The organism is Chitinophagaceae bacterium (genome assembly GCA_030053935.1).
GTDB lineage: Bacteria > Bacteroidota > Bacteroidia > Cytophagales > JASGCU01 > JASGCU01.
The window spans coordinates 3667-50945 of sequence record JASGCU010000008.1 but is presented as its reverse complement, the minus strand read 5'-3'; the positions used below and the strand labels follow the sequence as shown (position 1 = coordinate 50945).

General features: G+C 32.0%; 43 protein-coding genes and 1 tRNA gene. 18 read left to right on the top strand and 26 right to left on the bottom strand.

The window, feature by feature from the left end:
• Positions 1-308: 308 nt before the first annotated feature.
• The 4 genes from QM536_02085 to QM536_02070 all read right to left on the bottom strand — a co-directional run bounded on the left by QM536_02085 (position 309) and on the right by QM536_02070 (position 6255).
• Entirely contained in the window at positions 309-3008 is a 2700-nt protein-coding gene (locus tag QM536_02085; GenBank protein ID MDI9355799.1) for a hypothetical protein, read from the bottom strand.
• Between the two features lie 12 nt (positions 3009-3020).
• Positions 3021-3884 carry a nucleoside phosphorylase gene (locus QM536_02080; GenBank protein MDI9355798.1) on the bottom strand — a complete coding sequence of 288 codons (864 nt, stop codon included), beginning with the start codon at positions 3882-3884 and terminating at the stop codon, positions 3021-3023.
• The gene (locus tag QM536_02075) at positions 3772-4173 is read right to left on the bottom strand and encodes a PD-(D/E)XK nuclease family transposase (protein ID MDI9355797.1); all 402 of its coding nucleotides are present in this window, start codon (positions 4171-4173) and stop codon (positions 3772-3774) included. The genes QM536_02080 and QM536_02075 overlap by 113 nt, the downstream gene beginning before the upstream one ends.
• A 285-nt stretch (positions 4174-4458) precedes the next feature.
• Complete coding sequence (locus tag QM536_02070; GenBank protein MDI9355796.1) at positions 4459-6255, bottom strand: OmpA family protein; 1797 nt, start codon at positions 6253-6255, stop codon at positions 4459-4461.
• A 216-nt stretch (positions 6256-6471) separates the two neighbouring features.
• Here QM536_02070 and QM536_02065 point away from each other — a divergent pair, with 216 nt between their 5' ends.
• The 4 genes from QM536_02065 to nth all read left to right on the top strand — a co-directional run bounded on the left by QM536_02065 (position 6472) and on the right by nth (position 10708).
• Entirely contained in the window at positions 6472-6933 is a 462-nt protein-coding gene (locus QM536_02065; GenBank protein ID MDI9355795.1) for a DUF6428 family protein, read from the top strand.
• A 150-nt stretch (positions 6934-7083) separates the two neighbouring features.
• Positions 7084-8046 carry a ribose-phosphate pyrophosphokinase gene (locus QM536_02060; GenBank protein ID MDI9355794.1) on the top strand — a complete coding sequence of 321 codons (963 nt, stop codon included), beginning with the start codon at positions 7084-7086 and terminating at the stop codon, positions 8044-8046.
• A 571-nt stretch (positions 8047-8617) separates the two neighbouring features.
• Positions 8618-9970, top strand: a complete 1353-nt coding sequence (gene miaB / locus QM536_02055; protein ID MDI9355793.1) for a tRNA (N6-isopentenyl adenosine(37)-C2)-methylthiotransferase MiaB — start codon at positions 8618-8620, stop codon at positions 9968-9970.
• A gap of 84 nt (positions 9971-10054) precedes the next feature.
• The gene (gene nth, locus QM536_02050; GenBank protein MDI9355792.1) at positions 10055-10708 is read left to right on the top strand and encodes an endonuclease III; all 654 of its coding nucleotides are present in this window, start codon (positions 10055-10057) and stop codon (positions 10706-10708) included.
• Between the two features lie 35 nt (positions 10709-10743).
• Here nth and QM536_02045 read toward each other — a convergent pair whose 3' ends face one another.
• Genes QM536_02045 through QM536_02030 form a run of 4 tightly spaced genes read right to left on the bottom strand, consistent with a single transcriptional unit; the run spans position 10744 to position 15477 of the window.
• Positions 10744-12972 carry a T9SS type A sorting domain-containing protein gene (locus QM536_02045; GenBank protein MDI9355791.1) on the bottom strand — a complete coding sequence of 743 codons (2229 nt, stop codon included), beginning with the start codon at positions 12970-12972 and terminating at the stop codon, positions 10744-10746.
• Positions 12973-12976: 4 nt separating this feature from the next.
• On the bottom strand, positions 12977-13708 hold the full coding sequence (locus tag QM536_02040; GenBank protein MDI9355790.1) for a response regulator transcription factor: 732 nt from the start codon (positions 13706-13708) through the stop codon (positions 12977-12979).
• A 30-nt stretch (positions 13709-13738) separates the two neighbouring features.
• A complete protein-coding gene (gene lipB, locus QM536_02035) occupies positions 13739-14443 on the bottom strand; it encodes a lipoyl(octanoyl) transferase LipB (protein MDI9355789.1) in 705 nt (234 codons plus the stop codon).
• A gap of 53 nt (positions 14444-14496) precedes the next feature.
• Positions 14497-15477, bottom strand: coding sequence for a hypothetical protein (locus QM536_02030; GenBank protein MDI9355788.1), 981 nt, complete (start codon positions 15475-15477; stop codon positions 14497-14499).
• 1014 nt (positions 15478-16491) lie between these two features.
• Here QM536_02030 and QM536_02025 point away from each other — a divergent pair.
• The gene (locus QM536_02025; GenBank protein MDI9355787.1) at positions 16492-17970 is read left to right on the top strand and encodes a Na+/H+ antiporter NhaC family protein; all 1479 of its coding nucleotides are present in this window, start codon (positions 16492-16494) and stop codon (positions 17968-17970) included.
• A 309-nt stretch (positions 17971-18279) separates the two neighbouring features.
• On the opposite strand, the gene QM536_02020 is transcribed toward QM536_02025, so the two are convergent.
• The 17 genes from QM536_02020 to QM536_01940 all read right to left on the bottom strand — a co-directional run bounded on the left by QM536_02020 (position 18280) and on the right by QM536_01940 (position 31944).
• Positions 18280-18426 (bottom strand): hypothetical protein, encoded by a 147-nt coding sequence (locus QM536_02020; GenBank protein ID MDI9355786.1) that lies wholly within the window; start codon positions 18424-18426, stop codon positions 18280-18282.
• 421 nt (positions 18427-18847) lie between these two features.
• Positions 18848-19528: a hypothetical protein gene (locus QM536_02015; protein ID MDI9355785.1), complete on the bottom strand. Its 681-nt coding sequence runs from the start codon at positions 19526-19528 to the stop codon at positions 18848-18850.
• Between the two features lie 67 nt (positions 19529-19595).
• Complete coding sequence (gene fumC / locus QM536_02010; GenBank protein MDI9355784.1) at positions 19596-20996, bottom strand: class II fumarate hydratase; 1401 nt, start codon at positions 20994-20996, stop codon at positions 19596-19598.
• A gap of 167 nt (positions 20997-21163) precedes the next feature.
• A complete protein-coding gene (sdaAB, locus tag QM536_02005) occupies positions 21164-21838 on the bottom strand; it encodes an L-serine ammonia-lyase, iron-sulfur-dependent subunit beta (protein ID MDI9355783.1) in 675 nt (224 codons plus the stop codon).
• A gap of 19 nt (positions 21839-21857) precedes the next feature.
• Positions 21858-21930 (bottom strand) — tRNA-Thr (locus QM536_02000).
• A gap of 538 nt (positions 21931-22468) precedes the next feature.
• Positions 22469-23494: a DNA polymerase III subunit delta gene (gene holA / locus QM536_01995; protein MDI9355782.1), complete on the bottom strand. Its 1026-nt coding sequence runs from the start codon at positions 23492-23494 to the stop codon at positions 22469-22471.
• A 15-nt stretch (positions 23495-23509) separates the two neighbouring features.
• Entirely contained in the window at positions 23510-24067 is a 558-nt protein-coding gene (rfbC, locus tag QM536_01990; GenBank protein ID MDI9355781.1) for a dTDP-4-dehydrorhamnose 3,5-epimerase, read from the bottom strand.
• On the bottom strand, positions 24064-24924 hold the full coding sequence (gene rfbA, locus QM536_01985) for a glucose-1-phosphate thymidylyltransferase RfbA (protein MDI9355780.1): 861 nt from the start codon (positions 24922-24924) through the stop codon (positions 24064-24066). Before rfbA ends, rfbC begins: the two co-directional genes overlap by 4 nt.
• Before the next feature lie 199 nt (positions 24925-25123).
• Complete coding sequence (locus tag QM536_01980; GenBank protein MDI9355779.1) at positions 25124-25891, bottom strand: hypothetical protein; 768 nt, start codon at positions 25889-25891, stop codon at positions 25124-25126.
• 86 nt (positions 25892-25977) lie between these two features.
• Positions 25978-26391, bottom strand: a complete 414-nt coding sequence (locus QM536_01975; protein ID MDI9355778.1) for an OsmC family protein — start codon at positions 26389-26391, stop codon at positions 25978-25980.
• A 14-nt stretch (positions 26392-26405) separates the two neighbouring features.
• A complete protein-coding gene (locus QM536_01970) occupies positions 26406-27173 on the bottom strand; it encodes an SDR family NAD(P)-dependent oxidoreductase (GenBank protein ID MDI9355777.1) in 768 nt (255 codons plus the stop codon).
• A 60-nt stretch (positions 27174-27233) separates the two neighbouring features.
• On the bottom strand, positions 27234-27848 hold the full coding sequence (gene nqrE, locus QM536_01965) for an NADH:ubiquinone reductase (Na(+)-transporting) subunit E (GenBank protein MDI9355776.1): 615 nt from the start codon (positions 27846-27848) through the stop codon (positions 27234-27236).
• Positions 27849-27854: 6 nt separating this feature from the next.
• Positions 27855-28526 carry an NADH:ubiquinone reductase (Na(+)-transporting) subunit D gene (locus QM536_01960; protein ID MDI9355775.1) on the bottom strand — a complete coding sequence of 224 codons (672 nt, stop codon included), beginning with the start codon at positions 28524-28526 and terminating at the stop codon, positions 27855-27857.
• Positions 28527-28528: 2 nt separating this feature from the next.
• The gene (gene nqrC, locus QM536_01955; GenBank protein MDI9355774.1) at positions 28529-29236 is read right to left on the bottom strand and encodes an NADH:ubiquinone reductase (Na(+)-transporting) subunit C; all 708 of its coding nucleotides are present in this window, start codon (positions 29234-29236) and stop codon (positions 28529-28531) included.
• Positions 29223-30419, bottom strand: a complete 1197-nt coding sequence (locus QM536_01950; GenBank protein ID MDI9355773.1) for an NADH:ubiquinone reductase (Na(+)-transporting) subunit B — start codon at positions 30417-30419, stop codon at positions 29223-29225. The genes nqrC and QM536_01950 overlap by 14 nt, the downstream gene beginning before the upstream one ends.
• Positions 30420-30545: 126 nt before the next feature.
• Positions 30546-31226 carry a hypothetical protein gene (locus tag QM536_01945; protein ID MDI9355772.1) on the bottom strand — a complete coding sequence of 227 codons (681 nt, stop codon included), beginning with the start codon at positions 31224-31226 and terminating at the stop codon, positions 30546-30548.
• A gap of 16 nt (positions 31227-31242) precedes the next feature.
• A complete protein-coding gene (locus QM536_01940) occupies positions 31243-31944 on the bottom strand; it encodes a TrkA family potassium uptake protein (protein MDI9355771.1) in 702 nt (233 codons plus the stop codon).
• Positions 31945-32157: 213 nt separating this feature from the next.
• Between QM536_01940 and QM536_01935 the strand changes: the two genes are divergently transcribed.
• The 13 genes from QM536_01935 to QM536_01875 all read left to right on the top strand — a co-directional run bounded on the left by QM536_01935 (position 32158) and on the right by QM536_01875 (position 45359).
• Positions 32158-32706, top strand: coding sequence for a hypothetical protein (locus QM536_01935; GenBank protein MDI9355770.1), 549 nt, complete (start codon positions 32158-32160; stop codon positions 32704-32706).
• Between the two features lie 21 nt (positions 32707-32727).
• Positions 32728-34059: a saccharopine dehydrogenase C-terminal domain-containing protein gene (locus QM536_01930; GenBank protein MDI9355769.1), complete on the top strand. Its 1332-nt coding sequence runs from the start codon at positions 32728-32730 to the stop codon at positions 34057-34059.
• Positions 34060-34719: 660 nt separating this feature from the next.
• The gene (locus tag QM536_01925) at positions 34720-35415 is read left to right on the top strand and encodes a zinc metallopeptidase (GenBank protein ID MDI9355768.1); all 696 of its coding nucleotides are present in this window, start codon (positions 34720-34722) and stop codon (positions 35413-35415) included.
• Positions 35416-35496: 81 nt separating this feature from the next.
• On the top strand, positions 35497-35937 hold the full coding sequence (locus QM536_01920) for a GNAT family N-acetyltransferase (GenBank protein MDI9355767.1): 441 nt from the start codon (positions 35497-35499) through the stop codon (positions 35935-35937).
• A gap of 6 nt (positions 35938-35943) precedes the next feature.
• On the top strand, positions 35944-36822 hold the full coding sequence (locus QM536_01915; protein ID MDI9355766.1) for a YicC/YloC family endoribonuclease: 879 nt from the start codon (positions 35944-35946) through the stop codon (positions 36820-36822).
• Positions 36823-36844: 22 nt separating this feature from the next.
• Positions 36845-38149: an NADH:ubiquinone reductase (Na(+)-transporting) subunit F gene (gene nqrF / locus QM536_01910; GenBank protein MDI9355765.1), complete on the top strand. Its 1305-nt coding sequence runs from the start codon at positions 36845-36847 to the stop codon at positions 38147-38149.
• 50 nt (positions 38150-38199) lie between these two features.
• Positions 38200-38613: a hypothetical protein gene (locus tag QM536_01905; protein MDI9355764.1), complete on the top strand. Its 414-nt coding sequence runs from the start codon at positions 38200-38202 to the stop codon at positions 38611-38613.
• A gap of 122 nt (positions 38614-38735) precedes the next feature.
• On the top strand, positions 38736-39347 hold the full coding sequence (locus QM536_01900; protein MDI9355763.1) for a hypothetical protein: 612 nt from the start codon (positions 38736-38738) through the stop codon (positions 39345-39347).
• 15 nt (positions 39348-39362) lie between these two features.
• A complete protein-coding gene (locus tag QM536_01895; protein MDI9355762.1) occupies positions 39363-40400 on the top strand; it encodes an RluA family pseudouridine synthase in 1038 nt (345 codons plus the stop codon).
• Positions 40401-40489: 89 nt separating this feature from the next.
• Complete coding sequence (locus QM536_01890; protein ID MDI9355761.1) at positions 40490-42658, top strand: TonB-dependent receptor; 2169 nt, start codon at positions 40490-40492, stop codon at positions 42656-42658.
• Between the two features lie 298 nt (positions 42659-42956).
• A complete protein-coding gene (locus tag QM536_01885; GenBank protein MDI9355760.1) occupies positions 42957-43673 on the top strand; it encodes a pyridoxine 5'-phosphate synthase in 717 nt (238 codons plus the stop codon).
• A 9-nt stretch (positions 43674-43682) separates the two neighbouring features.
• Complete coding sequence (locus QM536_01880; GenBank protein ID MDI9355759.1) at positions 43683-44453, top strand: alpha/beta fold hydrolase; 771 nt, start codon at positions 43683-43685, stop codon at positions 44451-44453.
• Positions 44454-44465: 12 nt separating this feature from the next.
• Positions 44466-45359, top strand: coding sequence for a carbon-nitrogen hydrolase (locus tag QM536_01875; protein MDI9355758.1), 894 nt, complete (start codon positions 44466-44468; stop codon positions 45357-45359).
• 633 nt (positions 45360-45992) lie between these two features.
• On the opposite strand, the gene QM536_01870 is transcribed toward QM536_01875, so the two are convergent.
• Positions 45993-46790 carry a hypothetical protein gene (locus QM536_01870; GenBank protein ID MDI9355757.1) on the bottom strand — a complete coding sequence of 266 codons (798 nt, stop codon included), beginning with the start codon at positions 46788-46790 and terminating at the stop codon, positions 45993-45995.
• Between the last annotated feature and the right edge of the window lie 489 nt (positions 46791-47279).

The following is a 47279-nucleotide window of genomic DNA, read 5'->3' as shown; positions in this document are numbered from 1 at the left end:
TTTTTCATTTTTTTTGTTTTTTTTTGCAATTTTTTATCATAATATCTTTTTTTTTGAAAAATAAAACAAAAATTCTCTCAAATAAAAAAATATTGCCAAAGTTATAAAATCTCTTCAAAGCGAATCGAATACAGATTCAAATTTAAAATTTCCTCATATTTTTGAATTCATTTTCAAAAAGGAGACATTATTTGGCAAATAATGTCTATTTTTTACTCATTGGGACATAAAATAAAAAAATCACGTTTTACAGCATGTTTTTTTACTCTATTGACTGATGGAGAATGTGGTTTATCAGATTTGTAATCTTATTCCTTTTTTATAATGTCTTTGCTAAAGTCCTTGAGATGAATTTTTTGAAGAATCACATCTCTTCCCTTTGCATATATCATAAAATATTCCATGTATTCATCATTATTTTGAGCAAAAATCTCTATATCGGTGTTTGATTCAATAGCATATTTATAAAATAGTCCTGTATTTTGATGAATAAGATATGATATATTCTCTTCTTTGTTTTTGAGGGTTAGAAAACCCATATCTGTATGGAAATGGAAATAGCGAATATGCATATTATTACCCTGAGAGAAGGGTAGTTTTGCTTCAAAAACCGCTTTTTCTTGTTGGTCTAAAAGGGTCACATTGTCTTTTTCTATTTTCGCATACAGAAGAGTATTATTTACTTTATCAGTGATGGTTTGAAAACGATTCTGTTTTGTTCCTCTATAAAAATTTTTGTGATATGCTATCTTTCCTTCCATATTTGCAGATACGAGTATGCCGTTATCTGTTAGCAGAGAGAAAAAAGTGTTACTTGCATTTTGTCCATCTGTGATATGAATAGGATTTGATATGGTGGTGTTGAGAAAAATCGGGAATCCTTTTATTTTTATTTTATTTTGGTTCAAAATATGGATTTCCCCTGTGATAGTGGTAGCGACTAAATAGAGGTTGTTTTCTACAAAAACTCCTGCGGGAGCAGCACTCATTTTATAAGGGAGTTTTTGCGGTGTCCAATCTTGCTGATTTTTTCCATCTCGTGTGATGCAAAAAATTAATCCGCTTTTATCTACCACTATATATTGGTATTCTGCATCTTTTTGTATCACCTGAAAATATTCTATATCGTTGTTATATGAAACGTTTATAGGGAATGGTGGCACAAAGGTTCCGTTTTTTTCTATGATATATATATATTTATGAGTAGTAAAAGCATACTGTTTTTTTTCATTGGGCAAATGATTTACTTCAAAAAAAGGGCTTGTTACCTCACTATCCAGAGAATCTTGCCACAGCACCTGATAATTATCTGATATGCTATGGAGTATGTATGTAGAATCTTGTGTCAAAAATTCTATGCTTCCATCGGTACTTTGAAAGGGAGTAGGTGCAGTTATGAGAGGAGCAGAAAAGTGAATTTGAAAGGTATCTGTAGCGTCTGTTGTTCCTTCTTTTTTTACAGTATCTTTTGAGAAAAGAGAAAGCACTGTGTAACTTTTTTCTTGAATATTATCCATTTGCAAAGACATTGCTTCGGTATTTTGAAAGAAAAGAGAAAACAATGCATCGAATTTTTGTTTCCATTTTTGTTGTATTTTGTTTTTTATTTCTCCATATATTTGGGGTATATTGACAAAATAATGGACATTTGCGGAAGCAAGATTTTTTGGGAGCATATTTTGGGAAGAGTAAGTGTTGCTGAAGGTTCTATCTTGTGATATGTCCTCTATCATTACTTTGAGAGTGAGTATATTATTAGCCGCCAGTAGATAATTATCGTAATAGGTATAGTGAAGGGTAGGGAATCCTTTCAATTTTTCTCCGAATAACAAGGCGGGGAGTTCTGCTACTTCTATTTTTTTGAGAGTGAAGTTCCGATAAAGTTCTTCATCAGTAGTTTTAAACTTATCAAAACTATTGGAGAAAAAGAAATTATTTTTTGCTTCTATAATAAGTCCGAGGGGGGTTGTTGTTGAATTATTGGAAGAAAAAGAGATGAATGCCACTTGATGTTGTATTTCTTTATGGATATCTTCTAAATCTATTTTATAAAGTGCTTCTAATTCTTTTTGTTTCTTAAGTATATCAGGAGCAGTATTTTTCCAAAATTCTTCCATTTGCATTCCCCATTGTTCACCTGATGTAAAGTTAAAAATAAGAAATGAGGTACTTCTCTGTGGTATAAGTTTTTGAAGGGTAAGTGGGGTGGATACATTATTTTTAAATCCGTTCCAATGAGCATAATTTTCTTTTTCAAAAAACATATATCCCGTAAAAAGAGAATTATGTTCCATTTTTTCCAATAGGATATGATGCTCAAATAGATGGGTAAAACCTATTTTTTTTTCGTCTTTCAAAGATATATGTGAAAATATATTTTGCAATTCTTTTGTATTAATAATTACATAGTCCTCAGGGGGTAAGGGACTATGAGAAAGCGAATATATATACCTCTCTTTTTTTTCATGTACAATAAGTGCTTCTTCTACTAAATATGATTCAAAACTTCCTATAAAAAAACCGTCTTTATAACTATAAAAAAAAGGATGGTTCTTATCTCTTCCTTGTATTTCTTTAATAATGTAAGTTCGAAATTTTCTTTCATGGGGGGAGATAACTTTTTTTTGTTTGATCGCCTGCAAAAAAGTAGATATTTTTTTTTCGCTCTCTTTCTGAGAAACAGAAAAAACAATCATTATATCAAACAGAATATCATTATTATAATGGAAAGATATAAGAACGGGAATGTCTACAAAAAAAGAATAAATCGTTTTTAGAAAATGAATATTATTTTCGGATGTGGTTTTGTTAAGCGAGGTATCGGACAGTATATCAGATAGCATGCTTGATTCTGCTGGTGTATTTTGTTTTTTATACGCTACAAAAGCATTTTTAGGAACAAAATCCCATTCATTTTGAGTATTATTTTGATTACAATAATACCATGTTCCGCCTGCAACAATAAATATTATTCCTATAAAAACCATAGATATATTCCGTCTTCTCATATCATTATAATTTTATTCTGTGGATATTACCTCTAATGTTTTTTGTATAAGGGTATCAATAGTTTTTTCTGGATTTTTGGAAAATGTATCTGATACTCTATTTGCTAAGATAGCATTAACGCTGATTGCTTTATGTCCCATCATTCTACTCATACCGTAATAACCTGCTGTTTCCATTTCCAAATTGGTCATTCTTTTATTTTCAAAAGTGTATTTTTCTAAAAAAGGGACAAGGTGTGAAAATCTATTATGTATTCTTAAAACTCTCCCCTGAGGATTATAAAATCCAGGTACTGTAATAGTATTCCCTTGTATGCAGTACGAAGAAATTTTTTTAAAAAAGGAATCATCTCCTTTTACGATATATGGAACAAAACCAATTTCTAATTTTTCTCGCATATCCTCAGCCCATCGTTTTTCAAAATCCATTTGAGGTATATCATAAAAAAAGCCAAGTGTGTCTAAACCAATAGCATATTCTGATACTAAAAAACTTTCTACGGGAATATCTTTTTGTAAACCCCCTGATGTCCCTATACGGATAATTTCTAGTGTTGTTTTTTCTGCTTTTATATTACCCGAAGATAGATCAATATTCACTAAAGCATCTAATTCGTTTAATACTATTTCTACATTATCTGTTCCTATCCCTGAGCTGAGCGCGGTTATTTTTTTTTTACCTATATACCCAGTATGGGTTATAAATTCTCGGTTCTGCATTCGAAATTCTATCCTATCAAAGTATTTACTTATTTGCGAAACCCTATTGGGATCTCCTACTACCAAAATAAGTCGTGCTATATTCTCTGATAAGAGATGTAAATGATAGATACTCCCATCCGCATTTAATATAAGATCTGTATTTTTTATTTGCATCTATTTTATAATCTTGTTTTTGTTTAGAAGTTGCTAAGAGAATGTCTTTTTTATGCATCCCTATAAAATCTCCTTTATATTCATAAATATAATCACTTCCATTGCCCAAATCAAAATAAATAATATTTATAGAATATGCTTTTTTAATCTTACTATATGTATCTCCATTATGTATATAACTCGTTATTAACTGAGAAACTCCATAAATCATTCTTTGAAAATAGTCATTCTCATAATTGTGCTGCAATTCTATCAAAATAAGCTCCTCATTCGTTGATTTTGCTAAAATATCTACCTTATTATATTTACTATCCTTGCTGTCTTTATTGCCCTCTCTCTATGATATTTTCTATAGTAATATCTATTTCCAATAATTCACTTAAAAAAACCTCTAGTATATCAAAATTTGCTTTATCTCTGAGCATCTTTTTCATCCCCAATCAAAATTTATTAACGTTCTACCCATAGTATTGTTACGTATTGTTTTTATAAATATGAACCCCCTACGAAAAGGTTGTTTTTTCGTAGGGGGTTCCATAATCTCTAAAAAATAATTTTTGAAAGAAGTAAATAATTAAAGAGTGCTACGAAGAGATGAAGAGTAGTTTTTAAACTCTAAATCTTTCAATGCTTTTTCTTTCAATTCGGGATTTTCTTCTATTGCTTTTTTGAGGTTTATCATAAGTTCGGATTCATTATTTAATCTTGCATAAGTAATAGCTATTAAGTAATAAGTGATAGCGTTATGATAGTTCAAACTCAGTGCATCGGCAAATGTATGCTGAGCATTAGTAGTTTCTCCTTTTAAAAGCTGAGCTAAAGCTCTATTAAATTTGGTTTCCATTGTTTCAGATGCTTGTGAAAGAGACGCTATTGCTTTATCATATATCCCTAATTTTATCTCAAGTATTCCTTTTATTGTATTTAAATTTCTCAGAACTTGCCCGTTTGGGTTTGTTACCTCAAATGCTTTATTTACTAAATCGTATGCTTTTTCAACCTGTCCTTGAAGTAAATATATATTGGCAAAATTTGTATATATCTCAGGTGTATTTAGTTTTTGTTTATTAGCTATCTCTAGCTGAGTTAATGCAAGTTCTATGTTGTTGTTTCTTTCCTCCTGTGTAGTTGCTGCTTTTGCTTTTAAAAGATAAATACTCCCTAAATTATTATGTGCTTCCCATGAGTCTTTTTTACTTATAGATGCCTTGTATATGAGTTCTTGTTCATCTATACTTGGGTTTACGTGTGCTCCGTATAAAAGTTCTTCATAAGAGAGTGAATCTGCATTTGCTCCTTGTGCTATTTGCTTAGACATTACTGCAATCGTTGGTAAACTCTTTTTAGATTTGAGAGTAAGAATTTCTGTTTTAGCTGTCCGAAGTAGTGGATATATCTTTCCTAATATATCAGATCTGTAATTTGGAAGTTGTTCTATTGCTTTTTCTTTTTCTTCAAACGTTCCATATCCGTTTATTATGTTTACTATACTTGTTTTTGTTGCTTCATCTAAGAGGGTTGTTGTTTTTAATACTTCTTTTAGATTTGCCCAATCTAAACTAATTGGTTTGAGAATAAATCTTATAGAATCAGATAGTCCCTTATAATCATATTTTTTCATGTTTTCGCGGTACCATTTTTCTATTGCTTTTGCTCTATTTTCGGATAGTTTTATGTTCTTTGCTTCCGTTCCTTCGGGAGAGTGTGTGCCAATAATAGTTACAGTTTTTGTAACATTTTTTTCTGCAATAAATGCTGTTAATCTTTTTCCACTTTCACCAGTTTTTTCTGATACTCTGAGATCGGCTTTCCCCTGTTCAAAGAAAAAATCTATATTTATAGGTATTAACTCATCTTGGTCGTTATAACCATGGTGAACAAAATTGGCATTTATTTCCGTTAGCACCAAAAGGGGAGTTGTAATAATACCATCTGCTATTTTTATTTTTCCCGTCTCATCTTTATATGCCTGAGGAGTTTTAGTAGCATCAATAGCTCTTGCTTGAATCATAAGAGTGCCATATTCTTTTTCAGGAGTATAATCAAAAACATAGTTTTTAGAATTTTTAATAGATGTGGACTCTAATCCTGGGTAATCACTTACTTTAAAATCAAAAGGAAGGAGTTCATCTGACTTGTTTCCATAATCATAAAAAGTTCTTATACTATATACTTTTCCTGCTTGAAGGAGCTTAGGTGGCAGTATTACAGACATATCAAAAGATACTTTACCGCCATGTAGCTCTAAAGGATTTGGCTTTACTGATATTTGTTTATTTTTTCCTGCTTCCAGCATAGAATCTAAAGACGCACATCTGGTAAAGAATAACCCTATTAATCCTAATACAACAATTTTTTTTAATCGCATCATTATTTTTATTTATTTGTATTTTAATTTATTAAATTAATATTTATTTTTTAACTTTACGCAATAATAAATAATTATTGTAATTTTTATTTTAATTATATTTTTTTTGTTTTTTTTTTTCTATTTCAACGAAAAATCAAATAATTATGCGTAACTTTTTATTATTTTATTTTTAATCATTAGAGTCCATTCCAAAATTAAAAAATTAAAATTATCAATATGCTTTTATCAGATTTTAAAAACAAACTTACAACGGTTACAGAAGTAACTTTTTTAAAACCAGACGGCACACCCGTCCCAAAACACTTTCATATTACTGAAGTAGGGCAAATCAATAAACGATTTATGGACTGTGGGGGAACTATAAGAAACGAAAGCGTGATTTCAATGCAACTTTGGGAAAATGTAGATTTTTGGCATAGATTAGAACCCAAAAAAATTATCACAATTATTAACCTTGCAAAAGATAAGTTAGGCATAGAAGACCACGAAATTGAAATAGAATACCAAAGCGAAACAATTGGGAAATATGGTGTTGTATTTAATAACGGAGCATTTAACCTTACAAACAAAAATACGGTTTGTATGGCAATAGATTCATGCGGTACTCATACATTTGAAAAAGTGAAACAACCCGCACCATCTTCTTGTTTACCTAATAGCGGTTGTTGCTCATTATGAAGTGTGTAATAAGCTATTATTTATTATTTTGGTAGTAATTCTGGCATGTAATCACTATTATGACTTTGATGCAAGGATTACCACTATTCATTTATTTATGTATGTGTAAAAATAAAATAGCATACAGTATTCAAAAAATATACATCTTATATGGTATTAGAAAAAGAAAAAACGTCTATAGGAATTTTTGCAGGTAATAATTCCTTAGATTTAGGAAAAAAAATTGGAGCGGCGTATGGGCAATCTTTGGGGAAATACTCCCTTAAAAGATTTAGCGATGGGGAAATGAGCTTTACTTACAATGAATCTATTCGTGGATGCGACATCTTTTTAGTCCAATCTACTTGTCCGCCATCTGATAATATTATGGAACTACTTTTTATGATAGATGCGGCTAAAAGAGCCAGCGCCCGTTGTATAAATGTAGTTATACCATATTTTGGATATGCGAGACAAGATAGAAAAGAAGAACCAAGAGTTTCTATAGCCGCAAAACTCATGGCTGACATCCTTTCTTGTGCCGGTTCACACAGAATTATGACAATGGATCTCCATTCAGGGCAAATACAGGGATTTTTTAACATTCCTGTAGACCATTTGGATAGCAATGGTGTTTTTATTCCTTATATAGAATCTCTGCAAAAAACCAAAGGTTTAGAAAATTTTGTGTTTGTCTCGCCCGATATGGGAGGAGTAACACGTAATAGAAGTTATGCAAATTATTTTCAGGCGGATATGGTTATTTGTGATAAACAAAGAATAAAAGCAAATGAAGTCCATTCTATGCAAGTCATCGGTGAGGTAAAAGGAAAAAACATAATCATCGTAGATGATATTATAGATACGGGTTCTACACTTTGCGCTGCCGCTTCTATTATTAAAAAGAAAGGATCCAAAAGCATTCGTGCTATCTGCACTCACGCAATTCTCTCTTCAGCCGATGCTTACGAGAAAATAGAACAAAGTGAAATTGAAGAACTTATAGTAACGGATACCGTTCCTCTCAAAAAACCATCTCCTAAAATACAAGTTTTTTCCGTAGCAGATATCTTTGCAAAAGCGATACATAATGTGGCTCATAACCTTTCTATAAGTTCGTTATATAAGCATTAAATTCTTTTTCTATTACTTTTACAAGAGTTTTTATACACTCTCATCAATAGAGGATACTGATACTGCGCAAATGATTTTTTGGATCAAATCTTTCGTAATGTTGTATTACAGGTGGGTTCTAAAAATTGATTTCTTCAAAAAAATGTTTGTAACTATTGATTTTTAAGGGACACAGTTTTTAGGATTTGAATTTTTAGGACCCCTCTTAAGAATATTATCATATTATTTTTCATTTTTTCTGTTTTTTATTTCATTTTTTCATTATCATTTATTTTTTTGAGAAATAAAAAAAAGATATCTCGGACAAAAAAAACTTTCCAAAGCGAATCGGATACAGATTCAAATTCAAAATCCTTTCATATTTTTTAATCTATTTTAAAAATGAATACATCTTCTTCCTAAAGATTGATATCTTTTCCCTGAAGATTAATATCTTTTGCCTTACTATGCACTTATTTTTATTATATTTTTGCATAAAGTGGGATAATTATTGTATTTTGGGAATGTTTTTTATATTGCGGAAAAAGACAATCAATACCATTACCAATATTATTTTCTTATGTATGTAAAAATGAACAAAAAACTGTATATAGAAAGCTACGGGTGCCAAATGAATTTCTCTGATAGTGAAATAGTGGTTTCCTTATTGACAAAAGAAGGGTATGAACCTGTTTCGGATTTTCAAAATGCTGATCTTATTCTGTTGAATACTTGCTCTATTAGAGAGAAAGCCGAGCAAACTGTGAGAAATAGGTTGCTTCATTTCCATCCACTTAAAAGACGTAACCCTGAGCTTCTCATTGGAATGCTTGGTTGTATGGCAGAAAGATTAAAAACGAAACTTTTGGAAGAAGAAAAGATTGTAGATATTGTGGTGGGACCCGATGCGTATAGAACATTGCCTTCTCTGATAAAAGAAGCGAGTGAAGGGAATAAAAGTATAAATACATTATTGTCCCGCGAGGAGACGTATTCTGATATAGAACCTGTTCGTTTGGGGTCAAATGGAGTGACGGCGTTTATTTCTATTATGCGTGGCTGTGATAATATGTGTTCGTTCTGTGTTGTTCCTTTTACTCGTGGGCGAGAAAGAAGTAGAGACCCCGATTCTATTATTCAAGAAGCGAAAAAGCTTTTTATAAACGGATATAGAGAGGTGACCCTTTTGGGTCAAAATGTGGATTCTTATAAATGGGAACCAGAGATCACCGACATGCAAACAAATGATGGATCTGCTCAGGTGAATTTTACACATCTTTTAGAAATGGTAGCACAAATACATCCATTGCTCCGAGTAAGATTTTCTACATCTCATCCAAAAGACATAACAAACGAGGTGCTCCATACTATGAGGAGATATGAAAATATTTGCAAACACATACATCTACCCGTGCAGAGCGGAAGTTCTCGCATCTTAAACCTTATGAATAGAACTTATAATAGGGAGTGGTATTTGGAAAGAATAGCATCTATTAAGCATATTTTAGGGGATGCATGTGGTATCTCTTCCGATATGATAACAGGTTTTTGCTCGGAGACAGAAGCAGAGCATGGAGAAACCCTTTCCCTTATGGACATAGTGAAATACGATTTTTCATATATGTTTTATTATTCTGAAAGACCTAATACTTTAGCTGCAAGAAAATATGCTGATGATATTCCTTTGGATATAAAAAAAAGAAGATTGCAAGAGATAATTCAGAAGCAGAATGAAATTTCTTTAGAACAAAATAAAAAAGAAATAGGGAAGACAGAAAAAGTATTGGTAGAAGGTACTTCTAAAAAATCTGAGGAGTATTTACAAGGAAGAACTTCTGCAAATAAGGTTGTTGTTTTTCCTAAAAAACAATTTATAAAAGGTGAATATGTAGATGTTCTTATAAAAAGTTGTACTACCGCTACTTTACTCGGAGAATCTGTTTAAATATATTTTTTATTTTGTCTCATATGAGTCATCACAAGGTTACACAGAATACAATAGCGTCTCAAAAAAAATAAATAACCAACCATGTTGAATGAACAAGAGCGATGCTCCTTATTTTGTGAGTATTTTAAGGATGTTATGCCAAATGCGACTACAGAATTGAGGTATACTAATGGTTTTGAACTGCTCATAGCCGTAGTGCTCAGTGCCCAATGCACTGATAAGCGTATAAATCAGGTAGTTCCTGCGTTATTTCGTGCTTATCCGTCTGCGAAATCGTTATCTATGGCTTCGTATGATGATATTTTTCCGTATATAAGGAGTGTTTCGTATCCTCATAACAAGACAAAGCACATACGAGATTTGAGTAAAATATTAGTAGAAAAGTTTCAAGGGGAAATACCGAGGACAAGAGAGCTTTTAGAGATGTTGCCGGGGGTGGGAAGGAAAACTGCCAATGTTATTTTGTCTGTCTTATTTGATGAGCCGACCATGGCAGTGGATACTCATATACTTCGGTTGTCTCATAGAATAGGTCTGGTTTCTTCGAATGCTCGCAATCCCTTACAGATAGAAAAAGAATTGGTAAACAATATTCCTGTGGAGCATCTTGCTCAAGCACATCATTGGCTTATTTTACATGGTAGATATACTTGCATTGCTCGAAAACCTAAATGTAATGAATGTGGTATAAAAGATATTTGTCTGTATTATTCACAATTACAAAATGGAAAATAATCGTTATTTATTGTTTCGTTTTTGTATTAAAATATTCATTCTATAACAGCAATTTTGCCAACGAGTACGGTACTCTCATCTTGTGAGGATACGAATACAAAATATACCCCTGGTTTTACGGTATTATTCTGTATATCTTTTCTATTCCAAGAAACATTACCTCCTATGGATATAGTTTCATATATCAAACGCCCGGTATTATCTGTAATTTTGATGGTAGCAGATTCTGTGAGGTTTGATATGCTTACTACTCCTTCGAAATGAGGAGGAACGGGATTAGGAAATATTTTTACACTGGAAAGTATTTTTTGGGGACTTATAGCATCGGATCGGTATGACGCAAGACGACCATCGCAAAGAAAAAATACTTCTCCTGTGTTATTATTTATTTCTATTTGAGATACATTATTTGATAGAAGAGGAGAATTGGTGGTTTGAAAATGTAAAAATTGCTCTCTATTGTTTTCATCTATAAGGTATACACCGTTTTCTGTGCCTATCCATTTTTTATTGCCTGCGTCTATTGCTATGGAATATGTAGAAAATTGATCTATTTCTATTGTATTGTTCCATGAAGCAGGTGTAAAAGAAATAGGTGTATTTTCAAATACACTCTCTATATCCGAAGCGGCGAGAAGTTTTTGGGAGGCGACTATGTATATTTTGTTTTTGTATCTGTTAGTATTGTTTTCATCTAATGCTATGTCTTGTATGCCGTATTTTGGCAATTCTATATGAGTGTTATTTTTAAATGTACGAGATCTTTGGTTTTCTATATCTATAGCTATAATTCGAGATGTGTTTATTCCCCATATATATCCGTTTTTAGAGAGCAACATTTTTTCAGAGTGTATGTTATCATTTGGTAAAAAATTGAGAACACTCCACTGTTTTTTTGTATCTCGTTTTATATAGATATTGTTTTCATACGTAGATATTATCCAATTGCCGTAAGAATCTACAATAGCAGAGGTTATAGCTAGGTGTGTATTGGGATTTTTGATATTTTCGGGTATGACAATGGGATATACTTGAGCATTTTTGATTTCGTATATCCCTTTTTGAAATGAAAAAATCCATCTTTCCCCTGTGACTTGATTTTCGGTCACTTGTATAATATTTTTTGGTAATGTAGTGAGAGTAGAATCATAATATGTCCATTTTCCATTTTCAAAAATGGAGAATTTCCCATGTGTATTGGTAGGTTGGATATCGTCATTGTAAGCACCGTTTACAGAAAATAATGTTCCTGTTTCAGAAATATGAAATTTCCATATATTTGGTAAGATAGTTCTTTGAGATACAAAAGCGTTTGTATTGTTTTCTGTTATTGCAGTTAATCCATTTGAGGGGGAGGAAAAAAAAATCTTTCGATTGACCTCTACAATATCTTTTATAGTATCTTCTTGTATAGTATTTACGGATAATTCATTTTGTTTGTTGATGGTATAATAAGTATTGTATGCTCCCGCAAATAAAAGGTTTTCGGTTGTTTTGAGAAATTGTATGGTGTTAGGAAAACGAGGTTCTTTTTTCCAATTTATTCCATTTTGATAGAAAAAAACTCCTATGGTATCACCTGCCACATATATTTTATTATCAAAAATAGTGAGAGAATGGAATTTTTTTTTCATAGCAGGGTTTCGTTTCCATACCCTGTAATCTAAAGGATTGGAGCCATCTTTGAGAGAGGCAGATATGAGTCCTTCGTTAGTAATAAGGTAGAGAGTATCTGAGTGGACAGTTCCTGCCAGTACGGGTATTTTTTCTCCTTTTTCTCCCAGTTCTTTATAAGTGTTTTTTAATCCATGGGTTTTTCTATCTATTTCTACCATTCCAAAATCTGTTGCAAAATAGAGAGACGTTTCGTTTGTAAAAATACTATTTATTTTTTTTGAAGGTTCGGTTTGGTAATCAAAAATAGCCCTAAAATTCTCAATATTTTGTTGAGTATAAAAAAAATCTACGTTTCCGCTTTCATACCCTATAATAAGAACATTATCCAAAACGTTGATAGATGTTATATAAGAGTCTGATAGTCCATTTTTTTTTGTGATATTGTTTGTTTTTTGAGAAAGCACGTCATACAGAATGATACCGTGGTATGCATTACTTATTATTTGATTATGGGAGTATTCTATATGGATAGATTGATTAAAGTCGTAATGTGTTTGCCATTCTCCTATTGCGGAGGTTTGTGATTGTCCCAATGCGGTGTACAAAAAAAGGAATGTTGGTATAAAAACAAAAAAAAATAATTGCATAGTATTATTTTATAACTAATTTATGTCCAATACTGTGATTATTTATGATGGCTACATTAGGATCGTGTTTGAGGTATTTTCTAATTTTTGTTATAAAGACATCCAAACTTCTTGATGATTGGTGGTTGTCGTTCCGCCATATTCTTGCAAGCATATCTTTTCTATCTATGTTTCTATTTATGTTTTGGCATAAAAATTTTAGTATGAGGTTTTCTTTGTTGGTAAGTTGTATTTTTTCTTTTGTTTTCGTGTACAGAAGTATCTGTAATTGGGTATCAAGAATATATTCCCCTACTGGAAAATTTATTAAATCATCATCGTTTTCCTTGAATATTCTTCCCGAAATGGTACATCGTCTTAAAACCGCTCTTACTCTTGCAGATACCTCCTCTATAGAGTATGGTTTTATTATATAGTCGTCAGCCCCTAATTCTAGTCCTTTGATTATGTCGTCTTTTGTATCTTTAGGGCTTAATAAAATAAAAGGAGTTGTTTTTTGCTCTTTTGACTTGTGTATTTTTTGTATGAGTGTATCCAAATCCGTTCCTTCCAAAGGGATCCCTACTAAAATAATATCGAAATGGTTGTTTTTTAGTATTGAGGGAATCTGCAATCCCACAGAGAGTTCTATTGTAACGTTCATATTTTTCTCTTGAAAAAAATGGGATAAACTACCCCCTAATTCTTTATCTTGTTCTATTATCAATATATTGATTTTTTTTACTTCTACGTTCATTGGTTGAAGAAATTATTTGTATATTGTTTATTATTCGGTTTGAAAAAAAAACATAATGTTTTTTTCTAATCTTTGTTGCACTTCCATTATATTGAGTTCATATCCCAGTTCTTGTTTCATAGAGGTTACTTCTCTATGAGTAATACCGCAAGGGATTATGTGTTGAAAATACTCGAGATGAGTATTTACATTTAGGGCAAGCCCATGCATCGTTACCCATCTGCTGAGTTTTACTCCCATAGCACATATTTTTTTACTGTTGAGAGGGTTTTCTGGTTCTGTCCAAACACCTGTAAATTTGTCCATTCTTCCCGAAGTAATGTTAAATTCTTTCAGTGTTTTAATAACCGACTCTTCCAAAGTTCTCATATATTTATGAATGTCTGTAAAAAAATTATCTAAATCTAAAATGGGATATACTACTATTTGTCCTTCACCGTGAAAGGTAATATCTCCTCCTCTATTTGTTTTATAAAAACTTATATTTTTTTCTTGTAAAGCACTTTCAGGTATTTTTAAATGTTCTATCTTTCCGCTGGTGCCTAATGTATATACATTGGGATGTGAGCAGAATAGTAAATAATTAGGAGTCCGTTCTTTTTGATTTTCATCCATGTCTCTATTTTTTATTTTTTGCTCGGTTATTTCTTTCAGTTTTTTCTCTTGAAAATCCCAAGCTTCTTTGTAATCAATACATCCTAAATCGATTACTTGTATTTTTTTATTGCGTTGCATTATGATGCGATATTTTGTAATACGGTACTTCTTAAAACAATATACTAAAATTATTATTGTATATAGGTTTCCAAAAAAGAAAACCCCCATGTGGTTTCTAAGGTTATTTTTTTTATACAAGCGGGTAGAAGTATCACGTCTCCTGTTTTAAAATAAAGTTCCCCTCCATCCCAAATAAGATTTCCATCACCACTCATACATACATATATCACAAAACTATCTAAATAATGATAATCTCTATCTATATTTTGGTCACTGTGAATTTTATTCACCGTAAAATAAGAGCTTTTCAAAAGATGGATAGGTTCATTTCGTTTATTTTGGTAGAGGGTTTTATAGGTTGGATATGTTTGGTAATCCATCGCCTCTAATGCTTCTTCTAAATGCAGTTCTCTTTTATTCCCATGTTCATCTGTTCTATCAAAATCATAAATTCTGTATGTATAATCAGAGGATTGTTGTATTTCTATAAGAAAACAACCCGCACCAATATAGTGTATTCTCCCGGCGGGTAAATAAAATACGTCACCCTCTTGTACGGGTTCTGTATTTAAGACGCTCATTATTTTTCCCCTCTCAAAGTAATCTAAAAACTTTTCCTTATCCATCGTTCTATTAAAGCCCGTAACTATTTTAGCATCGGTATCCGCCTGCATTATATACCACATTTCTGATTTTCCTGATCCATTGTGCCTCTTTTTAGCAAGTTCATCATTGGGATGCACCTGTAAAGAAAGGTCTTGCGTTGCATCTATAAATTTTATGAGGAGAGGGAACTCATCTCCATATTTTTTATATATTTTTTTCCCTAATAATTGCTCTTTATAGAGAATTATGATCGTTTTTAAATCTTTACCTTGGAGCTTACCTTCTAAAACCGTAGAAACATTCCCTTCTATTGCTGATATTTCCCAGCTTTCTCCGCAATGGAGCATAGATGGAACATCTTTTTTTAATATATTTTTTATTTTTTCTCCTCCCCATATCTTTTCTTTATATATGGGGTTAAATTTCAATGGGTATAAGCGATTCATATAAGATTATGTGTATGTAAAAGTAGTGTATATGCTTTTAGAGATTATTTTCTTGTTATCCTAACTCTTTTGGCAAATTTACTAATTTTTCCAATTTTCTATAGAATGTTGTACTTACTCCGTATCCATGTTGTTTTTTTGTATGAGTTTTGCAAATTTTCTCATAGTTTCATGCTTTCTTCTTTTGGTGAAATGTTTGTTTGATGGGCTATGGGGGTTTCATTCCTCTCTTTATGGAAATAAAAAAGAGAACAACCCATCAATACTTTGTGGTTTTTATAAAAGGGAGAGAAAGAACATATCTAAATACCAGGGAGAAAGGATATTATTGCAGTTTGTATACTATATGGTGTTTTTGGAAGTTCATCTATTCCTTCTAATTCTTCTATTTTATCCGCTTATTTGTATCTATTTTCTCAAATCATTTACTAATGCCTGTGATATAGAGCCATCTACTAAAAAATAGATGCTATCACAAACTAAATATATTAAAAAATTAACTAATAAAGATAGTACAAGACCGTTGCGGAACTAAATTAAAAAATCTACTCATTTCTATAAAAATGAATCATAGAATGACTCAATTATATAAAATAAATAAAATTTGCTTATTTTGGTAACTCATCTTACGCAAAAATATAATAAAATTTCATACCTTTACCTTTAAAAAATGTTACAATAATTTTTTTGAATATAATGTTTGCCTAAGATGGGTAATTTATGCAGAGACCTAATCTTATTGTTAAAAAGCATTAAAAAAACAACTTGTACAAAAAACACACATTAGTATCTAAAAATTCATTTTTTAGACGATCATACATAAAAATTATCAGATAAATAGTAATAATTTAGATAATTATTATAATAGACAACCTGTTTTTAGAAATATTCTCAAAACAAATAAAATGAACTTCAAGACCATAGTATTCGTAAAATAAAATATTCGTTTTTTTACGGTTTTAATTCGCAACAGTCTCGATTTTGTATCATCATTAAAAACACATAAAAAAAAATATGGAACATTATAGTTTTTGGTCGGTAGTTCCACCGATTGTAGCGATTATTTTAGCGATATGGACGAGGCAGGTCTTTGTGTCATTGTTTGTAGGAATCTTCTTAGGGTTTATTATTATTCACCAAGGAAATATCCTCCAAGGCACTCTAGATTCCATAGAAAAAATAGTAGACACTTTTAAAGATGCAGGTAATACACGCACAGTTATCTTTACTCTCTTGATAGGTGTTCTTATTGCTTATATCCAACGCTCCGGTGGTGTAAATGGATTTATCCTGTTTATAAATAAAAAATTAGATACCATCAAATCAAAAGATGAACACAAAAAATCTTTGTATGTTAGATTATTTGCTGTCTTAGTAGGGATGCTTATTTTTGTGGAGTCAAACATCTCTATTCTTACGGTAGGAACTTTATTCCGCCCCCTCTTCGATAAATTAAAAATATCCCGAGAAAAATTAGCATATATCTGCGATAGTACCTCAGCGCCTTCCTGTATCCTCATCCCATTTAATGCATGGGGGGCATTTATTATGAGTTTACTTATAGCACAAGGACTTACAAACCCCTTCGAAATACTCTATACATCCATAATCTATAATTTTTATCCCATAATAACTCTCTGTATGTTAGTTATTGTCGTGATAACAAATAAAGATATTCTTTCTATGAAAAAAGCAGAACGAAGAGTAAAAATAGAAGGAAAAATTATAGCAGACGGATCTACTCCATTGGTATCTGAAGAAATAACCATTATTACTCCACAAGAAAAAAAAACTCATAAAGCATATAATATGATAGTGCCTCTCTTCGTTATGGTAATCTCTATGCCACTATTTTTATTCTATACGGGAATGAAAAATGCCCCAGCTAATGCAGTTTCCTCTCTTTCTATTTTCGATATTATTTCTTATGGTTCAGGTTCCGCATCCGTTTTATATGCTGTTATCGTAGCAATTGGAATCTCCGTAATACTCTCTCTCTTTCAAAAAATAATGTCTTTCCAAGAGATGATAGACCTTTCTTTTAAAGGAATGGGAGGTATGATATCTATGGCATTATTGATGGTATTAGCATTCACCATAGGAAATGTATGTAAAGAATTAGGAACGGGAATCTATGTAGCGGAAATAACGAAAAGCTGGATTTCTCCTGCATTTTTACCTGCAATAATTTTTGGAGTAGGGAGTGTAATTGCCTTTGCTACAGGAACTTCTTGGGGAACTTTTGCCATTATGATACCTATAGCAGTCCCTTTAGCAAATTCCTTAGGCATAAATATACATATAGTGGTAGCGGCTGTTTTAGGTGGTGGGGTTTTTGGAGATCACTGCTCACCTATTTCAGATACAACTCTTATAAGCTCTATGGCATCTGCGTGTGATCATATAGACCACGTCAAAACACAGATGCCATACGCCCTTATATCTGCTCTTATTGCTTTTATTTTTTATGTTTTTGTAGGAATTGCAATGTAAACCGGTTGCACTGCCTTCAATCCGATACTTCTTTTTTCAAAATCCAGTTTTGTTTTTTTCTGTCAAAATTTAATTCGGTTTTTTTGTCAAAATCACGTTTAGAATAGAAGGTTATTCTCTATAATCGCATTCAACCAAAGTCCTCAATTATCTCTTTTAAATCGGAAAAGTTATATTCTTCAATTTTTCTGTTTTTGAAATAGAACGAAAAGGGATCACCATCCCAATCTAAATCTGTAAATGGTTCAGTTGTAATTTAAAAAAAATGAATACATCAACTCATACTGTCTTTGAATGTTTAGTTCCATTTTATCTCAAAATTTCGTTATTTACTACTGGGTTACTCATTTGGCTGAAAATGTCTTGAAAACCTGCCTCTTGTTTCTTTTGTTGAATAAATTCTAATCTATATTCGTCTTTTATCTTTCCATTGTTGTCTAATCTATCTACAATCATTTGATGATATTCAGAATATAGATCACAACTTATATAATTTCTTTTTATTTGCTTACACCGTACTAATTCAGACCACTACCGCAAAATAAAATAAAAACATCGTCTTCTTCCATTCTACAAGATTTAATAAGCATTTCTACTAAATCTAATGGGATTTGGCAAGTATGAAAAGTATTCTCTTTTGAAACGTTCTTAACTAAACCATAATAAAACCAAGAGTAAGGCATCCGTCCTAAATGTCCCTCCGCTATACGCTGTTTTATACGTTTATCCGTTGGATTTTGATAGGCTACTGCTACGTTATCTTTGTAAAAATTATTTTCTTTACTTTTAGTAGCATGTAGAATAGACCAGACCTATATGATATTTTTAGTTTTTCTAAATGAAAAAACCAACTATATTATGAGTGGTGTTTTATATATTATTCTGTAACACCCTCTATCACATTTTTAAGATCTACTCTCTGACCATCTTTATAAGGAACAATCCATGCTTTTTTTACGCCCATTTGTCTCAAATACTTTTTGAGTTTATCAGCATTTGAATAGGCATTTTTTAGTCCTCCGTATTCTTTTTCACCAAATATTCCTAATACATATTGTATAGATTCGTCTTTTTTATCAGAAAAAATAAATGGTTGATTTTGGATGATTTCTGTTATATCTTTAGATGCGTATGCACCTATTTGTACATAAAATACCATACCTGGTCTTTGTGTAATAGATCCGCCTCCCATAGGTCTATTTTCTAATTCTTGGTTTTTTGATTTGAGATCCGATTCTGATTTTTGCAATTGCTCTATCAAAGATTTCCATTCAGCTATTTGTGACTTGTAGGTTTCTAATTCTGCTTCTTTATCTGTCATTTGCTGTTGGTATACAGATTGCTCTTGCTTACATTTCTCTAATTCTGCTATGGATTCATCAGCGTTTTTTACTCTGTTAATAAGTTCTTTGTATTTTAATGGATCCATTTTATCTTTTTCTTTTTCCCATTTTTTTCTTTCTGCTTTTTCTGCTTGTTTATTTTTTTTGCTTTGAGCAAATATTTCAGAGGATGATAATGTGAAAAATAAAAGTACTACTATAAATATATTTCTCATGGTTTGTATTTTTTATGTTTATATTGGTTAAAAGTAATGAATTGATTATATATTAAATTTATTAATTTCAATGGATAGTTCCTACCATATTTTGGGGGATAACCCATGTATCAAATTCTTTATCGGTAAGGATGTTAAGTTCTATTGCTGCTTGTTTTAATGTTTTATTTTCTTTGTGTGCTTTTTTAGCTATTTTCGCTGCATTTTCATATCCTATATGTGGATTTAAAGCGGTTACCAGCATAAGAGAGCGATCTAATTTATTTTTTATTTCAGGAATATTTGGTTCTATTCCTATAGCACAATGTGCTTGAAAAGATACGCATGCGTCTGCAAGTAAATTTGCAGAATGTAAGAAATTAGCAATAATAAGAGGTTTAAATACATTGAGTTGGAAGTGTCCGTTCATTCCACCAATAGTAATTGCAGTATCGTTTCCTATTACTTGTGCACAGACCATTGTAAGTGCTTCGCTTTGTGTAGGGTTTACTTTCCCTGGCATTATGGAAGAACCTGGTTCGTTTTCGGGTATGAGAATTTCACCGATTCCACTTCTGGGTCCCGATGCTAAAAGTCGTATATCGTTCGCTATTTTTGTTAATGTTATAGCTGTTTGCTTTAAGGCACCTGAAGTTTCTACCAAAGCATCGTGGGTAGCGAGGGCTTCAAATTTATTTGGAGCGGTTATGAAAGGGATTCCTGTAAGTTCGGCTATTTTTTTTGCTACTAATTCGGCATAGTTTTTGGGAGCATTTAATCCTGTACCTACGGCTGTTCCCCCTAAAGCTAATTCCGAAAGATGGGGTAGCGTATTTTTTATGGACCTTATTGCAAAATCTAATTGGGCTACATAGCTTGAAAATTCTTGTCCTAAGGTAAGAGGAGTGGCATCCATGAGGTGGGTCCTTCCTACTTTTACAATGGTCATAAATTTTTTTGACTTTTCGTGGAAAGTTTCTCGGAGGTTTTCTAAAGCAGGAATAGTTTTTTCTTGCAGAGATTTGTAAGCAGCTATGTGCATAGCTGTCGGAAAAGTATCATTAGAAGATTGTGATTTATTTACATCATCATTGGGATGGATAATTTTTTTTTCATCGGTGAGTTTTCCTCCATTTATAACATGTGCTCGGTTTGCTATTACTTCATTGAGGTTCATGTTTGTTTGTGTTCCCGATCCTGTTTGCCATATAACTAATGGGAATTCATTGGTGAGTTTTCTTTCTATGATTTCATCGCATACACGAGAGATAAGGGTTGTTTTTTCTAAAGAAAGTATTCCTAAAGAATGATTGGTGTATGCTGCTGCTTTTTTTAAAATAGCAAATGCCTGTATTACTTCATCAGGCATAAGAGCAGAGGTGCCGCCAATTTTAAAATTATCTTTTGATCTTTGGGTTTGTGCACCCCAATATTTATCTTTTGGGACTTGTACATCACCCATCGTGTCTTTTTCTATTCTGTATTCCATATCAGATTTTGAGATTTAATAAGTAATTTGTAATGTTGCTAGTATATCTATTTTGCAATAAATATATACATATATTCCATATTATTACACTTATTTATTACAAATAATTATTTTTAAGATAAAATATTTCATTTTTAATAAAAAAAATGGAATGTATCTGTTGTACTTTAAATTGTTGGGAATAAAACAATTACTTTTTTAACCCAATGTAAACTTTTTATGTATTCTAAAGAGGTGGGACGCATAGGGGTATCTATTTCAATGATGATACAGGCAAGGTCGTTCTTACCTCTTCGAGATACGGTCATAGTTGCGATATTGCAATCATCGTGTGCTAGTATATCAGATATATAAGCGATACTTCCTCTTTTATCTTCTGCCTTGATAATAAGGGTAATAAGATTGGCAGAGAAATCTGCATTAAATCCGTCTATTTCTGTAATGCGTATCACTCCTCCTCCTCTACTTTCTCCTAAAACTTCCACATTTTCTTCTTCTCGGGTGAGATTTAATCTAATGGTATTCGGATGAAATGTGAGAGCATTTCCTATTGCTTTAAATGTGTATTTTAGACCTTTTTCTTCAGCAAGTTGATAGGAGTTTTTTATTCTCGCATCATCAGTGTGAAATCCCATAAGCCCTGCTATAATGGCTTTATCGCTCCCATGCCCTTCGTATGTATGTGCAAAAGAATTATAAAAGGTAATTTCGGCTTTTTGAGGAATACTTCCTAATACATTCATAGCCGCTATTCCTATCTTTACTACTCCTGCTGTATGAGAGCTGGAAGGTCCTATCATTATTGGTCCTATCATATCAAATATACTACTTTTTTCACTCATTGTTTTGTTTTTATAGAAGAGCCCTCTACAAGAATCGAACTTGCGACCTACGCTTTACGAAAGCGTTGCTCTACCATCTGAGCTAAGAAGGCATTATCCCAAATATATGTAAAGAGAGGTTCTGTTTTTATAATAAACGACTTATATAGTTCTGAAAAATTTATTATTATTTACCAAAAAATAGTACCTATTTAGCAAATTTAGATTCTGAATTTTTTTGTAAAAAATGAGCAATGAATGCTTTTATATCTCATGTATTTTCAGATGTTTCTATTTTTTAAATATTTATACAAATATACTAAATTATTATTTTGTTTATAACAATTTTTCATAAAATGTTAAATGGTTACGTACATTAATTACGTTTTAAAGAGAAAAATATATTTGCTTTCAAAAAACTTTTGTAAGTCCTCTAATCTTTCACAAAATAAATTGGATAATTAATAAAAAATTCCGGTGGAAAACATGAGTTATTTTACTATCTTGGAGTTATTTTATGAAAACAATATAATTTTAGAACAATTAAGTAATATTCCATATCATTCAAATGAGATGCCGTATTCTACAAATAAGAAAAAAAAATGGGGTTAAGATGCAAAGTTGTTTTGATGGGGTATACTAAAAAAATGACTAGTCGTTCATAAGTTTATACACGAGTTCTTTCATCATTTCTCTCTCATCCGCTGTGCCTCCTGATATCCCTTTCATTTTGATATCTGTTTTGTGCAAAACATCAATATTTTGTATTATTTTTTCAAAGGAATATCGGTTACATGCGGCTTTGTATTCGGCGAGAAAGTAAGGGGATATACCCATAATTTTAGCAAGTTCTTGGTCTCCATTCTTTCTATTGTAATGGCAGAGCATCATTTTGCAGAAAAAACTAAATAAGAGAGCAGTGAGCATAATGAGGGAGTGATTTTTTAGGTCGTCACTCAAATAATTAATAATTTGATTTGCTTTGAGGTGGTTTTTTTGTGCAATTGCTTTTTGCAGTTCAAACTCATTAAAGTCCTTATTGATGCCTACATATTCTTGTATATGGGTTTCATTTATTGGAATATTTGATGGGATATTGACTCTTATTTTAGCGAGTTCGTTATCTATTCTGGTGAGGTTTATGCCAATATTTTCTGCGAGTATGTGTGTAGCTTTGTCTGTAATTTTGAGGTTTTGTTCTTGGGCAATTTTACGAATCCATAGAGGGAGTTGGTCTTCGTATATTTTTTTTTCATCCAGTACTGTCATCTTTTTTTCTATCAGTTTTGTAATGTTCTTTCGTTTGTCTAGGGTTTTGTATTTATAACAAAAGACGAGTATTGTTTGAGTGTTGGGGTTATTTAGATATTTTTCAAAATAGCCATCTGCTTTTTCTGTTCCAAAGTCGGAGATTTCTTGTGCTTCTTTTATGAGGAGGAGTTTTTTTTCTCCCATCATGGGGAATGATTTAGCTCGTTCCAAGATTTCTATCATTTTTACTTCTTTTCCATACAGTATCGTTTGGTTTGTATACTTGTATTCTTCGGGGATTGCTATTTTTTCTATGAGGGAAGCGATAAAATCTATAAAATAAGGTTCTTCTGCTTGGAGCCAGTATAGGTTTTCGAACTTATTTTTTTTACAGTCCTGTATAATGGATTCATAGTTTTGGAGCATTTTTCTGTCTTATTTTTAGAAGTGAAATGGTGTTTCTAATTTTGCAAAAGTATGTAAACATTTATCTTTTTCAGAGACGATGCATTGGGATATTTGGGTTTCCCATTTAATTTGTAAATCGGTATCGTTGAAAAGAATCCCTGATTCATGGGTGGCAGAGTACAGATTATCTACTAAATAAAAAACTTCTGCTGTATCACTTACAACCAAAAACCCATGGGCAAATCCTTTTGGGATAAGCAATTGTTTTTTATTTGTTGCAGAAAGGATAATACTGAAGTATTTACCATAGGTGGAGGAACCTGCTCTTATATCAATGGCAATATCTTGTATTTCGCCATTCAATACTCGCACAAGTTTGGTTTGCTCCATAGGAGGAACTTGAAAATGTAAGCCACGGAGGACGTGTTTTTGAGAATACGATTGATTATGCTGCACGAATAAAAAATCTGACCCAGTGTGTTTTTTAAGAACATTTTGATGAAAACTTTCAAAAAAATATCCCCTCGAATCATGAAAAACTTTTGGTTCTATAATAAAAAGACCTGGAAATTCTGTTTCTTGGATTATCATTTTAAAATATTTATTAAATAATTACCGTATCCACTCTTAATCAATGGAATAGCTAATTTTTGAAGCTGTACGGAATCAATATATCCCATATTAAATGCCACTTCTTCTATGCATCCAATTTTAAGCCCTTGTCTTTCTTCTATCACTTGTACAAACTGACTTGCTTGCATAAGAGATTGAATGGTGCCTGTATCTAACCATGCGGTTCCTCTATCTAATATGGCAATAGATAGTTTTTTCATCTCTAAATATTTTTTGTTTACATCTGTTATTTCCATTTCACCTCTTGCGCTTGGTTTGAGGTTTTTGGCTATTTCTATCACAGAATTATCATAAAAATATAAACCAGGTACCGCAAAATTGGATTTGGGGTTTGTAGGTTTTTCTTCTATAGAGATTGCTTTTTTATTTTTATCAAACTCCACTACTCCGTATCTTTCAGGGTCTTCTACATGTTGCGCAAAGATAATTCCTCCATCGGGGTCATTTAGTCCCTGTAGCATTTTTGACATTCCTGATCCGTAAAATATATTATCTCCCAATATAAGAGCAACTTTTTCTTTTCCTATAAATGGCTCTCCAATAATAAATGCTTGTGCTAAACCTTCGGGGTTTGGTTGCACTGCATATTCAAAATGGCATCCTAATTTTTCTCCATTTCCTAATAATTTTTGAAACACTCCGATATCATATGGAGTAGAAATGATTAATATATCTCTTATACCTGCTAACATCAGTGTGCTAAGCGGATAATATATCATTGGCTTATCATACACGGGTATTATTTGTTTACTGATAGCAATAGTAATAGGATATAAACGGGTTCCCGAACCCCCTGATAGAATAATTCCTTTCATTATTTTTTTTATTATGAATATATAGATTAAATCTTCTCTTGCGAGGAAATTATTTACTGTTACTAAAAAATTGAACCCTCCGAAAATTCACTTTTGATACAGCTTGAAAACTCAATATTTCTGTAAAAGAGAATTTTCGAGATATATCAAAATTAAAATTTAAAGAAATACATACAATGCAATAGTAATATTTATTCAGTTATTTTTTTAATACTGTATCTAATTCTGAAATCATTGGTCTTACAAAGAGATTGCTATCGGGGTATGTATTTTTAAAAATAACATTTTCGAAGAGGACAGATCCTCTAGATTCTTGAATAGTGTCGTTACTCCATTTATAAAAAGTATAATTCCGAGGAACTTTTATGTTCTGTATCTCTTGCCATGTATCGTATACAAGGGCATTATATTGGGAAGATGCTTCTTGTGTAAAATAAGTAGCGGTATAGTTTATAAAATCTAATTGTCCATTTTCTTTTTGTATATAGAGAATGTATTCATCTTGAGGAGAGTCACCCACATTATGTTCGTATTTTATAGATACGGGAGTATAAAGAGTATTTTGGAATGTTTTTTCAGGTAAAGAAGTATACTTAATTCCTGGATCTGTGAGTATAAAAGGGAAGGAAAAGAAGTAAAAATGAAGGTTATGGTAAAACCTTGGGTGTGTTCCTCCATATATTTGCATATTTGGAGATACCCATACATTTTTTCCATCAAATCCAATACTATAAGAGCTGTCGTGTGTAGAGATGAATACTTTTCTGGTTTCTAAATCTATAATATGATGCTCTTTTTCTATATCAAATTCAACAGATTTAAAAGATTTCCAAGTAGAAACCCCACCGTAGTAATCTAAACATTTTTGTAATGAGGCTGGAATATTATTTTCCAAATTTTCTTTTTGGTTTTTTGTTGCGCAGCTCATAAGCATAATAGAGATAAAAATATAAATATATGTTTTCATAGTTGAATGAGTTGAAAAATTTTGTATTTGTAATAAAGTATTACTTGTTATTGAGCTATAGATGATGTTGGAAATGAAAGTATCTTTTAATACTTATCTACTACACTTATGGAATATTGTATTTCTATATCTGTATTAAGGCTTGCTATAACACTACAATATTTTTTAACAGCTAAATCCATTGTTTTTTGAGATTCTTCTTGTGTTGCATCGGTTGAGAAAAGAATATAATTGATAGATATGGATGTAAATTTTTGGGGATATTCTTCTCTCCTGTCACCTAATACGGTTGCTTGGAGGTCGTGTATGTTTTTTCTTTTTTTTTTCATCATAGTGACTATGTCTACTGCTGCACAAGAAACAGCTGCTGAAAGGAGTAGTTGCATGGGAGAAAAATGTTTTTTTTCTGCTTGCTCATACATATCTATACAAAGTATATTTCCACTTTCATTTTTTACTTCATATTCTTTTTCAGATATTGTTCTCAGTTCTATTTTCATGGTTTTGTTTTATGTTATTTACTGTTCATTCTTACAGCTCCGTCTAATCTTATGACACTTCCGTTGAGCATTTGATTTTCTATTATATATTTAACGGTGTCAGCGTATTCTTTGGGTTTTCCAAATCGAGAGGGAAAAGGTATCTGTTGTGTAAGAGAATCTCGGACATCTTGATTCATTTTTTCCATCAGGGGAGTATCAAAAATTCCGGGGGCGATGGACATAATCCTCATTTTATGTTTTGCTATTTCTCTTGCTATTGGTAGTGTCATAGAAATGACCCCACCTTTAGAAGCTGCGTAGGCACTCTGCCCTATTTGCCCTTCAAAGGCAGCTACTGAAGAGGTAGTGATGAGTACCCCTCTTTCTCCCGATTCTCCTATACTGTTTTCTTTCATATATTTGAGTGATGCGGTGAGAACATAAAAGGTGCCGCAAAGGTTAGTAGTAATAGTTCTGTTAAATGTGTTTATATCAGGAAAACCTTCTTTTTTTATAATTTTTTCAGCTGGAGCTAAGCCCGCACAGGTTATTGCACCGTGAATATTTCCAAAATATTCATATCCTTTTCTGATAGAAATTTCTACATTCTCAAAATTTGCAACATCTGTTTCCATAAAAAATACTGCATTTCCAAAGGTTTGTTTTGTTGTATATCCTCCTTGTGCGTCTTTATCTAAGATAATAACCTTTCCGCTATTTTCGATTATCATAGATACAACTGCTTTTCCTAAACCTGATACACCTCCACTTACTACAAACACTTTTTCTTTTATTTGCATATTTTGAGAATTTTTAATGTCGGATACCTTAAAAAATGGTTCGTTTATTGCTATAAACCATTAAATTGAAAAACCTAAGAAACTCAAAAAACCTAATGACATCAACCCGACTAAAATAAAAGTAATACCTAGTCCTTTTAAAGGTCCGGGAACGTTAGAATATTTCATTTTTTCTCGTACTCCTGCGAGAGCTACTATGGCAAGTAACCAACCTATACCAGAACCAATTCCAAATGTGGTTGCTTCTGCTAAATTATAGGGTCTCCCTACCATAAATAATGCTGCTCCCAATATAGCACAATTCACAGCGATAAGAGGTAAAAATATCCCCAAGGTATTATATAAAGAGGGAGAAAATTTTTCTACAGCCATTTCTGTAAGCTGCACAAATGCTGAAATAACAGAAATGAACACAATAAATTGTAAAAAATTGAGGTCTACTGATACAAATTCTGGGCTGATCCATGCTAAAGCACCAGGACTTAAAATATATGCTTGAATGAGCCAGTTGATAGGAACTGTTATTCCTAAAACAAAAATAACAGCGATTCCTAATCCAAAAGCAGTAGAAACTTTTTTAGAAATAGCTAAAAAAGAGCACATTCCTAAAAAATATGCAAAAATCATATTATCAATAAAAATTGACCGAATACCTATATTTATTATATTTTCCATAATTTTTTAATGTTTTTCTCTATAACCGTTGATATATCTTTGAATCCAAATAATAATACCTATTACAAAACATGCTCCCGCGGGAAGAAGGAGTAGTCCGTTTCCTTGGTAAGGAATTCCTAATGTTTGAAAAACCTTAAATCCAAAAAGAGAACCTGCTCCTAATAGCTCTCTACAAAATGCTACTGCGATGAGAATAATCCCATATCCTAAACCATTTCCTATTCCATCTAAAAAGGAAGGCCATGGTTTATTTGCCATTGCGTATGCTTCTAAACGTCCCATAACTATACAATTGGTAATTATCAATCCTACAAAAACAGATAATTGTTTGGAAACATCATACACGTATGCTTTTAAAACTTGGTCTACTAATATTACCCAAAGAGATACTATAGCGAGTTGCACTATTATACGTATTCGGGATGGAATAGTATTTCTAATGAGAGAGATAGCGAAATTAGAAGAAGCGGTAACAATAGTTAATCCTATGGACATCACTATTGCGGGTTTCATCTGTGTAGTAACAGCAAGGGATGAACAAATACCTAATATCTGTACTGTTACGGGGTTATCTAAATCTAATGGGTTGGTAATGAGTTTTTTGTTTTTTTTAGAAAATAAAGGTTCTGACTTGTTTTCTATTACTTTTGGTGAATCTAAAACTTCTGTGTTCATATTTAATTATGTATATTTTTTTTGAAATAATTTTGATAACATTGAAAATATTCTTTGAGCATGTTATTAACTCCTTTTGCGGTAAGAGTGGCGCCTGACATACCATCTACTTTGTGGGGGTCTTTTGAATAATCTTGGTTTTCTCCTTTTTGCATCATGACAGAAATGAGTTCATCGGCTTCAAATAAGGTTTTGTTTTTAAATCTGTTTTGAATTTCCTCACTTTCTATTCTTGCTCCTAATCCGGGAGTTTCTCCCGCATGCTGAAATTTTATCCCTTGAATGGTATTACAATCCGATTTGAGGGCTACATATCCCCAAATATTATTCCAAAGCCCATATCCATAAACGGGGACTACGATATACTCTAAAGTTCCTTCTGTATTTTTAAATTCATAAATGGGTAATAATCGTTCTGTATGTTTTTTTTTGTATTCTTTTTCTATTTTTATATCATTGATTCCCATATCAGTTCTTTTATTTCCGTTATAATCTATTATATAAGACTGAACTTTTGTAGAGTATAATTTTTCTATATCGTCACCTTCTTTCAGGTTCATAACACAAGAAAGTATATTGGATTTTTTTTCCATTTCTATATTTGCTTGTTGTTTTTCTTTGAGTGCTTCGGATGCAAAGGCAAGCAAGCCACCGCAGATAATGGTAAGTATGGCAGAGTATGCCAGTATATATATTCTAGACTGTTGCATGTTGTAATCTTCTTTTTTTATGAATACTAATAACAAAATAATCTATAAGTGGTGCAAATATGTTCATAAGAAGTATTGCCATCATAATTCCTTCGGGGTATGCGGGATTTAATACACGTATAAGAACGGTAAATAATCCTATGAAAAAACCATAAAAATATTTTCCTATTTCTGTTTGTGCCGCTGTAACAGGGTCAGTTGCCATAAAAACAGCACCGAATGCTAATCCTCCCATAACTAAATGATAATGAGCGGGTAATAGCATAAATTCGTTACTTCCTATACCATTGAAAATGAGTCCCATGCTATATGCACCCAAAAATACACTCGCTATAATTTTCCAACTTCCTACACCCGTTGCTATTAAAATAAAAGCACCTATAAGGCACATGAGAGTAGAAGTTTCCCCTATGGAACCTGGAATATCTCCTATAAATAGATTTTTAAGAGAATACAAGTTATATATCCATGTATTATCAAAGAGAGAGATTACAGGAAGAGATTGGTTATTTCCTACAGCGGTAGCAGCGATTGCAAGCGGAGTGGCTCCTGAATATCCTACTACTGTTTGCTGGTCTCCTAAGTAAGTCCATACTTCACCTGAAAGTTGTGATGGGTAGGCGAAATATAAAAATGCTCTTGCTACTAAAGCTACGTTCACTACGTTCATACCTGTTCCGCCAAATGCTTCTTTTGCAAGAACTACTGCAAAGATTGTAGCCAAAGCTACTTGCCATAAAGGGACTGTTGGAGGCATTACTAAGGGGATGAGTAATCCTGTTACTAAAAAACCCTCATTGATGGGATGTTTTCGTATAATGGCAAATACTACCTCTACGATTCCTCCTGCGGTATAAGATACTAAAATAATGGGGAGAACAATTTGTACTCCCAAGTAAAATTTTTCTATTTCTGAGAGGAAAAATCCTGTAGCTAAAGTATGTTGATGCCCTACATTCCACATTCCAAAAAATGTACATGGAAGCATTGCTATCACTACTGTCATCATAAGGCGTTTTAGATTTATAGCGTCTCTCACATGAGCTCCTTTTTTTCCAGTAACTGTTGCAGGAGAAAAAGTAAAACTCTCTATCGCTTCAAAAAGGTAATAATATTTTTCATATTTTCCTCCTTTTTCAAAATGCGGTTTAAACTTATGGAAAATGTTTTTTAATAGGTTCATTCAATTGATAGATAATAATTGTGTAATAAAATGTAGTTTTTAGTAATTTTATTATTTTAAAAATATTTTTAGTGTTTTTCCAAAAAACGATTGAAATTTATAAAATTCAAATGATTTTTTACAAAATTATTTTTTTTGTTGTAATTCTCGCAGAGATATTTGAGCTTGTTCAAATTGAGGTGTTATTTCTAAAGATTTTAAAAATATTTGCTTCGCTTCCTGAATTTTATTTTGTTCTGATGCAATAAGTCCTTTTATATAATGCAGAACCGAATGAAAATGGACTTCTTGAGTTGTTTTGTCTAACTTGGTAAATATCATTTTTTCTTCTTTAGTTTCTTTTTTTTGAAATAAAATATCTAAGGAAGTAGATGCTTCTACATATCTTTTTAATTGGTATTGTAAGAAAGCAATTTTATAAAGAGTAGAAAATGAGTTGTTTTTGAGATAGAGTGTTTCGTATTCTGCAAGTGCTTTGTCTTTTACTCCTAATTCTTCGTAGCTGATGGCTAGGAGTTCTCTCATAAGATTGTTATCTGTATTATACTTTAGTGCTTCTTGTGCAACTAAAAGAGATGAGGTATAATTTTGGTATTGGTAATAATAGAGGGCAAGAGTGTCTAATAACAATGAGTTTTTTTCTAATGTGATGATATTATAGAGAGCGGTTCTTGCCACTAACGGATCATTAAAGGCTTTTGCCATTTCAAATACTTGTCTTTGCTGTTGTACATAATCTTGTGCTTGTGCATATACAGAAGAAAGTATTGTTAAGATGATGGGGGCTATAAAAATTTGTTTTTTCATGTTATTTGTTTTATTATTATTCTGTAGTGCTTTCTAACATTTTTTTGATTTGTGATGTATTTCCGAATAAGAGTAAATGGGTATCCTTTTGGATTTTTTCATCTGCGGATAAAATATTTCTGATGTGTTTTCTTTCACCTGTAATATTTTCTTCAAAGGGATTATTGGATTCTTTATCGTATTCAATAATAGCTAATATATTAATACCATATTTTTTATGGATGGGTATTTCTTTGAGAGCCATTCCTTCGTATTTTTTGGGAACTATTACTTCTACTACGCTGTATTCGTCGGTTATTTCTATATTATTTATTATTCCAGTGAAATCAAGATTTCTTGCGAGTCGTTCTGCGGAATCTTGCTCGGGCATAATAAATTCTTTTACATCCATTGCTTCCATAACGGCTTTTTGAACGGGGCTTAATACTCTTACAATGATTCGTTTTGCTTTCATCTGCTTCGCTAATGCGGTAGTAAGAATGGATGCTCCTTCGTCTTCTCCAATAGTAACCATAACAATATCCGCATCATCTATCGGAAGTGTATTAATTGCTTGTTTATCGGTAGAATCTAAGCATACTGTGTGAGTTATATATTCTTTATGGAGTTCTACTTTATCCATTTTTTTATCTACTCCTACCACTTCGTGTCCCATTATGGTTAATGTTTTACAAAGGGTGCTTCCAAAATTTCCTAATCCGAAAATAATGCATCTCATACTCTATTCTCAAATAAATTATTATAATGTGATTTTATATTTTTTATAATTAGCAAGATATATAATTAAGATATATATTTTGATTTTTATTGGTTTTGATTTTTATTTTAATTATTTTTATATAATGTTGTAGATAAATTGTATAATATAATTATTTTTTTAATTTTTACCGTTCTATATATAGTATACTTTAACCAATTACCATTCATTTTTATGTTTTACCAAAAGAGAAAAGTAGTTTTTTTTATTTTTTATGTAGGGGTTTGTAATTGTGCATTTGCACAGGGAAAAGAAAGTGATTTTTCAAAAATACGAGAGAACTTTGAAAAAATAGTAGAAAATTGGGATACCCAATATTCAAAAGAATTATCAACAGTAGCAGGTGTAGGAAATTATTGTAATAATAAGAAATATCAAACAGAGTTAGAAAAAACGCTTATTTCTATTCATAAATACGATAGTATGCTTTTTTTTAAATTGGAAGAAAAATATAATGAATCTCTCGATAAAAAAATTGAAAAGATTCTTTTAGAAATAAAAAAAGTAGAAAAAGAATACAATTCTAAAAATTTTATCAGAACACTCAAAAAAGAATGCTCCAATAAAAGAGAAGTGGATAGAGACAAGAAAAATAATGACATTGGTGAGGCAAGCGGCGATGAGGAAGAAATTCTATTAGAGTTAGAACTCAAAAAATACATGAACCACATCACAAAATCTATAGATCATTTAAAAGCACACATGCACTATTTAGAATATTAAATCTCATTTATTTTTATTAATATGCAAAAAAAAATACTATTGCTAGGAGCAGGACGTTCTTCTTATTTTTTAATAGAATACCTGTTAAAAAATCAAGAGAAAGAAGGATGGAATGTTTGGATTGGGGACTTAAATACAGAGTGGATTCACACAGAATTTAAGGGAAAATACAAAACACAAAGCCTTATTTTTGATGTAAATAATGACGAACAAAGGGAACTTGAGATTTCAGATGCAAACCTGGTTATTTCTCTGCTTCCTGTAAAATTTCATATTTTGGTAGCAAAGACATGCGCCAATAAAGGAATCCCGCTTATAACCGCTTCGTATATGAGTGCTGAAATAAAAAGTTTAGAACCCATTGTGAAGGCAAATAATTCTTGTATAATAATGGAATTGGGATTGGATCCTGGTTTAGACCATATATCTGCTATGAGTATTATTGATAGAATCAAGAACGATGGAGGCACTATTCACAGTTTTGAATCATTTACAGGGGGTTTACTTGCCGAAAAGAACAATCCTTGGGATTATAAATTCACTTGGAATCCCCGAAATGTAGTCCTTGCAGGGCAAGGAACTTCTGTTTTCCAAAAAAATGATAAGAAAAAATACATTCCTTACAATCGCCTGTTTGAAAGAACAGAAATAATAAATATACCTGAACACGGCACCTTTGAAGGGTATGCTAATAGAGATTCTCTCGCATATCTTTCCGAATATAATATAATGGAAGCAAAAACTATTTACAGAGGAACTCTTCGAAGATATGGTTTTTGTAAAGCATGGAATATTTTCGTCCAATTAGGACTAACCGATGATTCTTATATATTAGAAGACATTGAAAACATAACACATGGGCAGTTTTTAGATATGTTTATCCCATCTGGTTTTTACAAAAGAGCGCCCAGTTTACGCCATTATATGCCTAAATATGTAGGAAAAACAGAGTTATATAAACTAAAATGGATAGGTATTTTTGATGATGAAATAATAGGACTGAAAAGAGGAAGCCCCGCACAGATATTAGAGCATATATTGATGAAAAAATGGACCATGTTGCCAAATGAAAAAGATATGATAGTTATGATTCATAAATTCCAGTTCAAAGATGCCTCACAAAAGATGCAAAAAATCAATTCTCATCTCGTAATAAAAGGAGAAAATGCTCTCAAAACCGCTATGTCCAAAACAGTAGGTCTCCCACTTGCCTATACAGCAAAATTAATCCTTTCAGGTACTATTAATATAACAGGTGTATTCATTCCCACTATAAAAGAAATATACGCTCCCCTCATGAAAGAACTCGAAAATGAGGATATACATTTTATAGAAAATACTTATCCTGGATAAATAAGAAGTATACTCATTCCATTAAAAAAATAGAAATTAATTTGAAAAATAATAAAAATTACAATACAATAATATTTTATTAAAAAATGAAACCGTTATTGAAAATAGTTATATCGGAAAAAGATTTAAAATTTTTAAAAGATGAGTTCTAAAAATTGATGCCTTCAAAAAAAGTGTTGGTTAGTATTGGTTTTTAAGGGATACCGTTTTAGGACTTGCATTTTTAGAACCCCTCTATAGAAAGATTATGGAAGTGTATGCGAAAAATAGTAATAAACAACAGATCCTATAGAAAAAAAGAATATATTAGAGAAGCTCTCTTTTATACTTTTTCAAAAATATTAAAAACTATGCATGTCAACTAAAAAGTTTGTTGACATTACATTTTCATTTGTTCCAAAATAACTGAATGGATGGATTTAGAAAAATTTACTTTTCATAAATGCAAATTAATTTGGGTATAAAAACAATGTTTTTTATATTTTTTGTTATAAAAGAATAAAAAAATTATTATAATTATATATAAAAAATAAAAAATAGGTAAAGAATTGTAATATACATTTATGAGTATAATTAAAATAAGTATTATCTACACATCTAAAAAAATCGTAACAACAATTAAAAAAAATATATTTCATTAAACTGTAAACTTAAAATTATATGATATTCATAATAGGAATTTTTTTTATGATAGTCAGCTGGCTCGTAAGCAACAAGCTGAAAAATAAATTTAAAGAGTATTCTCAAATACGACTCTATTCCAATATGTCAGGAAAAGAAATAGCAGAAAAAATGCTCATAGACCACGGCATCTACGATGTAAAAGTTATATGCGTAGAAGGGGAGCTCACCGATCATTATAATCCATTAGATAAAACTGTAAATTTGAGCCTTGATGTATACGAAAGTCGTTCGGTAGCAGCAGCAGCAGTAGCCTCTCACGAATGTGGACATGCAGTGCAACACGCAACCGCTTACTCTTTTTTACAAATAAGATCTATGATGGTTCCCATTCAAAATGTAAGTGCCAGAATACTCAACATAATATTTTTTGTGACTCTTTTTGGAGGAATAGCATTGACAGGAATGTCTTCTTTACCAACAATTCTTTTGATTGTTATAGGATGCCATTTTATAGTGACACTCGTATCACTCATAACATTACCCGTAGAATTTGATGCTAGTAGCAGAGCACTCGCTTGGATTAATCAAAAAGGAATAGTAACTACTCAAGAACACGAAATAGCAAAAGACGCACTTAAATGGGCAGCTATGACATACGTAGTAGCCGCTATAGCATCTCTCACCACTCTTATTTACTATATATTACAATATATAGGAATGAAAGACGAATAAATAAACCCTATATTTAAACAGTGTGATTTTTTATCTTATCCAAAAATCACAGTTTTATCTTTTGAAAAAATGAACTTCTTGATGAGAAAAGCGGAAATAAATGATTATTTGTATATTGTAGATTTTCAAATACAGATGGCATTAGAAACAGAAAATACAAAACTAGACAGAACTACCGTAGAAAGAGGGGTAAAATCTGTTTTTGAAGATACTAAAAAAGGAATGTATTACGTCACTGTTTTAGAAGACACCATAATAGCATCTCTCCTGATTACTTTTGAATGGAGCGACTGGAGAAACGGAAACGTCTGGTGGATACAATCTCTCTATGTGAAAAAACATTATAGAAAAAAAGGAATTTTTAAAAAAATGTATCAATTTCTATTAGATACCATTCAAAACGACCCAAAAATTATGGGAATACGACTGTACGTAAATAAAACAAACAAAACTGCACAAGAAGTTTATACAAAAATAGGAATGAATGGAGAACATTATCAAGTATACGAATACTTAAAATAATTCAGAATGATAGAATCTATGACCGGATTCGGTTCTTCTCTCAAAGAAACCGAAGAATATAAAATACAAATAGAAATAAGAACCATAAATTCGAGAAGCTTGGATATATCGTTAAAAACACCATCAGAATTTATAGAATATGAAACAGAAATAAGAAATATTATAAGTATTTTTTTAGAAAGAGGAAAAATACATTTTAACATATTCTATACATCAAAAGGTCCCATTGGCACTCACGTAAAAATAGATGAAGAACTGTTTAAATATTATTATAGTAATATAAAATCAATAGCGACCTCTTTAAACGAAACACATACACCTGTTTTTGCAGAAATAATCAAATTACCCAATGTCATAAAATTTATAGAATCGGAACATAAAAAAAAAATACCAAAAGAAGAATTTTTTATTTTATGTAAGCAAGCCCTGCAAGAATGCAAAGAACACAGAATAAAAGAAGGATCATCTATAAACGAAAAAATAAATCAATCTTTACAAAAAATAGATGATGCATTAGAAAATGTAGAAAAATTAGATGGAATGCGGTTACAAGATATCAGACAAAAAATAACTCAAAAAATAACCCAAGTGATACCATCAGAAAAAATAAATCAAGACAGACTAGAACAAGAAATGATATATTATTTAGAAAAATTAGATATAACCGAAGAAAAATCTAGGTTATCACAACACATACATTTTTTTAAAGAGGTACAAGGACAAAACACATCTCAAGGGAAAAAACTTTCTTTTATCTCCCAAGAAATAGGAAGAGAAATAAACACTATGAGTTCCAAAGCAAATGATTATAAAATTCAACATAGTGTTGTAGAAATGAAAGACGAAGTAGAAAAAATAAAAGAACAGTTACTTAATATCATATAAACTATAATCTATTTACAAAAAAATGATTTTTATTATAATAACCTCTATTTTATCTTTTACAATAACCATACTTTTATTAATAGGATTGTTATTAGTAGCCCATGCGAACTTAGTACAACAAGGAAATGTAAAAATTATAATCAATGGGAAAAAAGAAGAAGCAATAGTAGTGCCAGCAGGGTCTAGCTTACTATCTGCATTAGGAAATCAAAAAATATTCTTGCCTTCCGCATGCGGAGGAGGAGGAACCTGTGCTATGTGCAGATGTAAAGTATTAGACGGAGGGGGCGATATACTTCCTACAGAACAAGGACATCTCAGCAGATCTGAACAAAAAAATCATATGCGACTTGCCTGCCAAGTAAAAGTAAAAAATGACCTCAATATAGAAATTCCTGAAGAAATTTTTGGAATAAAAAAATGGAAATGCGAAGTTGTCTCTAATTATAATGTCTCTACATTTATTAAAGAATTTGTAGTAAAACTCCCTGAAAATGAACATTTAGAATTTGAATCGGGAGGATATATACAAATAGACGTTCCTCCTACTTATGTAGATTTTAAAAACATAGACATTACTCCTCATCCCGATTTAAAACACGATTCAAAAATCTACCAATCTGATTGGGATAAATTTAAAATGTGGGATTTAAAAATGGCAAACAAAGAACCTCTTTTTAGAGCGTATTCTATGGCAAATCATCCCGCTGAAGGGAATAAAATAATGCTCAATATCAGAATAAACACTCCGCCTTGGGATAGAGCAACAAATAATTGGAAAGGTGTAAATCCGGGAATATGCTCTTCTTATATCTTTTCTCGCAAACCAGGAGATTTAGTAGATATATCAGGTCCGTATGGAGAATTTTTTATACAACCAACACAAAGAGAAATGGTATATGTAGGTGGAGGAGCAGGAATGGCACCACTTCGTTCACATATATTTCACCTATTTCATACAGAAAAAACAAAAAGGAAAGTATCTTATTGGTACGGTGGAAGATCTAAAAGAGAACTATTCTATACAGAACATTTTAGAAAAATAGAAAAAGAATTTCCTCATTTTAAATTCTATATAGGATTGTCTGAACCATTAGAAGAAGATAACTGGAAAATAAAAAAATCATTAGACGATACAACAGGCGATGGTTATATAGGATTTATACATAAAGTATTGTATGATAATTATCTATCTAAACACAATGAAGTAGAGGACATAGAATACTACCTGTGCGGACCACCAATGATGAATAGTGCTGTTCTCAAAATGTTAGATGATATGGGAGTTCCTAAAGAAAATATTAGATTTGACGATTTTGGAAATTAATATATTATTCATTATTACAATATACATATCAATATAAACCTTATTTAAATATGCTCAAAATAAAAGAACCACATTATTTCATCAATATACTCATACAACTTGCGAAAATTGACGGAATAATATCCCAGGAAGAAATAGACATGATTATGCGATTAGGAAAATTAAATAATTTATCCGACGAGGAAATAAACCTACTATTCGATAGAATAGATGACACAAAAAATGTTGTAAATTTATCCGATGATGAAAAATTTAATATGCTCTATAATTTAGTACAGATGATGAAAGTAGATGGAATACTATTTCCCGAAGAAATGGAGTTCTGTGCTAAAATATCCCAAAATATGGGATACACAAAACAAGCATTATATTTTTTAATTACTAATATAAATAGTAAATCATCCCATAAACAAGCCGACATGGAAGCATTGAAAAAAGAAATGTATGCTCATATAAAAAAATAAGTCCCAACAAATACTTTGGGGTTGTAGAAAAGCATATACACATCATCAAAAAAAACTACGGACTTTTTGTCTGCTTTTTTTACTACCCTCATAAAACATATTTCACACTAAAACCTCATACCTTGATACCATTCTTTTTTTTCCATTCCCACACAAGTATATTTATAACTCTCTTCTCTCTCTTTTTCTTGAGTGCTTGCAAAGATAATGCAACAGTAAAAAAGCAAAGGATGTATTATGATATACACGAATTGTTAGAACAACAACCGAATCTTTTATATGAGAATAATCAAGTATTTTTGAAAAAAAGCACGTTTCAAAATAAGAGAGACACACAAACACTCCATTTGCATTCCGAACAATGGAAAAAAGAGCTTATTCTGTTTCACGATATACAGATAAATAAACCCGCGTATTTGGGAAATTATGATTCTCTCATAGAATCTACAAAAGAAGGGTATACTATTACATATCAACAAAAACCAGATAGGGAATTCCCTCTTCGTTCACTGGTATTACAATTCACAAAAAACAAAAAAATAACTTTTGCGGAGGCACTTTTTTTAAAAACAAATTTTTTATACACACATGAAAAGAAGTTACAGGTAACATTTACCCCATCCCGCAAAACTCCCATCATGACTCATTATACTATAGCTGGATATGAAAAAGTTATTTTCTTAGAAAAAACAACATATCACATAGATGCTCTGTGTATAAATAACTGCTTTTAGTATCATTAACTATAGATGGAAAATATTTTTTTGTCAGATGAGGAAGAAGAAAAAGAAGATATATTTGTGCATCACACTATAAAAGTGGATCCATCTCAATCTCCCATAAGAATAGATAAATACTTGATGGGTCGCTTAAAGAACGTGACACGTAACAAGGTACAAGATGGTATAAAAACGGAATTTGTAAAGGTCAATGGATTCCCTATTAAAGCCAATTACAAAGTCCGTCCTGCTGATATAATCACCGTTTCTTTTCCTGAACCACCCCGATTAAAAGACGTTATCCCCGAAAATATCCCCCTTTCTATTGTATATGAAGACGAATACCTACTCATTATTAATAAACCCGCAGGAATGGTAGTACATCCCGCATATAATAATTGGAGCGGAACATTAGTAAATGCTTTAGTATATTATTTTCAAAACCTTCCCCAAATGCAAAATAATGAGGGGAGACCGGGATTAGTCCATAGAATAGATAAAGATACCAGCGGTCTTTTAGTGATAGCAAAGACAGAAGAATCTATGAATTTTTTAGCAAAACAATTTTTTACTCATCAAATAGAAAGAACTTACTGGGCTTTGGTTTGGGGCGTTCCCGATACTCCTAAGGGAACTATAGATATCCATTTAGGACGTAGTATGAAAGATAGACGTATAACTACAGCATTTCCTGATGGTGATTTTGGAAAAAAAGCCATTACACATTACGAGGTTTTGAAAGACCTTCGGTATGTTTCTCTCTTACAATGTAATTTAGAAACAGGGAGAACCCATCAAATAAGAGCCCATCTCAAGTTTTTAGGACATCCTATTTTTAATGATGCTCTCTATGGAGGGAGTGAAATATTAAAGGGAACCGTGTTTTCTAAATATAAACAATTTGTGGAGAACTGCTTTCAAATAATCCCACGTCAATCTCTTCACGCAAAAACATTAGGATTTATACATCCTATTACCCATGAAAAAATGTTTTTTGAATCGGAGATCCCGAATGATTTTGCATCTGTCTTACAAAAATGGGAAAAATATGTAATTCATACTCAGTAGATGTAATAATTATTTTTGGGGCATAAATTATACTCATCGGGCTATTTTTATAGAATAATAAGTGTAATTTTGCAGAAAAACTCTCTATTATGAATAATAAGAAAACAATGCTCCCTTTTCTCAAAAAAAAACTCATCTTTTTTTTTCTTTTTTTAAACACACAAATGGTATTAGCACAAGATAGTGTTTATAACAATTACACAAAAAAATTAGATGGGGTAGTTATAACTGCTACTAAAAACGAAAAAAGCATAGATAACATAACTATTCCTGTGCATCTCATATCAAAATTACAGATTCAAAAAAACGGATTCTTGAGATTAACAGATGTTTTAACAGAACAAACAGGTTTAGTGATAGTTCCTCAGGTAAACGGACAAGGAAATGGAATTCAAATACAAGGCATGGATCCTGCTTATACTCTTATTTTAGTAGATGGGGAACCACTTATTGGGAGAAACACGGGAGGATTGGAACTCAACAGGGTAACCGTAGGAAATATACAACAAATAGAAATCATAAAAGGTCCCTCCTCCAGTTTATATGGATCCGAAGCCCTTGCGGGGGTCATAAATATTATCACCGAATCCCCACAAAACAAACAACTTCACTTGTATGGAAGATATGGTACCAATAACACCGCAGACATCACGGGACAATGGGGATTTACCAAAAAAAAACATGCGTTTTCTCTCTTCTCAAACTACTATTCTACGAATGGATACCGTCTTTTTGCGGATTCTTTGGGAAAAACAGTATCTCCTTTTTTTAATTACACCATAACTTCCAAATGGAATTATCAAATAGCCCGCAATATACAATTCAAACTTTCTGCTCGTTGGTTCGCTGAACAGCAAACTTTCGATTATAGTGTAGTGTCACAGAATAAAAATATAAATTCTTTTGGAAAAGGGACTATTAATGATGTGAATATAAATACCACTCTCTTTTGGAATGTAACCTCATTATTCAAAATGACCTACCGTTTCTATATTACCCGTTATGAAACCAACACTCGATTAGATACCGGAAATATACAGAGAACCTCTTTTTACGAAGATGCCTTTTCTCAATATTTTATTCGCCCAGAAGTAAATGCAGAATATTTTTTTAATAAAAAACATACTACCACTCTCGGGGCAGGCAATGTAAGTGAGATAGTGCAAACTTCACGCTATGGAGCAGGGGAAAATAAGACCCAAGAAACTTCTTATATATTCATCCAACACGAATGGGATCCTTTTGTTCCTTGGAAATTGGTATTCGGACTCCGATATGACCACAACTCTCTCTACAGAGGGCAACTAAGCCCAAAAATATCCTCTCAAATACAACTACACAAAAAAATAAGCATAAAAGCTTCCTTTGGTGTAGGATTTAAAGCACCCGACTTCCGACAAACCTACTTCAATTTTAATAATATGGCGGCGGGATACAGCATATTAGGAACACAGGTAGCCTCAGAAATACTCCAAGACCTCCAATCTAAAGGGCAAATAAGTCAATTTTTTTACGATATTGCTCTGCTCCAAGACCTGAAACCCGAGCAATCTTACGCCTTTAATGCGGGAATAACCCTCAAACCCAACCAAAAAATTTCCATAGATGCACATTTCTTTCACAATGACCTCCATAATCTTATAGAAACGCAAATCATCGCCTATACCAAAGACGCACACCCTATCTATACTTACAATAACATCTCAAAAGTATACACACAAGGCATAGAAATAAATACCCAATACTCTTTCTTCAAAAATTTTCAAATATCAGCGGGATACCAACTCCTCATTGCCAAAGATAAAAATGTCTTACAAAAAATAGAAAATAAAGAAATCTATTACAGAATACCTGAAACCAAAGCAGTTGCACAATTACAAACAAATGACTACTGGGGGCTTTACAATAGATCTCGGCATCAAGGAAATATCAAAATGGTATATGAAAATAAAAAAACAAAAACAGATGTTTCTCTTAGATTTCTTTTCAGAGGTAAATATGGAATACCCCCTCTGCAAGGAAATATAGCTGGTAGAACTATCCCTACCTCCGATATCACAGGAAATGGAGTGTTAGATAATTATGATATTTTTGTAAAAGCATATTTTCTTACCAATTTTTCGGCATCTCAACGCATAAACAAATACATAAAAATACAAGCAGGAGTAGAAAATATATTTGACTATAAAGATCCTCTGTATATACCCAACATACCAGGGAGATTGTATTATATATCTCTTTTTACAGATATTTTTTAAAGGTGGCTAAAAAATTATGTATATAAGCTCACACAACGTTCTTATTTTGTTATATAGTATCCGCAAGAAAACTCTTCATTTTTAAATTTTATTCATATTTTTTAGAGTTTTTTTATAATAAAAGAGAGTGTCCGAAAATTCCTTTTTATACAAATATTGAGTGTTAAACTTATTGATAATCAAATAATTACAAAATTACAGGTGTATCAAAAAGAACTTTTCGGTACAGAATCAAAAATAAGATTTTTTTTGCAGACACTATTTATGTATTATTTCATTCATTTCACATAATAATTATATGACTAAGCTCAGTGTAAATATCAATAAAATAGCAACTTTAAGAAATGCAAGAGGGGGAAATAATCCTGACCTCATAGCAGTAGCCAGAGATTGTGAAAGATTTGGAGCAGATGGTATTACTGTGCATCCCCGTCCAGATGAAAGGCATATTCGGTATTCTGATGTGTTAGAATTACAAAAACATACGAGGATTGAATTTAATATTGAAGGGTATCCGAGTGAGAGATTTTTGGATTTGGTGCTACAAGTAAAGCCCCATCAGGTGACATTGGTACCTGACCCCCCCGATGCTATTACTTCCAATGCAGGTTGGGATACTCTTGAGAATAAAGAGTTTTTAATTCCTATCATTACTCGTTTGAAAGATGCAAAAATCAGAACTTCCCTCTTTGTAGATCCCTTAGAAACAATGGTAAAAGGAGCTGCGGCGATTGGAACAGATAGAATAGAGCTATATACAGAAAGATATGCTCATTTTTTTATCCAAGATAAATACAATGCTATAAAACCTTATAAAGTTGCATCGGAAATGGCAAAGAAATTAGGAATTCAAATCAATGCGGGGCATGATTTGAATCTGCAAAACCTTCATTTTTTAGTAACTGAGATACCTTTTATACAGGAAGTTTCTATAGGGCATGCGCTTATCTGTGATGCCTTGTATTTGGGATTAGAAAATACTATCGCTCTCTATTTAAATCAACTTCAAAAATAAACTACACCAATGGAACCTCTTTTTTTTAGAAGTATAGGAACGGGTAAACCTATTATTATTCTGCATGGTCTGTTTGGATCTTCTGATAATTGGCTCACGGTCACAAAGCCATTGTTAGATCATAACTATCAACTCATAATTCCCGATATGAGAAACCATGGGCAATCTTTTCATCATACCGAACATACCATAGAATCTATGGCAGGGGATATTTTTCGTTTAATATCTGATCAGAGTATTTCTTTTCCTCATATAATTGGACATTCTATGGGTGGAAAGGTGGCTATGCGATTTGCTCTTGACTTTCCAAAACTATTAGATAAGCTGATAGTGGTGGATATGACCCCGAGAAAATATGCAATACAGCACTATGCTACCATTGATGCTCTGAAAAGTATTGATTTACAGACATTAGATTCCCGAAAAACAGCAGATGATATTCTGTCCCGCTTTCTTTTTGATGTAAAAGTGAGGCAATTTCTTTTAAAAAATATATATTTCAAAGAAAATCGTTTTCAATGGAAATTAAATATAGAAGCATTAGAAAAACATTTAGACAATATGTCCGCAGCATTACCATTCTCTGGTCCTTTTCCCAATCCTACTCTTTTTTTGAGGGGAGAACTTTCTGATTATGTCCGAGATGAGGATATTGCTCATATACAAACAATGTTTTTAGACGCTACTATTAAGACAATAGAGGGAGCAGACCATTGGATTCATGCGACTAAACCTGAAGAGTTTATCAAAGAAATCCTTCTTTTTTTAAATTCACAATAAATTTTAAAAACAATGAAAATAGGAACTGTACAAACTTTTTTTGCACAAGATACATCTACAAATACTACATCTGTAATAAAAAAAATAAGACAATGTGCATCCGAAGGAGCGGAATTAGTGATTTTATCAGAGTTACATAATAGTAGATATTTTTGTCAGTGTGAAGATGTCCGATATTTTTCACTTGCGGAGACGATACCTGGTGCTTCTACCACTCTCTTTGGCAAAGTAGCAAAGGAATTATCCATAGTGATAGTCCTTTCTTTATTTGAAAAAAGAGCGCCGGGATTATACCATAACACCGCAGTAGTATTAGAAAAGACGGGAGAGATACAAGGAATTTACAGAAAGATGCATATACCCGATGATCCTGGTTTTTATGAGAAATTTTACTTTACACCAGGTGATACGGGTTTTACTCCCATAAAAACTTCCGTAGGTAATTTAGGAGTTCTCATCTGTTGGGACCAATGGTATCCTGAAGCGGCACGTTTGATGACCCTTGCAGGTGCAGATATGCTTATTTATCCAACAGCAATAGGATGGGATAAAAATGATTCTTTAGAAGAACAAAAAAGACAGCAGGAAGCGTGGATAACTATTCAAAGGTCGCATGCGATAGCAAATGGAATACCCGTGATATCTGTAAATAGAGTAGGAAAAGAAGAGGATGAAAGCAAGCGGACAAGCGGCATTGTTTTTTGGGGAAATAGTATGGTAGTAGGTGCTCAGGGAGAACTGCTCTATACCGCTGATTCATCAAAAGAAGCAATACACGTAATAGACATAGATACGCAAAGAACAAGCGAAGTCCGAAATATATGGCCCTTTCTCAGGGATAGGAGAATAGATGCCTATAACGATATTCTCAAACGCTGGATAGAAAAAAGGAATGATGAGTTATAAGTAGTATGATTACAATCTCGAAAAGATAAAATTATAATAATAATGTAATAATCATACTGTCGTAAATGAGAGTGTCCAAAAAATCACTTTTGACACATGTATAGTTTTGTAACTGTTTGATTATCAATAGTTTATAAACTCATTATTTTTATAAAAACGATTTTTCGGAGCGGATTCAAAATTAGGAGTTTTCTTGCAAACATTAATAGTTACTAAAGGGGAGTTCTAAAAATTAAATATTTGAAAATCGGTGGTGATTCAAAAAGTATGATAGATTAAATAAAGCCCCAATTAATATAAAAAATTGCTAAACAAAAGGCTTTCATGTGATTAAACATTTTTTTTGAAAAACAACAAGTTTTTCTAACAGATAGTCTCATTCGATGTCTGAATCGACAATGATTTCCTTCTATACCTACGGTGTATTTTTTGTTAATAACATGATTATCATTACAAAATGCTTTTTTAAATGCATCCCAATCATCTGAATACATCGTGCCGAAACTAATTCCTTGTGCAGTTTCATAACATAGCAGCTAACGTTTTGCAGCTTTGCGAAGTTGGAGAAATAGAAGTACAGATTTTCAATTTACCACTTCTGCCCCACTTTTGGCAATACCTTGTTGGCAGTAGTTATTCTTTGTGGTGTATCATTCTGTCCATAAACTTGTCGGTAAAATACATCATATCTTCCATCATCATCATATTGTCTTTCGAACCACCCATTTCCATTAAAATAGGATGTCTAAATGAATTTTTAATTAGTCGTCTAAAATCTGAAAGAGCCTTTTCTTTAACAGATATACTTTTGTTTGATTTTAGAATTTCGTAAGTCTCTTTACCAATTTCATAAATCCAAGGCATATCGTCTCTGTACATACTTATCATAACTAAAAAGCCAAAGGATGAATCTTCTGATTCTTTTGACATAAACATTATTTCGTCCAACATTTTTGGGTGAAATCTGTATCGTCTCTTTTTGAAACTTGGGTCAATATTTCTTTCAATTCTTGTTGGTAAATCTTGGAACATAATTTTGACTTCTTCAAAAAGTTTGGCTACTGAAGAATCCTCCATTAATTCCCCTTCTTTATTTTCAGGTGCTGGTTGTTTCTTTAATATTTCTTCTGCCTGTTTTTTAAATGCTTCAACTTGCATTTTAATTACTGCTGTGTCAGGTTCAGAATTTGGAATTCTATTTATCAATTGAACTAATAATTTAGTTAGAGAGTCTATGTCGTCACCTGAATTTTGGAATTGAGCAAATGGACCATTATTGGCTTTGTTTAAAGGAATTCCAATTGCTATTCCTAACAATGGTGTGTCTAATTTACCTTTAGCTACACCTGCTTCATAAAGTATCCAAGGTCTGTCAACGCTATTATGTGTCAGCAAAGCAACAACATCAGATGCATCGCCTAATTTCTTCATAATTTCTGGATACCATTCAACGCCATAAGCTATGCCTTGATTTCCTCTTTTGTCTGATGAGCGAAAAGACTTTAACACTCCTGCACTGACAGAACTTAAAAGTTTACTAAATCGTTCTGCAAGTTCAGCGTCTCTCGTGTCGTGACTTTATAAACACCAAAGGTTTTGTCCCTCTTGGTGGTTGTTCATTTTTGTTGTCTTGTTGATTTTCTATATTGTCTGCCATATGTTTTATTTGTAGTGTCTGTTATAATTACTGCCAACGTTTCGGGGGTTTGCGATGGCGGGGATTTTTAGCACCAAACTTCATTCGGAGAACTGAACCTCCACCTTGCACAAATGTGTCTGCGAAGCACTGAACCCTCGCTATCGCAAACCCCTTGTTACCGGTAGTTCTTTTTTGAAGTATTGTCCTGTCAAGTTAGCACTGTCCCTGCGTTGGCTACAATACGCTGTTCATATGGTCTATGTCCTGTTTGTTGAAGTCCC

What these genes read in the sequence shown, in the direction of transcription:
- QM536_02085 (MDI9355799.1), bottom strand. Translation starts at nt 3,008, where the DNA reads ATGAGAAGACGGAATATATCTATGGTTTTTATAGGAATAATATTTATT.
- QM536_02080 (MDI9355798.1), bottom strand. Translation starts at nt 3,884, where the DNA reads ATGCAAATAAAAAATACAGATCTTATATTAAATGCGGATGGGAGTATC.
- QM536_02070 (MDI9355796.1), bottom strand. Translation starts at nt 6,255, where the DNA reads ATGATGCGATTAAAAAAAATTGTTGTATTAGGATTAATAGGGTTATTC.
- QM536_02065 (MDI9355795.1), top strand. Translation starts at nt 6,472, where the DNA reads ATGCTTTTATCAGATTTTAAAAACAAACTTACAACGGTTACAGAAGTA.
- QM536_02060 (MDI9355794.1), top strand. Translation starts at nt 7,084, where the DNA reads ATGGTATTAGAAAAAGAAAAAACGTCTATAGGAATTTTTGCAGGTAAT.
- miaB (MDI9355793.1), top strand. Translation starts at nt 8,618, where the DNA reads ATGAACAAAAAACTGTATATAGAAAGCTACGGGTGCCAAATGAATTTC.
- nth (MDI9355792.1), top strand. Translation starts at nt 10,055, where the DNA reads ATGTTGAATGAACAAGAGCGATGCTCCTTATTTTGTGAGTATTTTAAG.
- QM536_02045 (MDI9355791.1), bottom strand. Translation starts at nt 12,972, where the DNA reads ATGCAATTATTTTTTTTTGTTTTTATACCAACATTCCTTTTTTTGTAC.
- QM536_02040 (MDI9355790.1), bottom strand. Translation starts at nt 13,708, where the DNA reads ATGAACGTAGAAGTAAAAAAAATCAATATATTGATAATAGAACAAGAT.
- lipB (MDI9355789.1), bottom strand. Translation starts at nt 14,443, where the DNA reads ATGCAACGCAATAAAAAAATACAAGTAATCGATTTAGGATGTATTGAT.
- QM536_02030 (MDI9355788.1), bottom strand. Translation starts at nt 15,477, where the DNA reads ATGAATCGCTTATACCCATTGAAATTTAACCCCATATATAAAGAAAAG.
- QM536_02025 (MDI9355787.1), top strand. Translation starts at nt 16,492, where the DNA reads ATGGAACATTATAGTTTTTGGTCGGTAGTTCCACCGATTGTAGCGATT.
- QM536_02020 (MDI9355786.1), bottom strand. Translation starts at nt 18,426, where the DNA reads ATGATTGTAGATAGATTAGACAACAATGGAAAGATAAAAGACGAATAT.
- QM536_02015 (MDI9355785.1), bottom strand. Translation starts at nt 19,528, where the DNA reads ATGAGAAATATATTTATAGTAGTACTTTTATTTTTCACATTATCATCC.
- fumC (MDI9355784.1), bottom strand. Translation starts at nt 20,996, where the DNA reads ATGGAATACAGAATAGAAAAAGACACGATGGGTGATGTACAAGTCCCA.
- sdaAB (MDI9355783.1), bottom strand. Translation starts at nt 21,838, where the DNA reads ATGAGTGAAAAAAGTAGTATATTTGATATGATAGGACCAATAATGATA.
- holA (MDI9355782.1), bottom strand. Translation starts at nt 23,494, where the DNA reads ATGCTCCAAAACTATGAATCCATTATACAGGACTGTAAAAAAAATAAG.
- rfbC (MDI9355781.1), bottom strand. Translation starts at nt 24,067, where the DNA reads ATGATAATCCAAGAAACAGAATTTCCAGGTCTTTTTATTATAGAACCA.
- rfbA (MDI9355780.1), bottom strand. Translation starts at nt 24,924, where the DNA reads ATGAAAGGAATTATTCTATCAGGGGGTTCGGGAACCCGTTTATATCCT.
- QM536_01980 (MDI9355779.1), bottom strand. Translation starts at nt 25,891, where the DNA reads ATGAAAACATATATTTATATTTTTATCTCTATTATGCTTATGAGCTGC.
- QM536_01975 (MDI9355778.1), bottom strand. Translation starts at nt 26,391, where the DNA reads ATGAAAATAGAACTGAGAACAATATCTGAAAAAGAATATGAAGTAAAA.
- QM536_01970 (MDI9355777.1), bottom strand. Translation starts at nt 27,173, where the DNA reads ATGCAAATAAAAGAAAAAGTGTTTGTAGTAAGTGGAGGTGTATCAGGT.
- nqrE (MDI9355776.1), bottom strand. Translation starts at nt 27,848, where the DNA reads ATGGAAAATATAATAAATATAGGTATTCGGTCAATTTTTATTGATAAT.
- QM536_01960 (MDI9355775.1), bottom strand. Translation starts at nt 28,526, where the DNA reads ATGAACACAGAAGTTTTAGATTCACCAAAAGTAATAGAAAACAAGTCA.
- nqrC (MDI9355774.1), bottom strand. Translation starts at nt 29,236, where the DNA reads ATGCAACAGTCTAGAATATATATACTGGCATACTCTGCCATACTTACC.
- QM536_01950 (MDI9355773.1), bottom strand. Translation starts at nt 30,419, where the DNA reads ATGAACCTATTAAAAAACATTTTCCATAAGTTTAAACCGCATTTTGAA.
- QM536_01945 (MDI9355772.1), bottom strand. Translation starts at nt 31,226, where the DNA reads ATGAAAAAACAAATTTTTATAGCCCCCATCATCTTAACAATACTTTCT.
- QM536_01940 (MDI9355771.1), bottom strand. Translation starts at nt 31,944, where the DNA reads ATGAGATGCATTATTTTCGGATTAGGAAATTTTGGAAGCACCCTTTGT.
- QM536_01935 (MDI9355770.1), top strand. Translation starts at nt 32,158, where the DNA reads ATGTTTTACCAAAAGAGAAAAGTAGTTTTTTTTATTTTTTATGTAGGG.
- QM536_01930 (MDI9355769.1), top strand. Translation starts at nt 32,728, where the DNA reads ATGCAAAAAAAAATACTATTGCTAGGAGCAGGACGTTCTTCTTATTTT.
- QM536_01925 (MDI9355768.1), top strand. Translation starts at nt 34,720, where the DNA reads ATGATATTCATAATAGGAATTTTTTTTATGATAGTCAGCTGGCTCGTA.
- QM536_01920 (MDI9355767.1), top strand. Translation starts at nt 35,497, where the DNA reads ATGAGAAAAGCGGAAATAAATGATTATTTGTATATTGTAGATTTTCAA.
- QM536_01915 (MDI9355766.1), top strand. Translation starts at nt 35,944, where the DNA reads ATGATAGAATCTATGACCGGATTCGGTTCTTCTCTCAAAGAAACCGAA.
- nqrF (MDI9355765.1), top strand. Translation starts at nt 36,845, where the DNA reads ATGATTTTTATTATAATAACCTCTATTTTATCTTTTACAATAACCATA.
- QM536_01905 (MDI9355764.1), top strand. Translation starts at nt 38,200, where the DNA reads ATGCTCAAAATAAAAGAACCACATTATTTCATCAATATACTCATACAA.
- QM536_01895 (MDI9355762.1), top strand. Translation starts at nt 39,363, where the DNA reads ATGGAAAATATTTTTTTGTCAGATGAGGAAGAAGAAAAAGAAGATATA.
- QM536_01890 (MDI9355761.1), top strand. Translation starts at nt 40,490, where the DNA reads ATGAATAATAAGAAAACAATGCTCCCTTTTCTCAAAAAAAAACTCATC.
- QM536_01885 (MDI9355760.1), top strand. Translation starts at nt 42,957, where the DNA reads ATGACTAAGCTCAGTGTAAATATCAATAAAATAGCAACTTTAAGAAAT.
- QM536_01880 (MDI9355759.1), top strand. Translation starts at nt 43,683, where the DNA reads ATGGAACCTCTTTTTTTTAGAAGTATAGGAACGGGTAAACCTATTATT.
- QM536_01875 (MDI9355758.1), top strand. Translation starts at nt 44,466, where the DNA reads ATGAAAATAGGAACTGTACAAACTTTTTTTGCACAAGATACATCTACA.
- QM536_01870 (MDI9355757.1), bottom strand. Translation starts at nt 46,790, where the DNA reads ATGAAGAAATTAGGCGATGCATCTGATGTTGTTGCTTTGCTGACACAT.